This window comes from Pseudomonas sp. Leaf127, assembly GCF_001423155.1.
GTDB classification, from domain to species: Bacteria; Pseudomonadota; Gammaproteobacteria; order Pseudomonadales; family Pseudomonadaceae; genus Aquipseudomonas; species Aquipseudomonas ovata.
Map to the genome: position 1 here is coordinate 461,069 of NZ_LMOA01000023.1, position 56,237 is coordinate 517,305.

The 56,237-nt window shown below is 61.3% G+C and carries 54 protein-coding genes, 1 tRNA gene and 2 pseudogenes (2 of these 57 running past the window's edge); 39 read left to right on the plus strand and 18 right to left on the minus strand.

What is annotated here, in order from left to right:
* The 3 genes in view from rimK to rimA are tightly spaced (at most 19 nt apart) and all read right to left on the minus strand, a layout consistent with a single transcriptional unit that may run on beyond the window.
* Positions 1-648, minus strand: partial view of a 30S ribosomal protein S6--L-glutamate ligase gene (gene rimK, locus ASF84_RS23195; protein ID WP_056841217.1) — the 5' portion only. 258 nt of this gene lie to the left of the window's left edge; the window shows 648 of its 906 coding nt (coding positions 1-648); it begins with the start codon at positions 646-648; the stop codon falls past the left edge of the window.
* Complete coding sequence (rimB, locus tag ASF84_RS23200) at positions 645-1,121, minus strand: retropepsin-like aspartic endopeptidase RimB (RefSeq protein WP_056841218.1); 477 nt, start codon at positions 1,119-1,121, stop codon at positions 645-647. The genes rimK and rimB overlap by 4 nt, the downstream gene beginning before the upstream one ends.
* A gap of 19 nt (positions 1,122-1,140) precedes the next feature.
* On the minus strand, positions 1,141-1,923 hold the full coding sequence (gene rimA, locus ASF84_RS23205; RefSeq protein WP_056841219.1) for a S6 modification regulatory phosphodiesterase RimA: 783 nt from the start codon (positions 1,921-1,923) through the stop codon (positions 1,141-1,143).
* Positions 1,924-2,103: 180 nt separating this feature from the next.
* Here rimA and ASF84_RS23210 point away from each other — a divergent pair, with 180 nt between their 5' ends.
* The 7 genes and pseudogenes from ASF84_RS23210 (at position 2,104) to ASF84_RS23235 (ending at position 7,386) form a co-directional block, all read left to right on the plus strand.
* Positions 2,104-2,511 carry an RNA-binding S4 domain-containing protein gene (locus ASF84_RS23210; protein ID WP_056841220.1) on the plus strand — a complete coding sequence of 136 codons (408 nt, stop codon included), beginning with the start codon at positions 2,104-2,106 and terminating at the stop codon, positions 2,509-2,511.
* 143 nt (positions 2,512-2,654) lie between these two features.
* Positions 2,655-3,560: an Hsp33 family molecular chaperone HslO gene (hslO, locus tag ASF84_RS23215; protein ID WP_056841221.1), complete on the plus strand. Its 906-nt coding sequence runs from the start codon at positions 2,655-2,657 to the stop codon at positions 3,558-3,560.
* A gap of 163 nt (positions 3,561-3,723) precedes the next feature.
* Positions 3,724-5,268 (plus strand): phosphoenolpyruvate carboxykinase, encoded by a 1,545-nt coding sequence (locus ASF84_RS23220; protein ID WP_056841222.1) that lies wholly within the window; start codon positions 3,724-3,726, stop codon positions 5,266-5,268.
* A 108-nt stretch (positions 5,269-5,376) separates the two neighbouring features.
* Positions 5,377-5,627: transposase (locus ASF84_RS30335; protein ID WP_177339482.1), on the plus strand; the 251-nt coding region annotated here is incomplete at its 3' end.
* Position 5,628: 1 nt separating this feature from the next.
* Positions 5,629-5,817, plus strand: a pseudogene (locus tag ASF84_RS28740) (transposase); the annotation flags it as partial.
* A 486-nt stretch (positions 5,818-6,303) separates the two neighbouring features.
* A complete protein-coding gene (locus ASF84_RS23230) occupies positions 6,304-6,807 on the plus strand; it encodes a GNAT family N-acetyltransferase (protein WP_056841224.1) in 504 nt (167 codons plus the stop codon).
* A 141-nt stretch (positions 6,808-6,948) separates the two neighbouring features.
* A complete protein-coding gene (locus tag ASF84_RS23235) occupies positions 6,949-7,386 on the plus strand; it encodes a hypothetical protein (RefSeq protein WP_056841225.1) in 438 nt (145 codons plus the stop codon).
* Positions 7,387-7,471: 85 nt separating this feature from the next.
* On the opposite strand, the gene ASF84_RS23240 is transcribed toward ASF84_RS23235, so the two are convergent.
* On the minus strand, positions 7,472-7,882 hold the full coding sequence (locus ASF84_RS23240; protein WP_056841226.1) for a DoxX family protein: 411 nt from the start codon (positions 7,880-7,882) through the stop codon (positions 7,472-7,474).
* Positions 7,883-8,248: 366 nt separating this feature from the next.
* Positions 8,249-10,210, minus strand: a complete 1,962-nt coding sequence (locus ASF84_RS23245) for a methyl-accepting chemotaxis protein (protein WP_056841510.1) — start codon at positions 10,208-10,210, stop codon at positions 8,249-8,251.
* A 282-nt stretch (positions 10,211-10,492) separates the two neighbouring features.
* On the opposite strand from ASF84_RS23245, the gene cydD reads away from it, so the two are divergent.
* The 7 genes from cydD to ASF84_RS23275 all read left to right on the plus strand — a co-directional run bounded on the left by cydD (position 10,493) and on the right by ASF84_RS23275 (position 18,448).
* Positions 10,493-12,193: a thiol reductant ABC exporter subunit CydD gene (gene cydD / locus ASF84_RS23250; RefSeq protein ID WP_056841227.1), complete on the plus strand. Its 1,701-nt coding sequence runs from the start codon at positions 10,493-10,495 to the stop codon at positions 12,191-12,193.
* Positions 12,190-13,890 carry a thiol reductant ABC exporter subunit CydC gene (gene cydC, locus ASF84_RS23255; RefSeq protein ID WP_056841228.1) on the plus strand — a complete coding sequence of 567 codons (1,701 nt, stop codon included), beginning with the start codon at positions 12,190-12,192 and terminating at the stop codon, positions 13,888-13,890. The genes cydD and cydC overlap by 4 nt, the downstream gene beginning before the upstream one ends.
* Before the next feature lie 49 nt (positions 13,891-13,939).
* Complete coding sequence (locus tag ASF84_RS23260; protein ID WP_056841229.1) at positions 13,940-15,544, plus strand: cytochrome ubiquinol oxidase subunit I; 1,605 nt, start codon at positions 13,940-13,942, stop codon at positions 15,542-15,544.
* A 4-nt stretch (positions 15,545-15,548) separates the two neighbouring features.
* On the plus strand, positions 15,549-16,703 hold the full coding sequence (cydB, locus tag ASF84_RS23265; RefSeq protein ID WP_056841230.1) for a cytochrome d ubiquinol oxidase subunit II: 1,155 nt from the start codon (positions 15,549-15,551) through the stop codon (positions 16,701-16,703).
* A gap of 6 nt (positions 16,704-16,709) precedes the next feature.
* The gene (gene cydX, locus ASF84_RS28745) at positions 16,710-16,832 is read left to right on the plus strand and encodes a cytochrome bd-I oxidase subunit CydX (protein WP_421957952.1); all 123 of its coding nucleotides are present in this window, start codon (positions 16,710-16,712) and stop codon (positions 16,830-16,832) included.
* A 193-nt stretch (positions 16,833-17,025) separates the two neighbouring features.
* Positions 17,026-18,024, plus strand: coding sequence for a 2-hydroxyacid dehydrogenase (locus ASF84_RS23270; RefSeq protein WP_056841231.1), 999 nt, complete (start codon positions 17,026-17,028; stop codon positions 18,022-18,024).
* 178 nt (positions 18,025-18,202) lie between these two features.
* Complete coding sequence (locus ASF84_RS23275) at positions 18,203-18,448, plus strand: hypothetical protein (protein WP_056841232.1); 246 nt, start codon at positions 18,203-18,205, stop codon at positions 18,446-18,448.
* A gap of 96 nt (positions 18,449-18,544) precedes the next feature.
* Here the strand turns inward: ASF84_RS23275 and ASF84_RS23280 are convergent, their stop codons facing one another.
* The 3 genes from ASF84_RS23280 to ASF84_RS23290 form a co-directional block, all read right to left on the minus strand.
* Positions 18,545-19,849, minus strand: coding sequence for a CitMHS family transporter (locus ASF84_RS23280; protein ID WP_056841233.1), 1,305 nt, complete (start codon positions 19,847-19,849; stop codon positions 18,545-18,547).
* A gap of 63 nt (positions 19,850-19,912) precedes the next feature.
* Complete coding sequence (locus tag ASF84_RS23285) at positions 19,913-20,242, minus strand: AtuA-related protein (RefSeq protein ID WP_177339479.1); 330 nt, start codon at positions 20,240-20,242, stop codon at positions 19,913-19,915.
* Positions 20,242-21,594 carry an acyclic terpene utilization AtuA family protein gene (locus ASF84_RS23290; protein WP_056841235.1) on the minus strand — a complete coding sequence of 451 codons (1,353 nt, stop codon included), beginning with the start codon at positions 21,592-21,594 and terminating at the stop codon, positions 20,242-20,244. Before ASF84_RS23290 ends, ASF84_RS23285 begins: the two co-directional genes overlap by 1 nt.
* Positions 21,595-21,693: 99 nt before the next feature.
* Here ASF84_RS23290 and ASF84_RS23295 point away from each other — a divergent pair, with 99 nt between their 5' ends.
* Entirely contained in the window at positions 21,694-22,560 is an 867-nt protein-coding gene (locus ASF84_RS23295) for a LysR family transcriptional regulator (RefSeq protein ID WP_056841236.1), read from the plus strand.
* Positions 22,561-22,678: 118 nt separating this feature from the next.
* On the opposite strand, the gene ASF84_RS23300 is transcribed toward ASF84_RS23295, so the two are convergent.
* Positions 22,679-23,221, minus strand: coding sequence for a demethoxyubiquinone hydroxylase family protein (locus ASF84_RS23300; RefSeq protein WP_236709468.1), 543 nt, complete (start codon positions 23,219-23,221; stop codon positions 22,679-22,681).
* Between the two features lie 138 nt (positions 23,222-23,359).
* Positions 23,360-24,526: an MFS transporter gene (locus tag ASF84_RS23305; RefSeq protein ID WP_056841237.1), complete on the minus strand. Its 1,167-nt coding sequence runs from the start codon at positions 24,524-24,526 to the stop codon at positions 23,360-23,362.
* Positions 24,527-24,620: 94 nt separating this feature from the next.
* Between ASF84_RS23305 and ASF84_RS23310 the strand changes: the two genes are divergently transcribed.
* The 4 genes from ASF84_RS23310 (at position 24,621) to ASF84_RS28750 (ending at position 27,565) form a co-directional block, all read left to right on the plus strand.
* Complete coding sequence (locus ASF84_RS23310; RefSeq protein WP_056841512.1) at positions 24,621-25,514, plus strand: LysR family transcriptional regulator; 894 nt, start codon at positions 24,621-24,623, stop codon at positions 25,512-25,514.
* A gap of 488 nt (positions 25,515-26,002) precedes the next feature.
* The gene (locus ASF84_RS29300) at positions 26,003-26,503 is read left to right on the plus strand and encodes a hypothetical protein (RefSeq protein ID WP_156684351.1); all 501 of its coding nucleotides are present in this window, start codon (positions 26,003-26,005) and stop codon (positions 26,501-26,503) included.
* A 1-nt stretch (position 26,504) separates the two neighbouring features.
* A complete protein-coding gene (locus tag ASF84_RS23320; RefSeq protein ID WP_056841239.1) occupies positions 26,505-26,873 on the plus strand; it encodes a hypothetical protein in 369 nt (122 codons plus the stop codon).
* 86 nt (positions 26,874-26,959) lie between these two features.
* The gene (locus tag ASF84_RS28750; protein ID WP_082481788.1) at positions 26,960-27,565 is read left to right on the plus strand and encodes a DUF4145 domain-containing protein; all 606 of its coding nucleotides are present in this window, start codon (positions 26,960-26,962) and stop codon (positions 27,563-27,565) included.
* Positions 27,566-27,755: 190 nt separating this feature from the next.
* Here ASF84_RS28750 and ASF84_RS23325 read toward each other — a convergent pair whose 3' ends face one another.
* Complete coding sequence (locus ASF84_RS23325; protein WP_056841240.1) at positions 27,756-29,198, minus strand: hypothetical protein; 1,443 nt, start codon at positions 29,196-29,198, stop codon at positions 27,756-27,758.
* Between the two features lie 513 nt (positions 29,199-29,711).
* Here ASF84_RS23325 and ASF84_RS23330 point away from each other — a divergent pair.
* Both ASF84_RS23330 and ASF84_RS23335 read left to right on the plus strand, forming a co-directional pair.
* Complete coding sequence (locus ASF84_RS23330; RefSeq protein WP_056841241.1) at positions 29,712-30,332, plus strand: tyrosine-type recombinase/integrase; 621 nt, start codon at positions 29,712-29,714, stop codon at positions 30,330-30,332.
* Between the two features lie 138 nt (positions 30,333-30,470).
* Positions 30,471-31,121 (plus strand): hypothetical protein, encoded by a 651-nt coding sequence (locus ASF84_RS23335; protein ID WP_056841242.1) that lies wholly within the window; start codon positions 30,471-30,473, stop codon positions 31,119-31,121.
* Between the two features lie 458 nt (positions 31,122-31,579).
* Here the strand turns inward: ASF84_RS23335 and ASF84_RS23340 are convergent, their stop codons facing one another.
* Positions 31,580-31,984: a DUF6896 domain-containing protein gene (locus ASF84_RS23340; RefSeq protein WP_056841243.1), complete on the minus strand. Its 405-nt coding sequence runs from the start codon at positions 31,982-31,984 to the stop codon at positions 31,580-31,582.
* Between the two features lie 233 nt (positions 31,985-32,217).
* Between ASF84_RS23340 and ASF84_RS23345 the strand changes: the two genes are divergently transcribed.
* Both ASF84_RS23345 and ASF84_RS29305 read left to right on the plus strand, forming a co-directional pair.
* On the plus strand, positions 32,218-32,529 hold the full coding sequence (locus tag ASF84_RS23345) for a cupin (RefSeq protein WP_056841244.1): 312 nt from the start codon (positions 32,218-32,220) through the stop codon (positions 32,527-32,529).
* A 546-nt stretch (positions 32,530-33,075) separates the two neighbouring features.
* Positions 33,076-33,513, plus strand: coding sequence for a hypothetical protein (locus tag ASF84_RS29305; protein ID WP_156684353.1), 438 nt, complete (start codon positions 33,076-33,078; stop codon positions 33,511-33,513).
* 163 nt (positions 33,514-33,676) lie between these two features.
* On the opposite strand, the gene ASF84_RS23350 is transcribed toward ASF84_RS29305, so the two are convergent.
* Positions 33,677-34,000, minus strand: a complete 324-nt coding sequence (locus ASF84_RS23350; protein ID WP_236709469.1) for a hypothetical protein — start codon at positions 33,998-34,000, stop codon at positions 33,677-33,679.
* Positions 34,001-34,172: 172 nt separating this feature from the next.
* Positions 34,173-34,249, minus strand: a tRNA-Arg gene (locus tag ASF84_RS23355).
* Positions 34,250-34,584: 335 nt separating this feature from the next.
* On the opposite strand from ASF84_RS23355, the gene gabD reads away from it, so the two are divergent.
* The 3 genes from gabD to ASF84_RS23370 all read left to right on the plus strand — a co-directional run bounded on the left by gabD (position 34,585) and on the right by ASF84_RS23370 (position 39,241).
* The gene (gene gabD / locus ASF84_RS23360) at positions 34,585-36,027 is read left to right on the plus strand and encodes an NADP-dependent succinate-semialdehyde dehydrogenase (protein ID WP_056841245.1); all 1,443 of its coding nucleotides are present in this window, start codon (positions 34,585-34,587) and stop codon (positions 36,025-36,027) included.
* Between the two features lie 181 nt (positions 36,028-36,208).
* Entirely contained in the window at positions 36,209-37,489 is a 1,281-nt protein-coding gene (gabT, locus tag ASF84_RS23365; protein ID WP_056841246.1) for a 4-aminobutyrate--2-oxoglutarate transaminase, read from the plus strand.
* A gap of 369 nt (positions 37,490-37,858) precedes the next feature.
* Complete coding sequence (locus ASF84_RS23370; protein WP_056841247.1) at positions 37,859-39,241, plus strand: HDOD domain-containing protein; 1,383 nt, start codon at positions 37,859-37,861, stop codon at positions 39,239-39,241.
* A 192-nt stretch (positions 39,242-39,433) separates the two neighbouring features.
* Here ASF84_RS23370 and ASF84_RS23375 read toward each other — a convergent pair whose 3' ends face one another.
* Positions 39,434-40,441 (minus strand): GGDEF domain-containing protein, encoded by a 1,008-nt coding sequence (locus tag ASF84_RS23375; protein WP_109512145.1) that lies wholly within the window; start codon positions 40,439-40,441, stop codon positions 39,434-39,436.
* Positions 40,442-40,579: 138 nt separating this feature from the next.
* Positions 40,580-41,764: a delta-9 fatty acid desaturase DesA gene (gene desA, locus ASF84_RS23380; RefSeq protein ID WP_056841248.1), complete on the minus strand. Its 1,185-nt coding sequence runs from the start codon at positions 41,762-41,764 to the stop codon at positions 40,580-40,582.
* A 156-nt stretch (positions 41,765-41,920) separates the two neighbouring features.
* Between desA and dibA the strand changes: the two genes are divergently transcribed.
* The 6 genes from dibA (at position 41,921) to ASF84_RS23410 (ending at position 48,934) form a co-directional block, all read left to right on the plus strand.
* Entirely contained in the window at positions 41,921-43,849 is a 1,929-nt protein-coding gene (dibA, locus tag ASF84_RS23385) for a phosphodiesterase DibA (protein ID WP_056841249.1), read from the plus strand.
* 939 nt (positions 43,850-44,788) lie between these two features.
* On the plus strand, positions 44,789-44,971 hold the full coding sequence (gene oscA, locus ASF84_RS23390; protein ID WP_056841250.1) for a sulfur starvation response protein OscA: 183 nt from the start codon (positions 44,789-44,791) through the stop codon (positions 44,969-44,971).
* A 157-nt stretch (positions 44,972-45,128) separates the two neighbouring features.
* Positions 45,129-46,136, plus strand: a complete 1,008-nt coding sequence (locus tag ASF84_RS23395; RefSeq protein WP_056841251.1) for a sulfate ABC transporter substrate-binding protein — start codon at positions 45,129-45,131, stop codon at positions 46,134-46,136.
* A gap of 97 nt (positions 46,137-46,233) precedes the next feature.
* Positions 46,234-47,055, plus strand: a complete 822-nt coding sequence (cysT, locus tag ASF84_RS23400) for a sulfate ABC transporter permease subunit CysT (RefSeq protein WP_056841252.1) — start codon at positions 46,234-46,236, stop codon at positions 47,053-47,055.
* Positions 47,056-47,068: 13 nt separating this feature from the next.
* Positions 47,069-47,941, plus strand: coding sequence for a sulfate ABC transporter permease subunit CysW (gene cysW / locus ASF84_RS23405; protein WP_056841253.1), 873 nt, complete (start codon positions 47,069-47,071; stop codon positions 47,939-47,941).
* 3 nt (positions 47,942-47,944) lie between these two features.
* Positions 47,945-48,934: a sulfate/molybdate ABC transporter ATP-binding protein gene (locus ASF84_RS23410; RefSeq protein WP_056841254.1), complete on the plus strand. Its 990-nt coding sequence runs from the start codon at positions 47,945-47,947 to the stop codon at positions 48,932-48,934.
* A 191-nt stretch (positions 48,935-49,125) separates the two neighbouring features.
* Here the strand turns inward: ASF84_RS23410 and ASF84_RS23415 are convergent, their stop codons facing one another.
* Positions 49,126-49,623, minus strand: coding sequence for an Mpo1 family 2-hydroxy fatty acid dioxygenase (locus tag ASF84_RS23415; protein ID WP_056841255.1), 498 nt, complete (start codon positions 49,621-49,623; stop codon positions 49,126-49,128).
* Between the two features lie 84 nt (positions 49,624-49,707).
* On the opposite strand from ASF84_RS23415, the gene ASF84_RS23420 reads away from it, so the two are divergent.
* Positions 49,708-50,418, plus strand: coding sequence for a Crp/Fnr family transcriptional regulator (locus ASF84_RS23420; protein WP_056841256.1), 711 nt, complete (start codon positions 49,708-49,710; stop codon positions 50,416-50,418).
* Here the strand turns inward: ASF84_RS23420 and ASF84_RS23425 are convergent.
* The gene (locus ASF84_RS23425) at positions 50,410-51,378 is read right to left on the minus strand and encodes an AraC family transcriptional regulator (protein WP_056841257.1); all 969 of its coding nucleotides are present in this window, start codon (positions 51,376-51,378) and stop codon (positions 50,410-50,412) included. The two genes, ASF84_RS23420 and ASF84_RS23425, sit on opposite strands and share 9 nt — an antisense overlap.
* 271 nt (positions 51,379-51,649) lie before the next feature.
* On the opposite strand from ASF84_RS23425, the gene ASF84_RS23430 reads away from it, so the two are divergent.
* From ASF84_RS23430 to ASF84_RS23455, 6 genes and pseudogenes are all read left to right on the plus strand, one after another.
* Positions 51,650-52,231 (plus strand): alpha/beta hydrolase, encoded by a 582-nt coding sequence (locus ASF84_RS23430; protein ID WP_056841258.1) that lies wholly within the window; start codon positions 51,650-51,652, stop codon positions 52,229-52,231.
* Positions 52,232-52,315: 84 nt separating this feature from the next.
* Positions 52,316-53,134, plus strand: a pseudogene (locus ASF84_RS23435) (sigma 54-interacting transcriptional regulator); the annotation flags it as partial.
* Between the two features lie 117 nt (positions 53,135-53,251).
* Positions 53,252-54,034, plus strand: a complete 783-nt coding sequence (locus ASF84_RS23440; RefSeq protein ID WP_056841259.1) for a MetQ/NlpA family ABC transporter substrate-binding protein — start codon at positions 53,252-53,254, stop codon at positions 54,032-54,034.
* Between the two features lie 304 nt (positions 54,035-54,338).
* Positions 54,339-55,223, plus strand: a complete 885-nt coding sequence (locus tag ASF84_RS23445; RefSeq protein WP_056841260.1) for a TauD/TfdA dioxygenase family protein — start codon at positions 54,339-54,341, stop codon at positions 55,221-55,223.
* A gap of 15 nt (positions 55,224-55,238) precedes the next feature.
* Positions 55,239-56,120: an ABC transporter ATP-binding protein gene (locus tag ASF84_RS23450; RefSeq protein WP_056841261.1), complete on the plus strand. Its 882-nt coding sequence runs from the start codon at positions 55,239-55,241 to the stop codon at positions 56,118-56,120.
* A gap of 47 nt (positions 56,121-56,167) precedes the next feature.
* A protein-coding gene (locus ASF84_RS23455) for an ABC transporter permease (protein WP_056841262.1) crosses the window boundary here: on the plus strand, positions 56,168-56,237 show its 5' end (the start). The gene runs 797 nt beyond the window's last position; 70 of the gene's 867 nt are visible here — the first part of the coding sequence; it begins with the start codon at positions 56,168-56,170; its stop codon lies off the right edge, out of view.

The following is a 56,237-nucleotide window of genomic DNA, read 5'->3' on the forward strand; positions in this document are numbered from 1 at the left end:
CCGATGCAGGTTGGAGCGGAACTCGCCGGGCTTGGCCTGGCGCATCATCGAGGCAATCACCTTGTCGCCGACCACAAAGCAGCGGATGTCTGCGCCGCCGGCTTCCTTGATGTACTCCTGGACCATGATGTCCTGCTTGAGGCCCATGAACGCCTCGATCACCGACTCGGCTGCCGAAACCGTCTCGCACAGCACCACGCCGATGCCCTGGGTGCCTTCAAGCACCTTGATGACCAGCGGCGCGCCGTTGACCATCTGGATCAGGTCGGGAATGTCGTCCGGGGAGTGGGCAAAGCCGGTCACCGGCAGGCCGATGCCGCGCCGTGACAGCAACTGCAGCGAACGCAACTTGTCGCGTGAGCGGGCAATGGCCACCGACTCGTTGAGCGGGAACACGCCCATCATTTCGAACTGGCGCAGCACTGCGCAGCCATAAAAGGTCACTGAAGCCCCGATGCGCGGAATCACCGCATCGAAGCCCGACAGCGGCTTGCCGCGATAGTGAATCTGCGGCTTGTGGCTGGCGATATTCATATAGGCGCGCAGGGTGTCGATCACCACCATCTCATGGCCACGCTCGATACCGGCTTCAACCAGCCGGCGGGTGGAATACAGACGCGGATTACGCGAAAGCACAGCGATCTTCATGCAACACCTGAGGGATTAGAGGCCGGGAACACCGGCTTGTCTTGTACGTATTTGATACCCGGATTGACGACCAGCTGGCCGTCTACCAAAGCTTTTGAACCCAGCAGCAGCCGATAACGCATCGACTTGCGGCAGGCCAGGGTAAATTCCACCGGCCAGACGCGGTCCCCCAGCGCCAGGGTGGTCCGTATCACATAGCGGACCTGCGCATGGCCGTTAGAGCTTTTGATGGTCTTGCGCGCCACCAGCAGCGCCTCGCAGCGGCGGTGACGCAACTGCACCACCGTGCCCAGGTGCGCATTGAAGCGTACCCATGTTTCACCATCGCGTTCGAACGGTTCGATCTCGGTGGCGTGCAGGCTTGAGGTGCTGGCGCCGGTGTCGATCTTGGCCCGCAGGCCGGCAACCCCCAGGATGGGCAGCGCCACCCACTCGCGCAGGCCGATGACTGTCAGATGATCGAATGTTTTCAATGGCGCAATTCCGTACGGCTCAAGACGGTTGCCAGGCCTCGGGCTCGACCCTGGCCAGGGCTTTGAATGCAGGCCGGGCGAACCAGTAGCCCTGCATCAGGAAAATGCCACAGTCGGCAAGAAAATCCCGTTCTTCACGATGTTCGATGCCTTCGGCAATCACCGTGACCCCAAGATCGGCACACATTTGCACGACTGCGCGAACAATAGCCTGTCGCGCACGATGAAGGTGGATATCGCGAATCAGATCTATGTCGAGTTTTATCAGGTCCGGTTGAAAGTTGGCCAGCAGCGTGAGCCCCGAATAGCCTGCGCCGAAGTCGTCGATGGCGGTCATGAAGCCGAATTCGCGGTACTGGCGCAGCACATTGAGCAAATGGTCGATATCGGCCAGGTACTCGCCCTCGACCGTTTCAAAGATCAGCCGCTCGATCGGAAAGTCATACTGGCGAGCCGCTTCCAGGGTGCTGCGAATGCACAGTTCCGGACGGTACACGGCATTGGGCAAGAAATTGATCGACAGGCGCTCGGTCATGCCCAGCCGTGCCGCACCGGCAATCGCCGCCACCCGGCAGCTTTGGTCGAAGCGGTAGCGATTCTGGTCGTTGACCTGGCTGAGCACGGTCAGGGCGCCCTCGCCGTTGGGACCGCGTACCAGCGCCTCGTGGGCAAAAATCGAATGGTCGCGCAAGTCCACGATGGGTTGATAGGCGTATTCGAATGAAAAATCCAGAGGCGGGCTGCCCGTGCATCCCTGGCAGCCCTTTCTAGGCGTTGTCAGTGAAGCTGGAAAATCGGTCATGGGGCACCTCCAGGGGTGGGCGGGCAAACAGATTCCGGATGGCTGGTTTTGACAATCCGGGTGGGGTTACAGCATGTTCCGGGGTGAAGGCCTGCGCGCAGGCGCAGGCCATGGCCTCTCATGAACATGTGCGTGGCAGCGCTGATAAATGTCAGACTGCCACACCGATAAGGAATTCATATGGCACAAAAGCCCGAAGAAGACGAGAAGATCAGGCTGGATAAATGGCTGTGGGCTGCACGGTTCTTCAAGACCCGCGCCCTGGCCAAGGCGGCGATAGAAAGTGGCAAGGTGCACTGGCGCGGCGAGCGCTGCAAGCCCGGCAAGGAGCCGCGTATCGGTGACGAATTCAGGATTCGTACCGGTTTCGACGAGCGTACCGTGGTGGTCGAGGCGCTGTCGACGGTGCGCCGCGGTGCGCCAGAGGCCCAGACGCTGTACAGCGAGACCCCGCAGAGCATCGCCAGCCGCGAAGCGGCGGCCGCCCAGCGCAAGGCCGGCCACGAGGGCGTGACCACCGACGGGCGTCCGACCAAGAAGCAGCGCCGTCAGTTTTTCGAGTTCCGCGACGGCCAGTCACGCGACTGACGCCCTTGCCGCGCTGTGCTCGATAATTGACATCAATCCGATTGAGCCGACGTGGGCGCCGGCAGCCGGCATAATGTCCGCATTGTGCTGCGGCGCTGCCTGGCCCTGCGGCTTTTTCCCCACCTCATCGAAGACTATTTTTTATGTCCGATTTACCCGATACCGATTTCACCCAGCGCTTCATCTTCGACGAGAGCGATGTGCGCGGCGAGCTGGTCGGCCTCGACCAGAGCTACCACGAGGTGCTTGCCCGCCACCCTTATCCGGCACCGGTCGCCCGCCTGCTGGGTGAGCTGATGGCGGCGGCGGCCCTGCTGGTCGGCACCCTCAAGTTCGACGGCCTGCTGATCCTGCAGGCGCGCTCCAGCGGCGCGGTGCCGTTGCTGATGGTCGAGTGCTCCAGCGAGCGCGAACTGCGCGGCATCGCCCGTTACGACGAAGACCTGATCAGCGACGATGAGGCCGGCCTGCAGCAACTGATGCCCGAAGGTTCACTGGCGCTGACCATCGACCCGCGCCAGGGCAAGCGCTACCAGGGCATCGTCGATCTGGACGGCGCCGACCTGTCGCAAAGCCTCTCCAACTATTTCGTGATGTCCGAGCAACTGGGCACGCGCTTCTGGCTCAAGGCCGACGGCCAGCGCGCCCGTGGCCTGCTGTTGCAGCAACTGCCCGTGGCGCGCATCCCCGACGCCGACGAGCGTGCCGCCAGCTGGGAGCATGTGGTGACCCTGGCCGACACCCTGAGCACCGAAGAACTGTTGGGCCTGGACAACGAAACCCTGTTGCACCGCCTCTATCACCAGGACCCGGTGCGCCTGTTCGACCAGCAGCCGATCTGCTTCCGTTGCAGTTGCTCGCGTGAGCGTTCAGGCAACGCACTGGTCAGCCTCGGCCTGGAGGATGCCCAGTTGCTGGTGGCCGAGCATGGCGGGACGGTTGAGGTCGATTGTCAGTTCTGCAACGAGCGCTATCTGTTCGACAGTGCCGACGTGACCCAACTGTTCGCCAACGGTGGCGTCGACTCGCCCTCGACCACCCGGCACTGATCCCGGATGAACCCTCGCACTACCGTAATACTGTTCTGACAGGAGGGTTCTATCATTTCCGGGCATTTCTGGCATAATCCGGCCCACTTTTGGCTGTAGTAGTGGTTGTTTTTTTACTACAAAACCGTTCGGAGCACTCGGCCTCAGGCCGACGGGGACCCTCATGACGCAAACCAACAACGCTGTGTACACCGACCTGAGCATCGATGACCTGGTCAAGGAAGCCCTTGCCCGCGGTGAAGGCGAACTCGCCGACACGGGCGCCCTGGTGGTGAGAACCGGCCACCGCACCGGCCGTTCTCCGGTGGACCGCTTCATCGTTGAAGAAGCCGGCACTCAGGACGCCATCGCCTGGGGTCCGATCAACCGCAAGTTCCCCGCCGACAAGTTCGACGCCCTGTGGGACCGCGTAGGCGCCTACCTGGCCGAGCGCGAGCGTTTTGTCTCCCACGTTCATGTGGGTTCCGATCCTGCGCACTACCTGCCGGTCAAGATGACCACCGAGACCGCCTGGCACAACCTGTTCGGCCGTTGCCTGTTCATCAATCCCGAGGCCTACAACGAAGGCGGCAAGGACGAGTGGCAGATCTTCAACGCGCCATGGTTCGTCTGCGAGCCCGAGCGTGACGGCACTAACTCCGACGGCACCGTGATCATCAACTTTGCGGCCAAAAAAGTACTGATCGCCGGCATGCGTTACGCCGGTGAAATGAAGAAAGCCATGTTCTCGGTGCAGAACTTCCTGCTGCCGGCCGCCGACGTGCTGCCGATGCACTGCGCCGCCAACATGGGCGAAGAGGGCGATGTGACCCTGTTCTTCGGCCTGTCGGGCACTGGCAAGACCACCCTGTCGGCTGACGAAAGCCGTTACCTGATCGGTGACGACGAACACGGCTGGGGCGAAGGCGTGGTGTTCAACATCGAAGGCGGTTGCTATGCCAAGTGCATCGACCTGTCCGAGAAGAACGAGCCCGTCATCTGGAAAGCCATCCAGCACGGCGCCGTGCTGGAAAACGTCGTGCTGGACCCGGAAACCAAGAAAGCCGACTACGCCGACGATAGCCTGACCCAGAACAGCCGCGCCGCCTACCCACGCGAGCTGATCGAAAAACGCGCACCGAAGAACCTCGGTGGCGAGCCGAACGCTGTGATCTTCCTGACCTGCGACCTGACCGGCGTCCTGCCACCGGTGTCGATCCTCAGCGAAGAGCAAGCGGCCTACCACTTCCTGTCGGGCTACACCGCGCTGGTCGGTTCGACCGAAATGGGTTCGGGCTCGGGCATCAAGTCGACCTTCTCCACCTGCTTCGGCGCGCCGTTCTTCCCGCGTCCGGCCGGTGTCTACGCCGAACTGCTGATCAAGCGTATCCGTGGCTTCAACTCCAAGGTCTACCTGGTCAACACCGGCTGGACCGGCGGTGGCTACGGCGTCGGCAAGCGCTTCAACATCCCGACCACCCGCGGCGTGATTGCAGCCATCCAGAGCGGCGCGCTGATCGGTGCCGAGACCGAGCACCTGGACATCATCAACCTGGACGTGCCAAAGGTCGTTCCAGGCGTCGACACCGTTCTGCTCAACCCGCGCAACACCTGGGCTGACAAAGCGGCCTACGACGAAGCCGCCAAGGGCCTGGCCGGCCTGTTCACCGAGAACTTCAAGAAGTTCGACGTGAGCGACGCCATCAAGGCGGCCGGTCCGCAGCTGTAATTTCAGCGGGCTGAAAAAAACCGCCCTTCGGCAGACTGTGTGAAAACCTAGCAATCTGTTGGCCGGTTGAAGAAGATGCCCGTATCGCAAGATACGGGCATTTTTCTTATGCGCTATATCCAAGGTGAAAACCGCTCCCAGAGTGCGCTTTTTCCACTCTCGCTGGACGAGCTCATTCCCGACGACCATCTGGTACGGGTGATCGAAGCCTACATTGCTCTTCTGGACTTCGAGCAATTGGGCTTTGATAAAGCCAGACCCAAGGCCACTGGGCGTCCTTCGTACGATCCCGCCGACCTGCTCAAACTCTATCTGTACGGCTATTTTCAGCGCATTCGTTCGTCGCGGCGACTTGAGGCNCCCAAGGCCACTGGGCGTCCTTCGTACGATCCCGCCGACCTGCTCAAACTCTATCTGTACGGCTATTTTCAGCGCATTCGTTCGTCGCGGCGACTTGAGGCGGAGTGTCGGCGCAACGTGGAGGTCATGTGGTTGTTGGGCCGACTGGCACCTGACTTCAAAACCATTGCTGATTTTCGGCGCGACAACCTTCGGGGCGGTTTTTTGTGGGTGTTGAAAAATGTAATGTCTTCACTGCTGTACTGGCTCCACCGCTGCATCGGCTTCACCGCTGTAGGAGCGCGCTTGCCCGCGACCGAGTGCGGAGCGCTCGCAGAAATCTCGGAAACGCTGAAAGTTTATGACTGATACTTTTGCGAAACGCTGCAAATTTACGACTGCTGACGCAGCCGGTCGCGGGCAAGCGCGCTCCTACACCCCGGCCAACTCATGGGCCCCAGGCGCAACCTGGCCATGGCCGTGACGCACCTGATCGAAATGGCCCAGGCGCTGGCCGAGGATGCACTGGGAGGCCGTGGAGCATCCCTTGCGGCCTGACCCCGCCAATCCTGCGTTGTAATTAAACAACCTGCACCGCAAAGCCTTGCCGCCACGCTGGCCAGCCCCGCCTTGTCGAGGCCCTGGCCAGTCTGAAACAATGCCCGGCACCTACCCGTGACTGCCAGGACAGTGCCCTTGAACACCTCTGCCATCCGCATCCAGCGTTTTGAACCGGCCGACCAGCCAGGCGTCATCGACGTGATCGTGCCCATCCAGCGTGAAGAGTTCGGCATTCCCATCACCGCGGCCGACCAGCCGGACCTGGCGGCCATTCCCGACTTCTATCAGCAGGGCACCGGCGATTTCTGGGTTGCCCGGCACGCCGGCACCGTGGTCGGCACCATCGGCCTCAAGGACATCGGCAACGGTCAGGCCGCCCTGCGCAAGATGTTCGTGGCTGCCGCCTTTCGTGGTCGCGAATACGGTGTGGCGGCGCAACTGCTGACCCGTCTGCTGACCGACGCCAGGGCACGGGGCGTACGCCAGATCCTGCTGGGCACCACCGACAAGTTTCTCGCCGCGCACCGCTTCTATGAAAAACACGGCTTCCGCGAGATCCCTCGGGACAGCCTGCCGGCCAGCTTCCCGCTGATGGCGGTGGACAGCCGGTTTTATGCACGGGAGCTGCCTGACGGCTAAGGCCGAGCGTTTCAGACCGATATCACAGCGCAGGAGGCAGCAACTGTCTTTCCTGCCTTATGGATTTTTCCCCGCTCAATCCGGTCCTATCACCTCAACCCCCGTGACCTGGGTGTATCCACTCCAAGAAAGGACGAGACAATGTTGGCAACAAGGAACTGGGCGGCGCTGATTCTGGGCTTGTGCATGACCACCGGCGCGATGGCTGAAACCGAAGCCCCGCGTCCGCCGGTGGGCGATCGGGTCGTGGCCTATTCGGGCACCCAGGGCGTGAAGGTCTGGACCCTGCGCTATGACGAGCGCTCGGCCAATCAGGCGCTGGTCGAGATCGACGGCATCGATAACGACTGGAACAAGCGCATCCAGAAGATGGATGTGGCGAAGACCAACAAGGACACGCGCTACTCCACCACCGTGGACGGCAAAAAGTACGTGGCGCTGATCATTCAGGGTAACTACGGCGAACTGTACGTGCCGGGTGAATCGCAGGCCCTGTCGCTGACCTACGACGATGCCCTGTCGAACCAAGGCAATGCCCAGCATTTCCTCACCGATTACCTGCAGCAGCCGGCCAAGTAAGCGGCCGCTGTACGGGTTGGCAGGCGCCGGTGTCCATCAGGGCGCCGGCGCGATCGCATGTCGAACAGCGCCCCTCATCAAGGATTCAAAGCCTGCGCCATGATGCCGGCTGTTTGACTGTCCACGGGCCCGGGCCGGTCAGAGCAATGCTGGCAAACAAGACGATGAATAGCCAGCCGAACTGGCCCTGTTCCAGGCTCCAGTCCGGGTGCACCACCAGCAGTGCGACCAGCAGCAGAAACAGGATCGGCAGGCAGGCCAGGCGCGTGGCGACGCCCAGGATGATCAGCAGTGGACACAGGATCTGCGCGAACAGCGCCGCCAGCAGCGTGACGTGCGGACCCAGGCCCAGCGGGTCGTCGATGTGCTGCAACTCCTGGCTCCAGTTGAGCAGCTTGGGCAGGCCGTGCAGCTTGAACATCAGCAGCGCGGCACTGACACGCATGAACAACAGGCCGAAGGCCACGGAGCGGGGAAAGGGCTGGAGAGTCGGCATGGCAGGCGCTCATGGAGGAATGAACGCCGGACTATGGCAAGCACAGATAAGCAATGATTGAGCGGATGTGCTGTGGCACCGCACGTAGGAGCCCACCCTGTGTCGCTGATACCGCGCCAAGGCGGCACGCTGTCGCGCATCAAACACCGATCGGTAGGAGCGCGCTCTGCCCGCGACCGGCTGCGTTAGCAGTCGTAAAATTTCAGCGTTTCGCAGATTTCCGTGAGCGCTTCGCACTCAATCGCCGGCAAGCCGCCTCCCACAAGCGGTGAATTTTAAACTCAATAAAATCAATAGCTTATTTTTATGAGAGCCCAYCCTGTGTCGCTGATACCGCGCCATAGCGGGTGATCGCCTGCAGCCGGATCAGCCGACCTTGAAGCGGCCTACCAGCTCTTGCTGGAACTCGGCCAGGCGGGCCAGTTCCTGGCTGGTGACGGCGGTCTGCTGGGCGCCGGCGCTGACCTGGATCACCAGGTCGTTAATCTCATTGACGTTGCGGCTGATGTCGTCGGCCACCGCGCTTTGCTCTTCGGCCGCCGAGGCGATCTGGATGTTGCGGTCGCTGATGCCTGACACCGCCTCGGCGATTTCGGCCAGCAGGTCGCCGGTGCGGCCGATATTGCGTGCGCCCGCCTGGGCCTTGTCGAGGGTCTCCTGCATCGAGCCTGTAGCGCGATCGGAGCCGGCCTGGAGCCGGGCGATCATCTGCTGGATATTGCCCGTCGATTCCTGGGTCTTCTGCGCCAGCGTGCGCACCTCCGAGGCCACCACGGCAAAGCCGCGACCGTGATCGCCGGCCCGGGCGGCCTCGATGGCTGCGTTCAGGGCCAGCAGGTTGGTCTGGTCGGCGATGCCGCGAATCACGTCCAGCACCGAGGAAATCGAATCGCTTTCATGCTTGAGCTCGTCGATGATCTGCGCGGTGTCCTGTGCCTGGCTGGACAACTGCCGGATCAGTTCGATGGTGGTCTGCACTTCGCTGCTGCCTTGCGCGGTGTTGCGATTGAGCTGCTGCGACAGTTGCGCCGCGTCGTTGGTGCTCCTGGCTACATCGCGCACAGTAGTGCTCATCTGGGTGATGGCCGTGGCCACCAGCTCGGTGCTCTGGCGCTGTTGCTCGACGCTTTGGCTGGTCTGCACCGTGACTGCCGAAGACTCTTCGGCCGCCGTGGCCACCTGTGCGGTGGCGTTGCTGATTTCCTGGACGACACCGGTGATTTCCAAGGCCATGCGATTGAGGTTTTCGCAGATCTGCCCGAACTCGTCACGGCTCTGATAAGTGGCGCGGGCGGTCAGGTCGCGTTGCGCCAGGCTCAGCAACACGCTGTTCACGTCGGCCACGGCGACGTTGATCATGCGGATGATCAGGTACGACAGCACTACCACCGCCGCCAGGGCGAACAGCACGGCCGCCAGGGTCAGCCACAAGGCGCGGCTGGCCTGGTCACGCGCCTGTGCGGCCAGGTCGCCCACTTCGTTGCCCAGTGCTTCTTCGACTTCGCTCATCAGGTCGATGCGCCGGGTGGCGGTTTCGAACCAGGTTTCGGCTTTTATCCCCAGGGCCTGGCCCAGCGGCCGTTCGAAGGCCAGGCGTTGCAGGCGCGCCACCTCTACAGCACTCGGGTCCTGCATCCGCGCATCAAGCTGGCGCAACTGCTCATCCGAGGACTTGCGGCGAAAGTTTTCCGCGTAGGCGCCAAACTCGCCCAGGTTGCGGCTGAAGCGTGACAGCAGGGCGGCATCAAAGTGGTCCTGGCTGAATACCAGCCCCAGGATCACCCGCTCGCGACCGGCGCGCTCTTTCATTTCGATGAACTGATTGAGCGCGCTCAGTGCATGAATGATCGCCGGCTCGTTGATATTGGCTTCCAGCGAGTGGGTGTAGCCGGCCAAGGCCTGGATGGTCTCGGTGTAGCGGGCGCCGGAGTCGGTGCTGGTCATGGCCTGTGCGTCGACCTGCTGGCGGGTGCCCGGCAGGGCTTGCAGCACCGTGAGTGCCTTGTCGAGCGGCACGCTGTTGCCATCGGCCAGCGCACGGGTGGCGGCCAGCGCCTGATCGGTGTCCTGGCGCAGGCGCGTCAGGCGGTCACCCATCGAGCGGCCCTTGCTGCTCAGAAAGACCCCACTGGCGCCACGCTCGCGTTGCAGCGTGGTGATCAGGCGACTGATCTGGTGCGCGGTGGTGCTGGCCGTGACGGTGTTGTTCATGTTGCGCAGGGTCTTGTAGTTATCGACCATGAACAGCGTGGCCAGCCACAGAAACCCCAGCAGCGGCAGCAGCAGGATCAACAACAGTTTGGTACGTAACGGTGCATTTCTGAGCATGGGGCTGTCGCCTTTTGGTGCATGGGCCTGGCGCATTTGCGCAATGCGCCTTCCTTTCAGGCCTTATCGTCACGGCGTGCAGAAAGCTGAAGGTCGGCGGTCACGAGCGGTCATTGGGGGGATGCCAGAAGCATGCCCACAGAGCGCAGTCTGCGATGTTGGCTGGCAATCCGCCATTGACCTGGATCAGTAACCGGCCAGAACCACGGGCGTAGCATGGCGGCCTGAGCGATCGGCCTGTGTGCCGCCGCCTGTCCCTACCAGCCAAACAGTGGCCACCCTGTGAAAACTGCCAGCCCTTCCGGTTTTTCTGCCGCGCCCTCGAACGAGGGGGCGATCCTGCCGGCGTACCAGCCCAATCGCTGGGGCGCGCACCTGCAAACCCTGGCCGGGCTGTTCTGGCTGATGCAGGCCGGTGTGCTGGCGTGGACGGTACAAGGGCTGCTGGACGGGCGCGGCATGGCGGTGGTCTGGCCGGCGGCGCTGGCGCTGCTGGGGCTGGGCGCGCTGCGCACCTTGAGCGACGCCTGGGGCGGGCGCTGGCTGTATTGCACCGCACGCCAGTACCTCGGCACCGTGCGTGCACACGCTGTCACCGCACTGGCCGACCGCTCGCCGCTGGACACCCGACGTGCGCCGTCGGGCCTGGCCGCCAGTGTGCTGGCCGAGCAGGCCGAGGCGCTGCTGCCTTATCTGGTGCGCTACCTGCCGGTGCGGCAACGGCTGATGACCCTGCCTGTCGTGATTGTGCTGGCGGTGGCCTGGTTCAGTTGGCTGGCGGCGCTGGTGCTGCTGCTGGCCGCGCCCCTGATTCCGCTGTTCATGGCCTTGGTGGGCTGGCGCGCCAAGGCCGCCAGCGAGGCGCAGTGGCTTGAAACCGGCAACATGAATGCCTTTCTGCTCGACCGCTTGCGCGGCTTGAGCACCTTGCGGGCCTTCGCCGCCGTCGAGGCCACCGCCGAGCGCTTACAGGCTTCGTCGCTGTCGCTGCAACAGCGCACGATGCGCGTGTTGCGCATCGCCTTTCTGTCGTCGGCAGTGCTGGAATTGTTCTCGGCCCTGGGCGTGGCGCTGGTGGCGGTGTATATCGGCTTTCACTTGCTGGGTTATCTGCCGTTCGGTGCCTGGGGGCAGACCCTGAGCCTGGGTCAGGGCCTGTTCGTGTTGCTGCTGGCGCCGAGCTTTTTCGAGCCGTTGCGCGACCTGTCGGCGGTCTGGCACGACCGCGCCTCGGGCGTGACCGCCTTGCAAGCGCTGGAGGCGCTGAGCGAGCGCGGCACCGCCTTGCCGCCTGCCGCGCCGGTCGATCCCCAGACGCCGGGTCTGGTTGTGCATATGCAGGGGGTCAGCGTTCGTCATGCGGGCGCCGCCCGGCCGGCCTTCGAGTCGTTGTCGTTGCAAGTGGCCGAGGGCGAGCACCTGGCGATCACCGGCCCCAGTGGCGGTGGCAAATCCACCGTGCTGGCGACCATCGCTGGCCTGTTGCCGTTGCAGGCCGGCCACCTGAGCCTGAATGTGGCGCCGGGCGCCATAGGCTGGATCGGCCAGAAGCCGCACACCTTTGCCGGGTCCGTGTACGACAACGTGGCGCTGGGACGGCCGGGCGTGGACCGTGCGGCGGTCGAGGCCGCGCTGGCCCAGGCGTGCCTGGCGCAGGTCGAGCAGGCCCGTGCCGGGCAGGTGCTGGGTGAGGGCGGTCAGGGCTTGTCGGGGGGTGAGGCGGTGCGCTTGTCATTGGCGCGGGTGGCGGCCGACCCGTCGGTCCGGCTGATCCTGGCCGACGAACCCACCGCCCACCTGGACCGGCAGAGCGCGTTCGAGGTGATCCAGGCCCTGCTGCAACTGGCGCGCGGCCGCACCCTGATCGTCGCCACCCACGACCCGGTGCTGGCCGCCGCGATGCAGCGCCAGGTGCCGCTGCAGGCACTGTGTCAGGCCTCTGTCGCTGGCCCGGTCAAGGCCGTGGATGAGGTGCTGTCATGAGCCTCCGTGCGTTCGATGCACTGTTGCCGGTCGCCCGTCTGTTCTGGCAGGCACGCGGCCGGTTGTTGCTGGCAGGCGCCGGGCTGGCGGCGCTTACCGTGCTGTTCGGCATGGCGCTGCTGGGGCTGTCGGGCTGGTTCATCAGTGCCACGGCGATTGCCGGCCTGAGTGCGGCCACCGCGCTGGCCTTCGATGTGTTCATGCCCTCGGCCGGGATTCGCTTGTTCACCCTGGGCCGTACCGCCGCCCGTTATGGCGAGCGCCTGGCCACCCACGACGCGACCCTGGCGGTGCTGGCGGCGTTGCGCGTGCGGCTGTTCATCGGCTGGGCACAGCCGCAGGCCGCCCGCGAGCTGGCCTTGCGCCCGGCCCGGCTGCTGTTTCGCCTGACCGGCGACATCGATGCACTGGATTCCCTGTACCTGCGCGTGCTGGTGCCGCTGCTGTCGGCATTCGCCGCGACCCTGGCCGCGGCGCTGACGCTGGGGCTGATCAATGTCGGCCTGGGGCTTGCCGTGTTGCTGTTGATGAGCCTGGTCACGCTGATCGTGCTGCGCAGCACCTGGCGGGGGGCGCTGCGTCCGGCGCAGGCGCGGGCCCGGGCCACTGAAACCCTGCGTGCCCAGGCCGCCGACCTGGTGGCGGGGCAGACCGAATTGCTGATGGCCGGGCGCTTGCCGGCGCAATGCGAACGCCTGCGCCAGACCGATGCGCGCCTGGCCCGCTGCGACGACCGCCTCAATGCACTGGACAACCGCGCCGCCGTGGCCTTCGGCCTGTTGAGCACGGTGTTGCTGGCGTTGACCGTGCTGGTCAGCGGCTGGCTGGTGTCGACCCGGGTCATCGAAGTGCCGGTCGCGGTGCTGGCGGTGCTGGTCGCCCTGACCATGACCGAACCCCTGGCCGCCCTGCGCCGGGGCGCGCTGGAGCTGGGCCGTACCACCCTGGCGGCGCGAAGGGTCGGACCGGTATTGGCCACCGACCTGCCAGCGCCCATGCCTGCTGAGCCGCTGGCCGCTGATCAACCTGTACGTGTGCAGCAGGTACACGTTCGCCACCCTGGCGCGGCACAGGATTGCCTGCACGGCATCGACCTGCAGCTCAAGGCCGGCGAGCGGGTGGCCTTGGTGGGCAGCAGCGGCGCGGGCAAGTCGTCACTGATGGCGCTGCTGACTGGCGAATTGCCGGCCCGCCTCGGCCGCGTGCAGATGGGCAGCCCTTACGGCTGGCTGACCCAGCGCACCGAACTGTTCCAGGACAGCGTACGCGACAACCTGCTGCTGGCCTGTCCACACGCCGGCGACGACCAGCTCAGGCAAGCGCTGACCCATGCCGGACTGGCCGACACATTGCGCGCCTGGCCCGTCGGGCTCGACACCCGGCTGGGCGAAGGCGGCCTGGGCGTATCCGGTGGCCAGGCCCGGCGCCTGGCACTGGCCCGCCTGCTGCTGCGCGAGGCGCCAGTGTGGCTGCTCGATGAGCCCAGTGAAGGGCTCGATGCCGACACCGCAGCCGATGTGCTGCGCCAGCTCGACCGGCTGGGCCAGGGCCGAACCTGGTTGCTGGCCACCCATTTGCGCCGCGAGGCGGCCCTGGCCGACCGGCTGGTGATGCTGCACGGCGGGCGTGTGATCGCCGCCTGGCCACGCGGCAGCGCCGGTTATGACGCGGCCCTGGCGGGCCTGCGGCCTGACTGATCCACCTGTTTTCGATGACTTGAATACAACCCTTCTGGAGGTAAATGGCATGGACCTGGACATAGTCAGTCTGTCGCGATTGCAGTTCGCGCTGACGGCGCTCTACCACTTTTTATTCGTGCCGCTGACGCTGGGGCTGTCGATTTTGCTGGCGATCATGGAAACCCTCTATGTGATGACCGGGCGCACGATCTGGCGGCAGATGACCCGCTTCTGGGGCGTGTTGTTCGGCATCAACTTCGCCATCGGGGTGTCCACCGGGCTGGTCATGGAGTTTCAGTTCGGTATGAACTGGAGCTACTACAGCCACTACGTGGGTGACATTTTCGGCGCGCCACTGGCCATCGAAGGGCTGATGGCGTTCTTCCTGGAGGCGACCTTCATCGGCCTGTTCTTCTTTGGCTGGGACAAGCTCAGCCCGGTCAAGCATTTGCTGGTGACCTGGCTGATGGCGCTGGGCACCAACCTGTCGGCGCTGTGGATCCTGATTGCCAACGGCTGGATGCAGAACCCGGTGGGCGCGGCGTTCAACCCGCAGACCATGCGCATGGAAGTCAGCGATTTCTACGCCGTGCTGACCAACCCGGTCGGCCAGGCCAAGTTCGTGCACACCGTGTCGGCCGGCTACGTGTGCGGCGCGATCTTCGTGCTGGGCATCTCGGCGCTGTACCTGCTCAAGGGCCGGCATGTCGAGCTGGCCAAGCGCTCGATGACCGTGGCCGCCTCCTTCGGCCTGGCGGCCTCGCTGTCGGTGGTGGTGCTGGGTGACGAGAGCGGTTACCTGTCCAGCGAACACCAGAAGATGAAGCTGGCCGCCATCGAGGCGATGTGGGAAACCGAGCCGGCCCCGGCCGCCTTCACCGCCATCGGCTTTCCTGACCAGGCCGCGCGGGAAACCCATTACGCCATTCACATTCCGTGGGTCATGGGCCTGATCGGCACGCGCTCGCTGGACACCGAGATGCCGGGCATCAAGGAACTGGTGGTCAGCGCCGAGGCGCGCATTCGTCGTGGCATCCTGGCTTATGACGCGCTGGAAAACATCCGCGCCGAGGGCTCGACCACGACCATTGCGCCGGCCCTGAAAGAAGCCTTCGAAGCCAACGGCAACGAGCTGGGCTATGCCTTGCTGCTCAAGCGCTATGTCGACGACCCGCGCCAGGCCACCGAGGCGCAGATTGCCAAGGCAGCCTGGGACACCGTGCCGCAAGTGGCGCCGCTGTTCTGGTCGTTCCGGGTCATGGTGGCACTGGGCATGTTCTTCATCGTGCTGACCGCCACATTCTTCTGGCTGTCGGCGCGCCATCGCCTGGACCAGCACCGCTGGCTGCTCAAGCTGGCGGTCTGCGCCATTCCGCTGCCGTGGGTGGCCATCGAGGCCGGCTGGCTGGTGGCCGAGTACGGCCGCCAACCCTGGGTCATCGAAGGCGTGCTGCCCACCGCCGTGGCCGTGTCCAACCTGGGGGTGAAAACCCTGTTGCTGACCATCGCCGGCTTCGTGGCGATCTACAGCGTGCTGCTGGTGATCGAGCTCAAGCTGATGATCAAGGCCATCCAGCACGGTCCGGACCCGGAGCCGGCCCAGGCGAGCGTCGCCACCCCGGCCGCGCTGGCCGCCCGTCAGCCTGTCCCTGTCCCTGTCCTTGCGGAGTGAAACCATGATCCTGCATGAGTTGCTGAACTACGACACCTTGCGTGTCATCTGGTGGGTGCTGCTGGGCACCTTGCTGATCGGCTTTGCCGTGATGGACGGCTTCGACCTGGGCACTGGTGCGCTGTTGCCCTTCATCGGCAAGACCGACCTTGAGCGGCGGGTGATCATCAACGCCGTGGGCCCGACCTGGGAAGGCAACCAGGTGTGGCTGGTGCTGGGCGGCGGCGCGATCTTCGCCGCCTGGCCGCAGTTGTACGCGGTGTCGTTCTCGGGCTTTTACCTGGCGATGTTCGTCATCCTGGTGGCGCTGATCCTGCGTCCGGTGGCGTTCAAGTACCGCAGCAAGCGCGAATCGAAAACCTGGCGCAACGCCTGGGACTGGGCGCTGTTCGTCGGTGGCTTCGTGCCGGCGCTGATCAGCGGCGTGGCGGTGGGCAACGTGCTGGTCGGCGTGCCGTTTCGCCTGACCCCGGACATGCACATTCACTACGACGGCACCTTCTTTGGCCTGCTCAATCCTTTTGCCGTGCTCTGCGGGCTGGTCTCGGTGAGCATGCTGGTGACCCACGGCGCGGCCTGGCTGCGGATCAAGACCGACGGCGCTGTCGCCGCCCGTGCCCGCACCGTAGGCAGCATCAGCGCCCTGCTGACGGTGGTGCTGTACGCGGTGGCAGGGCTGGCGCTGTGGACCTGGATCGACGGCTACAGCATCACCTCGACGATCAACCCGACCGGCCCGTCGAACCCGCTGTTCAAGACCGCCGTGGTGGGCGAGGGCGTCTGGTTCCAGAACTACGCCCAACATGGCTGGACCCTGATCGCACCGGCCCTGGGCTTTATCGGCATGTTGCTGGCCTTCGTGCTGATGCGCGCCCGGCGCGACAACCTGACGATCCTGGCCAGCGGCCTGGGCATCGCCGGCATCATCGTCTCGGTGGGCGCCTCGATGTTCCCGTTCATCCTGCCGTCGACGGTGGATGCGCGTTTCAGCCTGACCGTCTGGGACTCGTCCAGCAGCCACATGACCCTGTTCATCATGCTGGTCAGCACCGCGATCTTTTTGCCGCTGATCCTGGCCTACACCACCTGGGTCTACAAGGTGCTGTGGGGCAAGGTCGACACGGCCGGCATCGAAGACCCCAGCAAACACGCTTATTGAGAGGAGATGACTATGTGGTATTTCGCCTGGCTGCTCGGCCTGCCCCTGGCCGCCGCCTTTGCCGTGCTCAACGGCATGTGGTACGAGATGACTGAAGACAAGAACGCAGGCACTCATCACAAGACATGACCTGCTGAATGGGATGCTCTTGCGTAGGAGCGCGCTTGCCCGCGACCGGCTGCGTTAGCAGTCGTAAAATTGTGGCGTTTCGCAGATTTTGAAAGTGTTCACAGCCGTAAAATTGTGGCGTTTCGCAGATTTTGCGAGCGCTACGCACTCGGTCGCGGGCAAGCGCGCTCCTACAAAGTTTTGGAGTTGTTTCATGAAAATTGCTTTCTTCAGCGCCCAGCCCTATGACCGGCGTTTTTTCGATCAGGCCCTGCAACGGGATTTTGCCGACGCGGGCCTTGAGTTCACTTACCTGGCTCCGACCCTGAGCGCCGACACCGTTGCCCTGGCCCAAGGCTTCGAGGCCATCTGTGTCTTCGTCAACGACCAGCTCGATGCCGGTGTGCTGGCCACGCTCAAGGGCTATGGTGTCAGCGCGATCCTGCTGCGCTGCGCCGGTTTCAATAACGTCGACCTGGACGCGGCCAAGCGCCTGGACCTTTTCGTCGCCCGGGTGCCGGGTTATTCACCCGAGGCTGTGGCCGAGCACACTCTGGCACTGGTGATGACCCTCAACCGCCACACCCACCGCGCCTATAACCGTGTGCGTGAAGGCAACTTCATGCTCGACGGGCTGCTGGGTTTCAACCTGCATGGCAAGACCGTAGGGATCATCGGCACCGGGCAGATCGGCCTGGCCACCGCGCGCATCTTCAAGGGCTTCGGTTGCCGGGTGCTGGGGTTCGACCCGTTTCAGACCGAGGCCTTCAAGGCACTGGGCGAGTACGTGACGCTGGAGCAACTGCTGCCCGTGGCGGACATCGTCAGCCTGCATTGCCCGCTGCTCGACAGCACCCGCCATCTGATCCGCCACGAAACCCTGGCACAGATGAAACCCGGCGCCATGCTGGTCAACACCTCGCGCGGCGCGCTGATCGACACCCTGGCGGTGATCGAAGCGCTCAAGTCCCGGCAACTCGGCGCTCTGGCCATCGACGTCTACGAGCAGGAGAGCCAGCTGTTCTTCCAGGACCGCTCGGGTGATCACATCGACGACGAAGTGTTCCTGCGCCTGACCACCTTTTCCAACGTGCTGATCACCGGGCACCAGGGGTTTTTCACCCGCGAGGCACTGGAGCAGATTGCGCAGGTAACGCTGGAAAACCTGCGCTGCTTTACAAAGCGTGTGGCGTGTGAGAACAGGCTGGCCTGACGGTTGTAAAAAGCGTCGGATTCTCTGGCCAGTCAGCCTCTTGAAGCGCTGCGGGACTTGCACCTTTCCTGCTACCTGCCCGGTCTGTCACGGTCGATTGATGACCGTTCGTCTGCTGTGCTGCACTCGGGCGCTTATGGCATTTCCAACGCATAACCCATAAGCGCAAGAGGTACGTATGGAACATCAGGAACTGGAACGCGAAGTACTGACCCGCCTGCTGCATGCCCACCCCAATGGCCTGGGCAAGGAGATCCTGGATAACTACCGTGGCGAAAAGGCGGTAGTGGAGGTGATAAGACGTTTCCAGCATGAGAACTTCATTCACGGTACTCCGGTCGACCCGCACAGTTCGACCCTGGAGTTTCCGATCAAGCTGACCAGTGCCGGCGTCGATGAGGCCAAGCGCGTAGACGTCCAGTAGCAGGGGGGCAGTGTTTGCTGCGCAGCACAAGTGCGCGGCCCCCAGGCGGCTGGCAGGTTACGTTGGGCCAGCCGCCCGGTTCGCTGAAGCCAGGGCTCAGACCTGAATCACGCCGATCATCACCGCAAATACCAGCATCACCAGGCTGACGCCCCAGGCCCAGAAAAAGGTAAAGGCGATGTGCTTGCGCAGTTCCACCCCGGCCAGGGCCAGCGCGAGGTAGACGCTGGGCACCACGGGGCTGATCGAAAAGCCAGTGTTTTCACCGATCAGCATGGCCCGCGCCACCGACTCCAGGGGCACGCCGGCCGCCATGGCCACGTCGCGGATCACCGGCAACAAGGCAAAGTAATAGGCGTCGGGCGAGAAGATCATTCCCAGCGGTACGCCGAAGGCACCGACGATTACGTGCAGGTACTGCGCCGACCCTGCCGGCAGCACATCGATCAGCGCCAGGGCCATGCCGTCGGACATCTTCGCGCCTGACAACACGCCCAGCAGCACGGCGGCGGCCATCATCACCATGACCATCTGCAGCGCATCCCAGGCGTGTGCCTTGAGCCGTTCAGCCTGCACATCCAGCGAAAAATTCAGCGGCAGGGCAATGCCCAGGCCGACGATAAAGCAGGCGTACAAGGGAAAGATACCGGTGAACAGGCACGCCAGGATCGCCACGGTCAGGCCGACATTGAGCCAGTAGCGCAGCGTTGTCGGCGACAGCGCGTACTCCCTGGGATCGGTGTGCGTCGCCTCGAAATCGACGGTGGCCGCCGCACTGAGCGAGCGTGCCTGCCGGCGTTGTGCACGCAGGCCCAGCACGCCGGCGATCAGCAACATGCACGCCAGCCCGACCACCTGCACCGGGATCAGGCCCAGCCACAACTGAGTGGCGTCGAGCCCCGAGACGGCGGCGGCGCGTGCCGTAGTCCCGCCCCAGGGCACCATGTTCATGACCCCGGCGGTGGTGCCCACCAGGCAGAGCAGTAACAGCGGGCTCATGTTCACGCGGCGATACAGCGGCAGCAGGGCCGGAATCGTCAGCAGAAAGGTAGCCGCGCCGACACCGTCCAGGTGCACCACGGCCGTTGCCAGCACGGTGACCAGCGCCACGGCCAGGGGGCGGCCGCCGGTGCTGCGGATCAGAAAGTTGACCAGCGGATCGAACAGGCCGCGGTCGCGCATGATGCCGAAGTACAGAATGGCAAACAGAAACAGCGCCGCGGTGGGGGCGACGGTCAGCAGCCCGCTCTTGATGAACTCGCCAATCTGCTGCGGCGAAAAGCCGGCCACCAGGCAGATGGCAACCGGAATGGTACTGAAGGCCACCACCGGACTGATCCGGCGCAGCAGAATCAGGGCAATGATGCCCAGCATCATGATGAAACCCAGCAGGGTAATCATAGGTCTTGCCTCAGCTTGTTTTTATTGTCGGGGCGATCAAGGGCTCTATCTGTCAGCCCGGTGCTAACGGGCAGGCGGCGCGGGTACACGCATCGACAGCAGCAGGTAGCTCAGGCTCTTGCCGTGGCGGTCCAGGCCGGGGCTCTGGTTGACACCCCCTTCCAGGGCGTTTTCCAGCACGAAGTTCAGCGCCTTGAGGGTGTCCAGCGTGTAGCGTTTCACGCTGTCGGGACGCCGGCTGGCGAAGTGCTCGGCCACCCGTTCGGCGGTGACTTCACGGGCCAGCCAGGCGTAATGCGCCTCGTCGAGCGGGAATACGGCAATGCTCAGAATATTGCCCTTGTCGCCGGCGCGGGCGTGGGCGTAGTCGGCAAGCGTCACGAGTGCAGTCATCAGTACCACTCCAGACGGGTTTGGATTTCACCACGCGCGATCAGAAAGCCTTGGGTGGTGATGCTTTCGCTGAGGTGCCGGCGCACGCCGCCGCCACCGGCCGGGCCGTTGGTGTACAGCGACTCGACTTCGGCCAGCAGGGTGTTCACCAGCGCCCGATCCGGGTTGATCAAGCCGACCCGTACGCGCACGTCTTCCAGGTCGGCGGCGTGGGCCAGGCGCTGGGTGAGGTACTCGCCGCGGCTGTCGTTGAACAGGCTGGCAACCCCTGACAGGTCGATCCAGGGACGCACCTGCGGTGCCAGCGTCTCGAACCGCTGCAGGAGGATTTCACGCGCCAGGGCCGCACGCTGGAGCGCGCCGGGACCGGCATAGGAAATCTCGGCTTCACCGAACCACAACCCGCGCAGACCGACCAGGCCCTTGAGCTGCGCCGGTTGCGGATGACCCTGAATACCGGTGATTGCCACCCGGTCCGGGCCCACCTGGCTGACGCAGGCTTCACCCAGGTCGAGCACCACGTCGGGGGTCAGGTACGCGCGTGGATCATGAACCTCATACAGCAGTTGTTCCTTGACCGTGCGCTCGGTCACCAGGCCGCCGCTGTCGCGGGTCTTGGTCATGACCAGGCGGCCGTCTTCGCTCAGTTCGGCAATCGGGCAACCGAGGTTGGCCAGGTCCGGTACGTCCTTGATGCCCGGATGGGCAAAGTAGCCGCCGGTGACTTGCGTGCAGCATTCGAGCAGGTGCCCGGCGGCGGTGGCGATGGCGATCTTCTGCCAGTCATCGGCGGCCCAGCCCAGCCCGTGGCGCGCAGGCCCCACGGCCAGCGACGGATCGGCGACCCGGCCGCAGATCACCACATCGGCACCCTCGGCCAGCGCCTGGGCAATGCCGTCGGCGCCGGTGTAGACGTTGATCGACACCTGCCGCTCGACAGGCAGGTCGGCCGGCAACCAGGCCTGCAGTGAGGCCGGGTCGGCGTGCAGCAGGTCATCGCCGAGCACGCAGGCGATGCGTGCCGGGCGCGTGCCGCCGTCGAGCAGCGTGCGCAGGCGCTGCGCCGCCGCCTGCGGGTTGGCCGCGCCGCCGTTGGTTATGATCGGGATCCGGTGGTCCAGGCACAGGTCGAGCATCGGTTCGAGAAAATCGAACAGCCGCTCTGAATAGCCTGCCTGCGCATCGCTGCGCTTGCGCAATTGCGCCTCGGCCAGGGTGCGCTCGGCCAGCAGCTCGAGCATCAGGTAACGCTGACCCGGCAGGCGTGCCAGGTCGTGGGCCAGGCGCAAGGCGGCATCAGGCCGATCATTGGCAAAGCCGGCGCCGCAGCCGATGTGAATTGTTTTTGTCATCAGGTGCTCCAGTAAGTCTGTAGCCATGATGGCGCCGGCGTATTATTTTTAGTATTCGAAAGGTCTGAACAATTAATCCATTTCTTTTATAGGTCGCGCATGAACGTCTCCTTCCGGCAATTGCAGGCCTTTGTATGGGTTGCCGAAAGCGCCAGCTTTACCCGCGCCTCGGAGCTGGTGCACCTGTCCCAGCCCGCCTTGAGCTACACCATCCGCAAGCTGGAAGAGGCGCTGGGCTTGCAGTTGCTGGCGCGCAACACCCGCGTGGTCGAGCTGACCGCGGCCGGCCAGCACTTCCTGCCACAGGCACGGCGCATGCTGCAGAACATGGAAGATGCCGTGCGCGATGCCCGCGAAACCGTGGCCCTGACCCGCGGCATCATCCGCCTGGCGGCACTGCCGACCGTGGCCGCCTCGTTCCTGCCCCAGGTGATCGCCGCCTTCACGCAGGTCCATCCGGGCGTCGAAGTCCGCCTGCGCGACGGCCGCGCCGGCGAAGTGCTGGCGTGGGTGCAGAACGGTGACGTCGACGCCGGCATCAGCTCGTCACCGCACGGCGTGGCCGGCATCGATTTCGAACCGCTGCTGGACGACGACCTGGTGCTGCTGGTGCGCCAGGGTAAAGACGTGCATGAACAATGGCAGTCGCTGCCCTATATCGCCCTGACCAAGGACACCAGCATCCGTCCGCTGGCCGACAACGCTCTCAGGCACCTGGGCGTGGACACGACGCCGGTCTGGGAAGTGGCACACATGAGCTCGGCGGTTGCCCTGGTGCGTGAAGGGCTGGGTTTTTCCCTGCTGCCGGCCAGTTGCACGTCGGTGTTCAATATCGAACGGTGCATTACGCTGCCGGTAAAGCAGCCTGATCGACGGGTGATCGGATTGCTGGAGACACGCCCGGTGTCGCGCTCGCCGTCGATGGCGGCGTTTATGGTGTGTTTGCGGGGGTGGTGGGGGCGGTGACCCTGGATCACCTTTCCTTTAGCAAGGCAGCCGAACTCAAGGGATTGAGCGGGAAATGAGCAAACGGGCGTGCAAGCGTGGCTTTGTGAGTATCGACCAGACCGACAGCGTGCCCTGTCTAAGAGCGCATCCCCATCCAGATGACCGCCTCCGTCCATGCCGTCACGATGGGCGCCAATACCCTGAACCAGGGATCGCGCACATCAATCTGCGCTGCTGAGTGATCATGGTGGTGCTGCTCCTCCGCCACAATCGAAGTAATGGCCGCTACCGCAGGGCGGTCGATGGTGGCCAGCACCTCAAGTTGATGAGCCAGGTGCCTGAGCACCACACTTTCAACCGCGACGGTCGTCGCGACAATGGCTTTGCGGCCACAGAGGCCCGTCAGCAACCCCAACGCCAGACCGCCGATGCCACACAACCAATAACTACGGCAGCGGGGATGATTGCGGCGTTGCAGTTCCTGCTGAAAAACCGCCCGATGACGACGCTCGTGAGAGAGGAATTCCTTGAGCTCATTCACCATGCCCGGGACGAAAAGCCGGGCCATGAACAACTGCCCGCTATAGATACAGATCGCGCCATGCTCGCCTGCATGGTCAACCTTCATCATGCGGTTGCCCAGGTCTTCGCTCTTGGCCGTGAAATGCCGTGAACTCACGTTGGGCTTTCTTGTTCGAGGGGCTTGGTCATCGGCCTGTCCTTGCCAGGGAAACCGGCATCGTGCTTCAGCAACAAGCCAAGACGCAAGCGCAGTCGTTGTTACACGGCCTGGACCGATTGCCGCCCCTCGCCTGCGTCACACCACCGCTGTTCCCATCGTTCTGGCGCGCCAGGCATAAGCCAATACCATCAGCAGCCCCAGCGCAGCCATCGCCGCGCCGGCCAGGGAAATCGCCGGATAACCCAGTCCCGCGTTGATCACCGCTCCGCCCAGCGCAGCACCCATCGCGTTGCCAAGATTGAACGCGCCAATGTTCACCGCCGAAGCAAGATTGGGCGCGTCCTTTGCTGCTTCCATGACGCGCATCTGCAGCGGCGGCACCAGGGCGAAACTGGCGATACCCCAGATCAGGATGGCCAGCGCCGCCGGCACCCTCCACTGCATCAGCAGGGTGAACGCCAGCAAGACGAGAATCAGCACGCTTAGCGAGACGATCAAGGTGCGATCTATCGAGCGGTCGGCGGCCTTGCCGCCCCACATATTGCCCAGCGTCAACCCCACACCAAAAAGCATCAGCATGGCGGTGATGTAGACGGTGGAGCTACTGGTCTCGCTGCTGAGGATCGGCGCGATGTAGGTGAAAACGGTAAACATTGCGCTCGATCCAACGACGGTCAGCGCCAGCGCGCCCAGCACCGGACCACGCCCCAGGACCCGGATTTCGGCCATTACACCGACGCTTTGCGGCGTCTTCAGGTCAGGCAGGGCGAACCACAACGCGGCCATGGTGATCGCGCCGAGACCGGTAATGCCCCAGAAAGCGGTGCGCCAACCGAACAGCTCGCCAAACCAGGTGGCCATCGGTACACCGCCGATGGTCGCCAGGGTCAGGCCCATGAACATCGCCGCCACCGCCCCGGCACGCTTCTCCGGGGCGACCACGCTGGCAGCGACGATAGAGCCGACGCCAAAAAATGCACCATGGTTCAGTGAGGTCACCACCCTGGCGACCATGAGGCTGTAGTAATCGGTGGCCAGGGCCGACATCAGATTGCCCAGAGTGAAAATCGCCATAAGCCCGATCAGCAGATAGCGCCGGGGAATCCTGCCGGTGGTCAGGGTCATCAGCGGTGCGCCGAGCAAGACGCCCAGCGCATAAGCACTGACCAGCAAACCGGCAGCGGGAATGGAAACGCCCAGATCCGCCGCGATACCCGGCAACATGCCCATGGGGGCGAATTCAGTGACGCCGATGCCAAAGGCACCGATGGCGAGCGCGACAAGTGGTGGGTTGATACGCATGGAAGGCTCCTTATCTATGCCGCCAATGCTACGATCCAGCCTTTTCAGGCGGTAGATGGCATTTTTGGCAATCACCTTTGCGCAGGAGGCACAAGTGGATTTCAACGGCAGGTCAGGTGAAATGAGCGTGTTCACCACCGTGGCGCAGGAAGGCAGCCTGTCGGCCGCCGCACGGGCACTGGGCCTGACACCCTCGGCAGTCAGTCGGATCATCGCGCGCACCGAGCAACGCCTTGGCACCCGCCTGCTGCTGCGCACCACCCGGGCGATCACCTTCACGGCCGAGGGCGAAGCGTTCCTGCGCGGCGCCCGGCGTATCCTGGCCGACATGGACGAGGTCGAAGAAGCCATCGCCGACCAGGGCGTACCCAGGGGGCGATTGCGGGTCAGTGCCGCCCTTGGCCATGGCCGGCTGGCCATCGTGCCCTTGGTTGCAGCATTCAGCGTCCGCTACCCGAACATCGTCGTCGACCTCAGCCTCGGCGACGAAGTGGTCGACATTCTCGGCGGGCAGGCCGACGTCGCGGTCCGCTTTGGCCATTTGCCCGACAGCCCGCTGACCGCACGCAGGATCGGCGAAACCGGCCAGGTCGTGGTGGCATCGCCCGCGTACCTGCAGCGCCACGGCATCCCCCAGGAACCGCAAGACCTGCTACAGCACAACTGCCTACGCTTCAACTTCCGGCGTGCCGAACCCAACTGGCCGTTCATCCGCGATGGAAAAGAATTTTCCCTCAAGGTCAGCGGCAATATCGAATGCAGCAGTGGTGAAGCACTGGCACAACTGGCGCGAGCAGGGGCCGGCATTGCACGCATCGGTGAATTCAGCGTGAGCGAGGATCTGCAACGTGGTGATCTGATCCCGCTGCTGGACGCCTGGAACCCCGGGGACCGGGAACCGATTCATGCCGTGTTCGTCGGCGGCGCGGCAATGCCGGCGCGGGTGCGATTGTTTGTGGATTTCTTGCTGGAACATCATCGGATGTAGGGGAAGTTGACGGTGCCGGGGTTGGGGGGAGGCAAACAGCGTGAGCGCGTTCAGGCTACCGCTACTGGCTTGCGCACCGATTCAACTACCAGAGAGCTTTTCCTGTCTCTTGATACATCACTGCGCGGACTTGACCGTCCGTTTGAATTCGACTTGACGAGCAGGCTGGGTGTCGCTGAACGACTGGATTCGGCCAAAAGCTGTCGGTGGCCGTAGGCAGAAATCGGCCAAGAAGCTGTCGTTCCTGGATGTTCGCTAGCGACCAGGAGCGGACTATAGACACAGTGCTTATCACACCGTAATGTGCCTTGGAGCCCCATCGCTTTTCTCCCCGCAGTATGCAGTCTTTGCTAACGGGGCAGTTAAGCAGATCACGGAATCGCAGGTGCACAAGGAACGTTATCAGACACTAATAACGAAAAAATCACCCCGTTTTCCGCCTATTTATAGTTATATGAAAGCAAAGCAATGATTATCAAAGAGGGAAAATGATGTCGCTAAAGGACATAACTCATCCGATTCTATATTCGGCCATGACGACGCTGGCCTACAATATAAATAAAAAATATTATGGGGATAAACACTATATGTGGTGCACCCCATATTTTGGGTCTGATTTTGAATCTCCGCATTTCACGGTCCCACCGAGTTCATCACCTGTGGAAATCTACAATACTCTAAAAAAAGAAGTTGATGCCGCAGATCACCACAATACGAAAATAGAGTTAAATCGAAGGGGTATTAGGAAAGGCGCTTCGATCATGTTGAAGCTAGGTAAAATCACGCAAGAAGCTCATGATGAAATTGTATACATTTCTAAGAAGACAAAAGATCAACACTTCAGGCCCCTTCTATGTGTGATTGCGCGCCTTGAAGCCGTACCTTTTTATCAAAAAGTAGATGTCAAAGATCGAGCAAACCCTTTGTCTCATGAGTATATATTGTCCGACCTACCTCAATCAGCATTTGACATTATCAGGATTGGCTAACATGAAAAAACTAGAAGATGTAATCTCAGGTTACGAAATATCCGATGCAAGAGCCGCTTTTTATTATCTCAGTCGATATTTGAAGCAAGCCGACTATTTTGAAGAATATGAAAAAGATTTTTTTGAAGATGATTTTCAGAGTTATCCCTCAGCAGAGGCAAAGACATTAACGTTTTCATTGATTGCCTTTATTGAGGGCAAAGCAGGAAAAAAAGCTACTGAATTTTCCGATGAAGAATATATGAGCTGGATGAATGCAATAAGTTTTGTAGAGAACAAGTTAGATCCGGAGCCTTCTAAAGAAGTTAGAGAATCTGCCGAGTCAGCAATTGAAGAGTTATTTTTGCCTAAAATCGGTAAAAATGAATAATCACGTACTTAACAAGTTTCTGTGCTCGAAAAAAATTTCGAGCTACGCACCCAGTTTTTTGAAAAGTAAATTGTTAAGTCTAAATCATGATCATTGAATGCTCATATTGCGAGTCAAAGGTCGATGGAGTTTATAAGGGTGAGCATGAGTCTTATGACCCTAATGAAGATCCGTTCCCATTTAAGGCGATCCTCCTTCAATGCCCAATTTGCAACAACTCTCTACTCGGCGGTGCAGAGCTCATTCAAATCAGCTGGGACAAGCATGAATGGTCAGATGTGGTCAGGTTATGGCCTAAGCAGGATAGCCACATTGACTGGAGTATTCCCGATATTGCGCGTAACTCGCTAACTGAAGCAAGGCTTTGCTATAAAGCCAGAGCCTATAGCGCCTCAGTAGTAATGAGCGGACGCACCTTAGAGGCGGTATGTAAACATCACAACACTTCAAGCAAGACACTCGCAAAAGGACTGGAAGAACTGAAATCAAAAGGGGTAATTGATGAGAGACTCTATCAGTGGAGTGATGAGCTTCGAAAGCACAGAAATATCGGCGCACACGCCTCAGACGAAAAAATATCAAAAGAAGATGCTAAAGATTTGCTAGATTTTGCTGAAGCAATTTGCGAGTACGTTTTTGTTCTAAGTGAGAAATTCAATCGATTTATGGCCAGAAAGCCAGCCAAAATCTAACAATTGAATTAAATTAATCGCTCGCTTTGCTCACTGGGACGGGCTAAACCCCGTCCCAGTGAGCAAACGTCAGCTAATGTATATAATTGGGTGCTATCAGCCATTAGCAACTGATTGCAAAGGGGGGCCTTACATCGTGATAGGCGGAAAACGGCCAATCACTCTAACCCACCGCCGCCCGCAGGTCGCGCTAGCTCGCAGGCTCTTGAACAAAGCTTGTCACCTCACTCGCATCATCTAGAGCAGGAACTATTGGAAATATTACTCGCCCCGCGCTTGACAAAATTGCCTCCCTGCACAATCGAGCATAGGCTGGGTCAGTTGCAGAATGTATATATTTCGCCACGGCAAAGAGATCCGGAGTAAATACTAATGCCGTTGACGAGCTAGCAGCCGCACTATGGCATTTCGTGGTAAAGGGGTCGGCTCTTTCATGAAGTGCCAAAAGCCTATAACCGTTCCCGAAAAGCACTGGCTTGGCGGGCATGCTGACTTCGTCTCGAGCCAAATCCTCATGTATATTCATTGCAAGTTGTCGAAGCTTTTCGATATTAACAGCTTTGGTATCCTTGCCTTCAGCCTCGCCTACCAATCTTCCTTGATCGCATTCAAAAACCACATCGAACTCTGACTCGGCATTCTGAAAATTTGAAACGGTAAACCCTAACAGACGTAAAGCGTCAATAATTGCGAATTCAAGAGCTTTACCCTTTTCAAATAACAAAGCTCGCAAGGATCCAGCCTTGACTAGGCTATTAACTATTACTTCCTTATTTTTCTGGGCTTCCTCAAGGAGGCTCTCGGCATGGAGAAGCTTTACTCTCAGCTCCAATTCGGCCGTCAGCACGAATTCTAACTCCGATGCCCACTTCGGCTCCGGGGTCTTCTCAGACCTTGAACGAAGGACTTTATCTATCCCTACGACACACGCCATCATCCGACTCGCGAATTGCTCCCCTTCCTTACTCCAAGAGCACTCGTCATCTTCAAGCATGTAAGTCTGATCGTAGAAATCCAGATCTGGAAGAAGTAGCAACGTGCCATGAGAGGCACCCATTCGATAGATTGCTCCGACCGGTTTATCTCCGGCCTTTGTCGTTAAACATGCTGGAACTTCAGAGCCGCTCATTGTAATGTGATAGGTAGACAATGATTCAAATTGCGCCCAATAAGCAGCAACTATATCCCCACACTTCGGTGATAACTTTATAGAGCTTCCGCTTGCGACGACTTTTGGAATATTCATCGGCAAAGCTTCGTAGTTACTGTAAGGCTCAACCAGCACAGTGGTTTTCTGATTCCTTCCAGTACCTGAATATTGGCGACCTCCCGTATCAACATATACCTCGAGCGGTATCGGCAGAAACACAAAAACAGTTTTACCTGCTTCAACTGCTTGCTTTATCTCTCGTCGCCAATGTTCGCAGCTCTCTTTTAGCTGAAATGATTTAACATCATCAAGCCGTGGTCTACCCTGATAGCTCCGGGCGTGGCCATGGACAAACTCATCTATCTCAGGCTTGAATAAAACTATATCCCAATCCAAGAGAGAGATTTTAGATGAAAACTCAACATACTCGGTATCATCGGTCGCCAAATCAAGACCGATGGTTAAAATCCTTCTCTTACTCATCCGATGCCCTTAATTAAGATCATGCCGTTACGAAATAAACTTCGTGCTTCTGGTAACCGTGGTATTCGCCGCGAAATCTCCAAGGATACTGAGCGATCGGATGACTTCCGACGGTATCCAATCCTGCGCATGGCCCAAAAAATTCTTGTGAGTAACCATGTGTTCCATGCACGCCAAACCTAAACGGCAACACGCCATAATGGCAGCGGATTGCTAGCAGCTCGCTAAGGTCACTGGAGGTCTTAATCTAAGCTCCCACGGGCAGTATTGCATCCTAAAAGGACGACAAATCGGATTTTATGACACTCACCAGGCTACCCTTCACCTAATTTTTGCACGTTCTGAATTGCACGAAGTTTCTGCTGGAATCGACCGCTTACAACCCGAACAGACCGTGGCCGAATGACCGTTATTGGCCGACTCCCGCCCAAACGCTGAGCGGCTGCAATGGGCCGATTAGCGACAGCTGCTCCGACTAGCCATCCTTGTCCTTCCACACGTGGAGGACTTGTCATGCACATCATTGCTACCAGCATCCGTCAGCCCTGGAACAAAGGAAAACTGGTCGGGCAGAAAACCCCACTCCGACTGAGAGACATCTGGGCCATTCGAGTAAGGCTTCAAATTGCGGAAAAAACCCGAGATCTGGCTCTCTTCGATCTGGCCATCGATAGCAAGCTCCGAGCCTGCGACTTAACCACGCTCCGCGTGCGCGATGTCGCTCATGGTGAGCACGTCTCATCACGAGCTATAGTGATGCAGCAGAAAACCCAGCGGCCTGTGCAATTTGAAATCACTGAGCAAACACGGTCTGCTCTCGCGGCCTGGATACATCGGTCCCAGTTACGCAGCGAGGACTACCTTTTCCCTAGCCGGCTGCATACTTCAGACCATCTATCTACACGTCAATACGCTCGCATCGTCAAAGGCTGGGTGAAAGCCGTTGGTCTTGATCCAGCCATGTATGGCACGCACACAATGAGACGCACAAAGGCATCACTGATCTATCGTAGGACTAAGAACCTGAGGGCGGTTCAGTTGCTGCTCGGCCATACGAAGCTGGAGAGCACTGTTCGATATCTGGGGATTGAGGTCGATGACGCCTTGGAGATGGCGGAACAGACTGAGGTTTAACCATGTGTAGCGCCGGTCGAAGTCAGACCGGCGCTAACCGGCCAGAAGCGGTCATTGGGTGGCACATGGCGATCTATTCCGGGCCTAGCAATCCACCTTCATTCACGGTAATCGCTAAAGACAATGGTCAGGAAAGACATGAACTTCACCGACGAGTTAGTGGCCGCCTTCCCGGCAAGCAATCCGGTACCTCCAGTATTACGACAGGCCATGGAATTCCTGGAAGCCCTAGGCTGCGTCCGCCACTATAGGACCGGGGGCCGCTACATGACGTTGCATCCCGAACCTGAATACAACAACAGCGCTATCACCGCCTTTCACGTTCCGGACTCCGCCGATACTGCTCAATGGACGGCCTGCGAAGATCCCAGAGTAAACGAGCGGCTATCAATATTCCTCAGGACGGGTGGCGATGGATCGTGGGCAGGGTTGTGGCTGGACGACCACGATCAGCAGCGAATCGTCCATCTTGGCTCGGGCTCGGGATCAGTCATGCTCTGCGTCTTGACCCATAGTACGCAAGACCTGCTTCGCTTACTGGCTATTGGTTACAACGAGCACTGCTGGCCAGAGGAGTTTACGAGAACACCGGCCGAACTGCGCGAGCAGCAATACGCAGAGGATGACTACCCAGCACCACCTCGGGCATTGCGGGCGTACGTGGAGCGCACGCTTGGCCTCAGCGTCCCGGCGCGCGCATCAGATATCATCTCAAGCACAACAAGCATGGACGCGCATGAATCCAGTGATCCTTTCTGGAATTGGCTCAAACAGGTAAGAAATGATTGAAAGGTCCCGTCGCGAGCTCGACCACCATAAGGTCAAAGAATCGCAGGATTGTTCATCAAACCTTGGATTAATTGGCCGCTCGCAACGGGCGTAGACCAGCAAAAAATCGACGTTAGACACGTAAGCGCGAGCGGCCTAATCCAAGCTTCGAAGCCACGATAGGGAACGATATGGCAGGAGGGAACATCATCTGCGGCACCTTCCAAAGTGCTGACAAATCCGTTTTCACACAACCTGGGTCGATAGCAGCTTTTTGCTAAAGGCAGCCATCGACCAACAAGCACCCCCTGGGCGCCTTCCGCGTTGCGGGTTCAACAAAGGCGAGACCGCTCTGCGAAGACACCCAGGGTAAAGCAGGGCCCTTCGGCCGATGCTTACAGACCGACGGCTATTCCAGGCAGGCGTTCTGGGCTGGGAAATTAATACATGGCCAGAACGGACCCTGTCGACAGACAGTGTCAGGTGTCGTCCGCCAGGTAATAGAGAATGTACCCGGAATACACAAGAGAACCGGCAGCAACTTCTGCTTTGAAGCACTCTATGAGTGCATCCTCATCAGCAAAACCGTATTTCGGCAGTGCGTCGCCTGCAAAACCGGCAAGTCGCCACGCGTCGAAGCCATTGATCTCACCCTGTGCCCCAAAGTCAAAGTCTACTGTACCTGTGGGGAGGCTGACTGCGCAGCCATAGCCGTGCTTGAAGTAACGAACCCCGCCTTCTGGCTCTCCGTGCTGAGGGATGTCAGTCCCCACCCAATCTGTATTGGTCAAGGGCTGCGGGATACCAGACCGATGCATCATGTCCACAGCGGTGCTAACACGTGCCTGGTAATCGCTTATCAAAATGGCAAGTTGGTTATTCATACAACCTCAGGTTATAAGCAGCGCTGAGTCCGGAAAGGCGGAGAGTAGCAGTCGACGCCGCTGACTGGCAGCTTCTGGCCGTTGTATGTCGCAATATTCTTTCGTACAAAACCTAACGAAAAAGAAGGCAGCCATCAGCTCCCGTTCAGTCCAGGTCTTCTTTTCGTCCAGCAGTCGAGGGTCAAAGATTCTGATAGGGTACAAATCACCACCTGTTCGAGACCTGAAATCCGATGAGAGTTATTCGTAGCAAAGACTTCACCGCCACGCGCGCTTGGGGGGCTGACGAGATCGCCAACCTGGATGGAACCACCGTCCGTCTTCACTGGACTGACCAACCCTACAAGTGGCACGTCAATGATGGTGAGGAAGTGTTCGCAGTCCTCGACGGCACGGTAGATATGCATTATCGCGAGTCAGGCACTGAGCGCCTCGTGACCCTGATGGTTGGCGACGTGTTTTACGCAGGGGCTGGATGTGAACATGTTGCGCACCCTCGTGGAGAAGCACGGATTCTGGTTATCGAGCGTGAGGGCAGCGTTTGAGTTGGCTGGGCTGTCGCTCATCATGGCCGGGTCGGACTGTGCTTCGGAGCGATCTCATAGATGTAGCGGGTGCTCAAAATCGGACTGGAAATCGCGTTTCTACGCGAAATCCACATCTGCAGAGGTGCCGATAAATTTCAGATTTAACGTAGACGCGCGCACTTCAATTTTGACGAAGCGTTTTTACACACTCTGGCCCATCTGCAGTTTGGGACGGTATCCACCCGCTAACCGTACTCATAGCTTTTCATGGACACCGTGCGGGTGCGATACTTCGGCGCATTATTGAAATCCCATCCTTTTGCCGGCTCAGCCCTGCTCAAGGCCGAACATGTCATCCAGTTTGCCTGATCAAATCCCTAAAAGTACTCGCCGTGAACAAGCAACAGCTAGCAGCCAAGATCTGGGAATCAGCCAACCAGATGCGATCACCTGCAAACAGTCTCTACCTGAACGTATGCATGAGATGAAGATTGATGTTATCAATGGGGTGATTAAAAATGGCGAAAAAGTTACGGTTAACTCCAGGGCACGGTAGAGGTTGGCATGTCTGAATTCAAATGTATTTTCCTGGATCATGATGTGGATGAAAATCCAAAGTTGCAGTTTTATGCCGACTTTTTTTTAAACTATCAGCCTTCGATGTGGCAGAAAGGGGGCGGTGATGGAGTTTTTAGCTTTGTCAGTGATAAAGGTGACAAGTCTGAGCTGACCGTGTTGGAGAACACAGAACTCGGTGTTTCTGTTAGGTACAACTTTAGATCTGCTGGTGAGCGCAGGGGGGCTGAATATTTCTCAGTATGTGATCAACCGAAAATGAATCATGTTGAAGACTTTGGGGACGACCAATTTGTTCCTGCGGGTTCTTTTATACAACCCAAAAAAGCATGGCTAGCCGTTGAAGATTTTTTTAAAAATCCTCTGGTTAAGTCGGATCGAATAGCATGGTTGAGCTCTGACGCTATTTCATGGCCGGCTATCTAAAAGTGTATTGAGAGCGTCAAATGCAAAAGCACAGCAATCGCCTAAGTACTTCGTCCTCGCGCGCTCCAAGCCGCGTGTGAAGGCCTTCTTGAGGGCATCCGCAGTGGTGGGGGATACTCGACCGCATAATGAACGCGGTAAACCCTTCAGCCAGTGAATAGCTTTAGGCGAGAGGGATTCCCCATTCTCTGCGAGCGACCTCAATCACACACTGAAACAACGCAAGCTCACGCTTCACCGTGTTGCCTTTGCGAATCTTCAGGCGCTCGTCACGGTAACGCGCGAAATCTGAAGAGGTGAGGATGGCAACGATACGTGTCGCCAGCGGATGACGCTTGAGTGCTTGCAGGCATTTGATTTCCGAATACGCGCCTTTGTGCTTCGGAGCGATCTCATAGATGTAGCGATCAACAAGTCGATGAACGGCGGTGCGTTCAGCCTCGACGCGAGAGACAAAAATGCCCCGGTCGATTTCGCTTTCGATCATGCGTGCCCAGGCTTGGGCATCGGATTCGGTTGTTTGGGGGCTGTACCGTGATTGCTGATGGCTGCCGACTTGAGCGCTCGCGCCACGTTCAACGGTGGCAAAAACGACGTTCAGGACCAGGACAGGCTTTTAGCGGAAGTGCTGACCCCTTGTGACACAAGGGGTGGAAAGATGGCGCACCTGACGGGATTCGAACCCATGACCCCTGCCTTCGGAGGGCAGTACTCTATCCAGCTGAGCTACAGGTGCAATGCGGGCGCCATAATACTCATCTCTCGCGCACACGTCCATGCTGGCGAGCATGTGTTGTTGATTTCGCACATTTCATTGCCTATACCTGACATCGGCGCACGAAAAACTGACCATCCGTGCCAATCTGTTCTTTTTTCCGAACGCCCTATTGTCCTTTACTGCCACAATCCCTAGGATTCGTTTGAGATTTCAAACGCTCCTGTTCGGCCTTTCTGCCTGTTAAGCTTCGTGCGCCAGGTCAAGGCGAATAAAAATTTCAGTGATGCCCAGTCAGGGCGCCATTTCTCTATCAGCCCGCTCCGCGTCTGCGCGGTGCTATTCAGGAGGCCGACATGCAGCTCAAGGATTCCAAACTGTTCCGCCAGCAAGCCTATATCAACGGTGCGTGGCTGGACGCAGACGGTGGCCAGACCATCAAGGTCAACAACCCGGCCACCAACGAGGTGCTGGGCAGCGTGCCGAAGATGGGCGCAGCCGAGACCCGTCGTGCCATCGAGGCCGCCGACAAGGCGCTGCCGGCCTGGCGTGCTCTGACCGCCAAGGAACGTGGCGCCAAGCTGCGTCGCTGGTACGAGCTGATGATCGAGAACCAGGACGACCTGGCGCGCCTGATGACTCTGGAGCAGGGTAAGCCGCTGGCCGAGGCCAAGGGCGAGATCGCCTATGCCGCTTCGTTCATCGAGTGGTTCGCCGAAGAAGCCAAGCGTGTGTACGGTGACGTGATTCCGGGCCATCAGCCAGACAAGCGCCTGATCGTGCTCAAGCAGCCGATCGGTGTCACCGCCGCCATCACCCCGTGGAACTTCCCGGCGGCCATGATCACCCGCAAGGCCGGTCCAGCACTGGCCGCCGGTTGCACCATGGTGCTCAAGCCGGCTTCGCAGACCCCGTATTCCGCCCTGGCCCTGGCCGAGCTGGCCGAGCGTGCCGGTATTCCGGCTGGCGTGTTCAGCGTGGTCACCGGCAGCGCCGGTGAAGTCGGCGGCGAGCTGACCAGCAACCCGATCGTGCGCAAGCTGTCGTTCACCGGTTCCACCGAGATCGGTCGCCAGCTGATGGCCGAATGCGCCCAGGACATCAAGAAAGTGTCGCTGGAGCTGGGCGGCAATGCGCCCTTCATCGTGTTTGACGATGCCGACCTGGACAAGGCGGTCGAAGGCGCGATCATCTCCAAGTACCGCAACAACGGCCAGACCTGCGTCTGCGCCAACCGCATCTATGTGCAGGAAGGCGTCTACGACGCGTTCGCCGAGAAGCTGAAAGTGGCGGTGGCCAAGCTCAAGATCGGCAACGGTCTGGAAGAGGGCATCACCACCGGCCCGCTGATCGACGAAAAGGCCGTGGCCAAGGTCAAGGAACACATTGCCGACGCCCTGAGCAAAGGCGCCAAGGTGCTGTCGGGCGGTAACAGCCTGGAAGGCACCTTCTTCGAGCCGACCATCCTGATCAACGTGCCGAAGAACGCGGCCGTGGCCAAGGAAGAGACCTTCGGCCCGCTGGCGCCGCTGTTCAGCTTCAAGGACGAGGCCGAAGTCATTGCGATGGCCAACGACACCGAGTTCGGCCTGGCCTCGTACTTCTATGCGCAGAACATGAGCCGTGTCTTCCGCGTGGCCGAGGCGCTGGAGTACGGCATGGTGGGTATCAACACCGGCCTGATTTCCAACGAAGTGGCGCCGTTCGGCGGCATCAAGTCCTCGGGCCTGGGCCGTGAAGGCTCCAAGTACGGCATCGAAGACTACCTGGAAATCAAATACCTCTGCCTGTCGGTCTGATTCCGGCAGCAGGTCTTTGCAACCGATGGGGCGCGAGAGCGACGCTCCATCGGTTTTTTTGCTGTAGCCCGACCCAATGGTGGCCGGAAAGCCTTGCCAGTCGATCATCGTATGCTGGCCCGGTGATTCCCGCCGCTTGATCCTTGCCACACGCCGACGATGAGCGGCGAATGAGGAAACCATGAGCAAGACTAACGAATCCCTGCTGCAACGCCGTGCCGCCGCTGTTCCACGTGGTGTCGGCCAGATCCACCCGATTGTCGCCGAGCGCGCCGAGAACGCCACTGTGTGGGACGTCGAAGGCCGTGAGTACATCGACTTCGCGGGCGGCATTGCGGTGCTGAACACCGGTCACCTGCACCCCAAGGTGATTGCTGCCGTTCAGGAACAACTGACCAAGCTGACCCACACCTGCTTCCAGGTGCTGGCCTACGAGCCCTACATCGAGCTGTGCGAAGAAATCGCCAAGCGCGTGCCGGGTGACTTCGCCAAGAAGACCCTGCTGGTGACCTCCGGCTCCGAAGCGGTCGAGAACGCCGTCAAGATCGCCCGTGCCGCCACCGGCCGTACTGGCGTGATCGCCTTCACCGGCGCTTACCATGGCCGCACCATGATGACTCTGTCGCTGACCGGCAAAGTGGTGCCGTACTCGGCCGGCATGGGCCTGATGCCCGCTGGCGTGTTCCGCGCCCAGGCACCGTGCGAGCTGCATGGCGTGAGCGAAGACGAGTCGATCGCCAGCATCGAGCGCATTTTCAAGAATGATGCCCAGCCTCAGGACATCGCGGCGATCATCATCGAGCCGGTGCAGGGCGAGGGCGGTTTCTACGTCAACTCGCCGGCCTTCATGGGCCGCCTGCGCGCCCTGTGCGACCAGCACGGTATCCTGCTGATCGCTGACGAAGTACAGACCGGTGCCGGTCGTACCGGGACCTTCTTTGCCACCGAGCAACTGGGCGTGGTGCCGGACCTGACCACCTTCGCCAAGTCGGTCGGCGGCGGCTTCCCGATCTCCGGCGTGTGTGGCAAGGCCGAGATCATGGACACCATCGCCCCGGGCGGCCTGGGCGGCACCTATGCCGGCAGCCCGATTGCCTGCGCCGCGGCCCTGGCCGTATTGAAGGTGTTCGACGAAGAAAACCTGCTGGAGCGCTCCAACGCCGTGGGCGAGATCCTCAAGGCCCGCCTGCGCCAGATCGCCGAGAAGCACAAGGTGATCGGCGACGTGCGCGGCCTGGGTTCGATGGTGGCCATCGAGCTGTTCGAAGGCGGCGACCACAGCAAGCCGGCTGCCGAGCTGGTCGGCAAGGTTGTGGCCCGTGCCCGTGAGAAGGGCGTGATCCTGCTGTCGTGCGGCACGTATTACAACGTGATCCGCTTCCTGATGCCTGTCACCATTCCTGATGCGCAACTGGAAAAAGGCATCGCCCTGATCGCCGAGTGCTTCGACGAACTGGCATGAGCCTGATGGCTGAATAAAAAGCCCGCTTCGGCGGGTTTTTTTTGGCCAGTGCCTCGTAGGACCTGTAGGACTTGTAGGACCGACTTCAGTCGGGAACACAGGCACCGCCGAATTCGCGTCATTCGTAGCATTCGCGGCTGAAGCCGCTCCTACGGGATGTGCGCCGTGTTCTGGATCAAAACCTGCTGTCTATCAGGCGCAGAAAATGCTGTGCCTGGCCCGGCCCTTTCGCGACCGCTGGTCGCTCCTACGCGGTTCTGCATCGATTCTGGCGCCTGGGTTTTTTCTGCGCTGCCGTTCTTTTTTCGGCCTATGGGTATATACCGGCGACGGCATTGGCTAAGGTGAAGGCATCGATGTCGGAGAGTCATGATGACCGCTGTAGATTTGCTTGGCGTACCGCGGGTGTTGATCGCGGAGTCCGACCCCTGGATTCGCGAAAACCTCAGTGATCTGGTCCTGAGCGTGCGTGCCGATGTCGAACTGGAAGTGTGCACCGACGGCCGGCAGGCCATCGAATGGATGAAAGGCCATTTGCCCGACCTGATCATTGCGTCGCGTGAACTGCCGTCCATCGATGGCTTGAGCCTGTTGCGCGGCATCCGCAAGCTGCGTCGCCAGCCGCCGATTCCCTTCATTCTGCTCAGCAGCCGCAGTGATGCCGCCAGTGTGCGCGAAGTCCTGCCGCTGTTGCCGACCGCCTACCTGACCAAGCCGCTGGACAACGAAGGCCTGCGCCAGCGGCTGCGCGGGCTGTTGCTCGAATGCCCGACCACGGGGCCGGTGAAAGTGCCGGGCATGACCCTGAACAAGTTTCTCGACACCCGCCGGGAAACGGCCGACAGCGCGCCGTTGTTCGTGGATGTCGAGTCGGCGCTGGGCCTGAGCCAGGGTGCCAAGGGCCTGGACATTCATCTGCTCGAACAGGAATTGCGCAACGATCCGCACATCACGGCGGTGCTGATCGCGGCGGCCAACACGGCCGCCCAGCACCTGGGCAAGCCGATCCAGAGCCTGGGTGGCGCAATGGCGCTGCTGGGCGCCAGCCAGAGTGCGCAGATCGCCACCAACCTGGGCAAGAAGCGCGTGGCGGTGCTGACCCATGACGGGCTGCTGGCCAAGGCCAGCGAGTTGTGGCTGATGTCCCAGCGCACTGGCGACTACGCCCGTATCCTGGCGCGCATGCTGGAGCTGAACCAGGAGCGTTGTTTTACCGCCGGGCTGCTGCAGTCGCTGGGCGACTTGGCGGTGCTTGGCTGTTTGCAGGAGTGGCTGCTCAACGGCGGCAAGCTGGACGAGCCGCTGATCACCCAGATGCTGCAGCAGTACTCGGCCTCCTTTGGCTCGGCCCTGCGCACCCGCTGGCGCCTGCCGCTGGAGCTGCGTGAGCTGATTGCGGCGATCTACCAGTACAACACCGGGGTCTTCACCCGCGAGGTGCTGGCCATGAACCTGGCCGGCGAAATGGCGCGGCTGCGCGATGAACAAAGTGTCAATGTCTTGCTCAAGTCCAAGCCGGCGCGGTTGCTCAAGCTCGGCGTCGACGATTTGCAGCGCCTGCGCAAGAAACTGACCGGGGTGACCGACCCCAGCCTGCTGGCGCTGGCCAATGCGCCTGCCGAAGCCGTGGCGTCAGTGGAAGAGGACGCGGAGGTCGAGGATGATCTGCCGGACCTGCTCGACCTCACCCCGGAGCCGGAGCGGTCAATGGAAGAAGAACCGCCAGCCCCACCGGCTACGCCGACCCTGTAGCGACCAACGGTCGCGAATGCCGGTTGTCAGGCACCGAAGATGATGACTGTGCCGCCCCTTTCGCGACCGCTGGTCGCTCCTACGGCACAGGTGTCGACACACGGCTGTAGGAGCGATCAACGGTCGCGAATGCCGGATGTCAGGCACCGAAAATGATGGCTGTGCCGSCCCTGTCTGCAAACGCCCGTTTGCCTACCCCACCACAATCTGGTTCTTGCCCTGCCGTTTGGCCTGGTACATGGCCGCGTCGGCGCGCGCGTAGAGGGCTTCCAGGGTCGGGTCGTCGTCGGTCAGGCTGGTCAGGCCCTGGCTGGCGGTGATGCCGAAGCTCTGCTGGTCGCTCTGGAAATGCTGGCGCTGGATTTCCCGCTGCAGGCGTTCGGCAATCTGCAAGGCCATGGCCGAGGCGCAGCCGGGGAAGATGGCGGCGAATTCTTCACCGCCGATCCGGCCGAACAGGTCGCCGCGTCGCAGGGTGGTGCGACCGCTTTCGGCAATGCGCTGCAACACGCCATCACCGACCTGATGCCCGAAGGTGTCGTTGATTTTCTTGAAGTCATCAATGTCCAGCAACAGGAACGACAGCGGCGTGCCTTGCAGGCGGGCCAGCTCGAATTCGCGTTGGGCGCAGTCGAAGAAATGCCGGCGGTTGCTGCTCTGGGTCAGCACGTCGGTGGTGGCCAGGCGCTGCAATTCGTCTTCCAGGTGCTTCTTTTCAGTGATGTCCTCGGCGATGCCGACCACCACCAGGCGCTGGCCCGGGTCGGTGCGGTGGCTGACAAAGCATTTGTCGCTGAGCCAGCGCACTTCGCCGTCGGCGCGGATGATGCGGTACTCGCGGTCCTCGACCGCGCCCTTGTCGATCACCTCGCTGAGGCTGCGCTCGGCATAGTGCAGGTCGTCCGGGTAGATGCTGTCGCGCCACTGTCCGTAATCGGCCAGCACCAGGCCCACCGAGCGGCCAAAGATACGCTCGTAGGCAGGGCTGACGTAGATCATCTGCTGGCGGCCCCAGTCGAAGGCCCACAGCACGGCGTTGACGCTCACCAGCAATGAGCTGAACAAGTGCTCGCGTTCGCTCAGGCGGGCGACTTCGGCCTGGGCATGCATGAGGGCGAGCAGGGTTTCGGCAGCGACAGGCGGGTGATCAGGCGGCTCTCGATGCTGCACCGGGGGCGCAGCAGTGGACGTTTTTTCCATGGACGCGGCTTCTCGAACGGCGCGAAATCGCTCGCGCCGCTACGTGGTTTGTAGGGCAATGGATAAAAGGTCTGAGCAAAGTTTCGCCAGGAAGTTCCGATGTCGGTGCGCCATCATGGGGCGCACCGATCAACGGCGTCAGGCGTAGGAGGGGCGCAGCGAGTAGGTCTTGAGCTGGTCGGCAAAGTCACGCAACGACTGGATGCCACTGGTCTCGGCCTCGTGTACCCAGTCCTTGATGGCCGCCAGCATGTCGTGGCTGTTGCTGCTGGTCTTGAGCCAGATCTGCTGCAGGGCCAGGCGCTTTTCGTAGATCACTTTCAGGGCCTGGCTGTGCTCCAGCATGGTCTGGATGCGCACCTGGTGCTTGTCGTCGAGCAGGCTGGTTTCACGCGACAGCAGGCGCTTGGCGCGGTGGAACTGGTGGCGCACCGAGACATCGGCACGGGTCAGCTCCTGGGTCACCAGCGGGCCGATCACCTGCTTGCGGTACTGGGCCATGATCTGGAAGCGGTTGTTGAGAATCGCCATGGCGGTGTCCATGTCCAGGTGCCGCTTGCCTTCGACCCGGTGGGCAATGGGCGCCACACGCTGCACCTTGGCCAGGCGCAGGGCGCTGAAGACCTTGATCCAGGCCCAGCCCATGTCGAACTCCCATGGCTTGACCGACAGCTTGGCCGAGTTGGGGTAGGTGTGGTGGTTGTTATGCAACTCTTCGCCGCCAATGATGATGCCCCACGGCACCAGGTTGGTGGCCGCGTCCTTGCATTCGAAGTTGCGGTAGCCCACCGCATGGCCCAGGCCGTTGACCACGCCGGCGGCCCAGAACGGAATCCACATCATCTGGATGGCCCAGACGGTGATGCCCAGTACCCCGAACAGCGCCAGGTCAATGACGGCCATCAGCGCGATGCCCAACAGCTTGTAGCGCGAATACAGGTTGCGCTCGATCCAGTCTTCGGGGCAGTGCTTGCCATAGATGCGCAGCGTATCGGGGTTGCCGGCTTCGGCGCGGTACAGCTCGGCGCCCTTGCGCAGCACGGTCGACAGGCCCTTGATCACCGGGCTGTGCGGGTCGTCGACGGTTTCACATTTGGCGTGGTGCTTGCGGTGGATGGCGGTCCACTCGCGGGTGTTCTGCGCCGTGGTCAGCCACAGCCAGAAGCGGAAGAAGTGTTTCAGGCCCGCATTGAGCTCCAGGGAGCGGTGGGCCGAATAGCGGTGCAGATAGACCGTCACGCCGATAATGGTCACGTGCGTCATGACCAGGGTGACGGCAATCAGTTGCCAGACGGACAAATCGAGTAAACCGTTGTACCACATAGGCTGCTGGGCCCTCACAGGTGGCGGGTGGGTGAACACTGAACAGCGGGCATTATCTCTGAGCCACCATGGAAAACCAGATGCCGGCGCAGAGAAGCGTCTCTGGATGTTTCTTGTCTTATAATCCCCGGCTTACGTAGGGATGTGTGTTTTCTTATGACGGATGTGACGCGAAAAGCGCTGGGGGCCGCCGTTTTCTATGGCTGGCTGACCTTTATGTGGTGGTTGGCAAGCCGCTCCCTGTTGCCGTCCTGGGTGCACGACCCGGTCCGGCTTGGCGAATACCAACAGACGAGTGGTTACCTGTGGGTGGCACTGAGCACCTTGACGCTGTTCATGGCCCGCCGGCATCTGCTGGGCTGGCTGGGGGGCACCCACCTGCTGCGTCAGCACCGCGAAGACCATGATCGCCTGCGCCTGGCCTCGGCGGTGTTCGACAGCACCCGCGAAGGCGTGCTGGTCACCAACAACAAGGCGCAGATCGTACACGTCAATCGTGCGTTCGTGGACATCACCGGCTATCAGCCCGATGAAGTGCTGGGCCACAACCCCAGCAAGTTCAAGTCCGGCCGGCACGACGCCGATTTCTATGGGCAGATGTACCAGGCCATCGAGGCCGACGGCCAGTGGAACGGCGAGATCTGGAATCGCCGCAAGAGCGGTGAGGTCTACCCGCAGTGGCAGAGCATACGCGGCATCAAGGACGCCGATGGCCAGGTCCGGCATTTTGTCGCGGTGTTTTCCGACCTGTCGGCGATCAAGCGTTCCGAGCACGAGCGTGTGCAACTGGCGCACTTCGATGCACTGACCGGCCTGCCCAATCGCCTGCTGTTTACCGAGCGCACTACCGAAGCGGTGGCGGCGGCGCGGGCGAACCGGCGTCATTGCGCCATCCTGCTGCTGGACCTTGATCACTTCAAACATATCAATGACAGCCTGGGCCACAGCCTGGGCGACCTGGTGCTCAAGTCGGTGGCCGAACGCCTGGTCGGGCTGTTCGGGGCCGAACTGACCCTGGCGCGCATGGGCGGCGACGAATTCGCCCTGCTGGTCAAGGATTGCCCGCAGATGGCCATGACCGCCAACCTGGCGCAGCAAGTGCTCGAAGCCTTCAAGGCGCCCTTCCTGATCGAAGACCAGGCGTTGTTCATCACCGTCAGCATCGGCATCAGCCTGTTTCCCAATGACGCGCTGTCGGCTGAACAGTTGCTGCGCAATGCCGACGCGGCCCTGTTCAAGGCCAAGCGTGGCGGGCGCGAAAACTATGCCTTGTACACCGAAGAACTCACCGCCCATGCCCAGCAGCGGGTCGAGTTGGCCGGCCAGTTGCGCCGCGCCATCGAGCAGAACGAGCTGCGCGTGTATTACCAGCCGGTGCATGACCTGACCACACGGTGTATTCGCGGCGTCGAGGCCCTGGTGCGCTGGGAGCACCCCGAGCGCGGCATGGTGTCGCCGGGCGAGTTCATTCCGATTGCCGAGCAGAGCGGGCTGATCGGCGACATCGACAACTGGGTGCTGCGCGCGGCCTGCACGCAGATGGGCCAATGGCAGGCGGCGGGCATTGCCCTGGACTTTGTCGCGGTGAACATTTCCAGCCGTCGCTTCATCCAGGGTGACCTTGACCTGCAGGTCGCGGCCATCCTGGCCGATACCGGCCTGGACCCTGCGCTGCTGGAGCTGGAAGTCACCGAAAGCGCCGTGATGCACGACCCTGAACAGGCGCTGGAGCAATTGCATCGCCTGCGCGAACTGGGCCTGAGCCTGGCCATTGATGATTTTGGCACCGGCTACTCTTCCTTGCTGCGCCTCAAGCGTATGCCGGTGCAGAAGCTCAAGATCGACCAGGGCTTTGTCGCCGGCCTGCCCGCTGATGAAGACGATATCGCGATTGTCTGCGCCATTATCGCGCTGGCCCGCAGCATGGGCATGAAGGTGCTGGCCGAGGGCATCGAGACTGCCGAGCAGGCCGCCTTTCTGTTCGAAAACGGCTGCCAGCTGGGCCAGGGCTACTGGTTTGCCAGGCCCATGCCGGCGGCCCGGATCGACTGGGCCTGCGCCCCAAGCGCGCGCCTGCGCGAATAGCCTGTTCTGTAGGAGCGCGCTTGCCGGAATGCCGGACCACCGCGACCGGCTGCGCAGCAGTCGTAAATTTGCAGCGTTTCGCAGATTTACAGTCGTAAATTYGTGGCGTTTCCGAGATTTTGCGAGCGCTTCGCACTCGGTCGCCGGCAAGCGGGCTCCTACCGGTCGGTCCTGCCCGAATAGCCTGTTCCGTAGGAGCGCGTGGCGTTTCCGAGATTTTGCGAGCGCTTCGCACTCGGTCGCCGGCAAGCGGGCTCCTACCGGTCGGTCCTGCCCGAATAGCCTGTTCCGTAGGAGCGCGCTTGCCGGAATGCCGGACCACCGCGACCGGCTGCGCAGCAGTCGTAAATTTGCAGCGTTTCGCAGATTTACAGTCGTAAATTCGTGGCGTTTCCGAGATTTTGCGAGCGCTGCGCACTCGGTCGCCGGCAAGCGGGCTCCTACCGGTCGGTGCCTGCCCGAATAGCCTGTTCCGTAGGAGCGCGCTCTGCCCGCGACCGGCTGCGTTAGCAGTCGTAARATTGTAGCGTTTCGCAGATTTACAGTCGTAAATTCGTGGCGTTTCCGAGATTTTGCGAGCGCTTCGCACTCGGTCGCCGGCAAGCGGGCTCCTACNAAAATTGTAGCGTTTCGCAGATTTACAGTCGTAAATTCGTGGCGTTTCCGAGATTTTGCGAGCGCTTCGCACTCGGTCGCCGGCAAGCGGGCTCCTACGCCGGCCCCATATTGGCTGTGCGGAACGGTGTTCAACCGGGTTCAAACACAGGCGCGCAATGCGCCTTGGCGGCTTCTCTTTTCGCAAATGCCTTTTGGTTATATCTGCATTCTTAAATAGTCTTTTTAAGAATATCTGCGCCTATCTAATATGGCCCTAACGCCACAAGCCGTTACCCCCCAGTCGTGACGGCGGGTTCTGCCACTTTCCAAGGAGTTATCCATATGAGCGCCTCTCTGCGTAGCGTTGACGGTCAGGACGAAGCAGCGATCCTGCGGGAAATTCAAAGTGCCCTGCGGGATTTGCGCTTCGGCGCCGTCGAAATCACGGTGCATAACGCTCAGGTCGTCCAGATCGAGCGCAAGGAGAAGTTCCGCCTGCAGAACTCCGGCACCAAGCCGAACTGAAAGTCCCCGCCGCTGCTTAACCCGACTGGTCAACCGGAGGGTGTCGTTTCCTGACTCCTCATACTTATTAGAACGCCACGTGCGAAGCCCTTTACAGCCTCGACGCGCCAGGCCTGCACAACAACGCCAATATTCGGATTTTCCAGGAGCTTGATTCATGTCCATTCGTCGCTTTGCCCTGGCCGCGCTCGCCAGCGCCGTCTTCGCCGGTTCCGCTGTTGCCAAGGATTACGAGTTGCTCAACGTGTCCTATGACCCGACACGCGAGCTGTATCAGGAGTACAACGCCGAGTTCATCAAGCACTGGACGTCCACTCACAAGGACGACAAGGTCGAAATCAAGCAGTCCCATGGTGGTTCCGGCAAGCAGGCGCGTGCCGTGATCGACGGCCTGCGTGCCGACGTGGTGACCCTGGCCCTGGCCGGCGACATCGACGAAGTCGCCAAGCTGGGCAAGAGCCTGCCCGAGAACTGGCAGACCCGCCTGCCGGACGCCAGCACCCCATACACCTCGACCATCGTGTTCCTGGTGCGCAAGGGCAACCCCAAAGGCATCAAGGACTGGAACGACCTGATCAAGGACGGCGTCTCGGTCATCACCCCTAATCCGAAAACCAGCGGCGGCGCGCGCTGGAACTTCCTTGCGGCCTGGGCCTATGGCCTCAAGGCCGGCGGCAGCGAAGCCAAGGCCCAGGAATACGTGGAAAAGCTGTTCAGGCATGTACCGATCCTGGACACCGGCGCCCGTGGCTCGACCATCACCTTCGTCAACAACGGTCAGGGTGACGTGCTGCTGGCCTGGGAAAACGAAGCCTTCCTGGCGCTCAAGGAAGACGGCGGCGCCGACAAGTTCGACATCATCGTGCCTTCGCTGTCGATCCTCGCCGAGCCACCGGTGGCCGTGGTCGACAAGAACGCCGAGAAGAAGGGCAACACCGAAATCGCCACCGAATACCTCAAGCACCTGTACAGCTCGGCCGGTCAGGAAATCGCCGCGAAGAACTTCTACCGCCCGCGCAATGCCGACGTGGCGGCCAAATACGAGAAGCAATTCCCGAAACTTGAGCTGGTGACTATCGACAAGGACTTTGGCGGCTGGAAAACTGCGCAGCCGAAGTTCTTCAACGACGGCGGTGTCTTCGATCAGATTTACAAGGCGCAGTAAGTGGGCGCCCGACACCGTCCACCGGGCGGTGTCTTCGGTTTGATCAAACGGCCCGGACTCATGTCCGGGCTTGGTGCAAGTTAAACCAGGGATTCTTATGTCGCGTCGTATCTCCCCCGTCATACCCGGCTTCGGGCTGACGCTGGGCTACACCTTGGTGTACCTCAGCCTGATTGTGCTGATTCCGCTGGCCGCCATGTTCGTGCATGCGGCCCAGCTGACCTGGGATCAGTTCTGGACCATCATCACCGCCCCGCGAGTGATCGCAGCCCTCAAGCTGAGCTTCGGCACCGCCTTCTATGCCGCGATCATCAACGGTGTGATCGGCACGCTGCTGGCCTGGGTGCTGGTGCGCTACACCTTCCCGGGGCGCAAAGTCATCGATGCGATGATCGACCTGCCGTTCGCGCTGCCCACCGCCGTGGCCGGTATCGCCCTGACCGCACTGTATGCGCCCAACGGCTGGGTCGGGCAGTTCGCCGCCGACCTGGGCTTCAAGATCGCCTACACGCCGCTGGGCATCACCCTGGCGCTGACCTTCGTGACGCTGCCCTTCGTGGTGCGCACAGTGCAGCCGGTGCTGGCCGACATCCCGCGTGAGGTCGAAGAAGCAGCCGCCTGTCTGGGCGCGCGCCCGCTGCAGGTGTTTCGTCATGTGCTGATGCCGGCCCTGCTGCCGGCCTGGCTGACCGGCTTCGCCCTGGCCTTTGCCCGTGGCGTCGGCGAGTACGGCTCGGTGATCTTCATTGCCGGCAACATGCCGATGAAGACCGAGATCCTGCCGTTGTTGATCATGGTCAAGCTCGACCAGTACGACTACACCGGCGCCACCGCCATCGGCGTGATGATGCTGGTGGTTTCCTTCCTGCTGTTGCTGCTGATCAACTTGCTGCAGCGGCGCATCGAAACCCCGAACTGAGGAGCACGCGATCATGTCCCATTCGTCGGTTTCCGCCGCCTCCGTGGCCAACGCCGCCCGTCGCGGCAGCCCTGTGGCCCGCCGCATCCTGATCGGCCTGGGCTGGCTGGTGTTTTTCCTGTTCCTGGCCCTGCCGCTGATCATCGTGGTGTCCCAAGGCCTGAAGAGCGGCCTGGGCACCTTCTTTTCCGCGATCTTCGAGCCCGATGCGCTGTCGGCGCTCAAGCTCACGGTCATTGCGGTGCTGATCTCGGTGCCCTTGAACCTGGTCTTTGGTGTCTGCGCCGCCTGGTGCGTCAGCAAGTACTCGTTTCGTGGCAAAAGCATCCTGGTGACCCTGATCGACCTGCCGTTCTCGGTGTCGCCGGTCATCGCCGGCCTGGTCTATGTGCTGATGTTCGGCGCCCAGGGCTTTTTCGGGCCGTGGCTGCAGGACCATGACATCCAGATCGTGTTTGCCTTGCCGGGCATCGTGCTGGCCACCATCTTCGTCACCGTGCCCTTCGTGGCCCGTGAACTGATCCCGCTGATGCAGGAGCAGGGCACCCAGGAAGAAGAGGCGGCGCGCCTGCTGGGCGCCAATGGCTGGCAGATGTTCTGGCACGTCACCGTGCCCAATATCAAGTGGGGCCTGATCTATGGCGTGGTGCTGTGTACCGCCCGGGCCATGGGTGAGTTCGGTGCGGTGTCGGTGGTGTCCGGGCACATTCGCGGGGTGACCAACACCCTGCCGCTGCACGTCGAGATCCTCTACAACGAATACAACCACGTCGCGGCCTTTGCGGTTGCGAGCCTGTTGCTGGTCATCGCCCTGTTCATCCTGCTGCTCAAGCAGTGGAGCGAATCGCGCATTAACCGTCTGCGCCAGAACGCGGCGGAGGAATAAGCCATGTCGATCGAAGTCCGTAACGTCAGCAAGAACTTCAATGCCTTCAAGGCGCTCAACAGCATCAACCTGGACATCAACAGCGGCGAACTGGTCGCCCTGCTGGGCCCGTCCGGCTGCGGCAAGACCACCTTGCTGCGCATCATCGCGGGGCTCGAAACCCCGGACACCGGCAGCATCGTGTTTCATGGCGAAGACGTGTCGGGCCACGATGTGCGTGATCGCAACGTGGGGTTCGTGTTCCAGCACTATGCGCTGTTCCGCCACATGACGGTGTTCGACAATGTTGCCTTCGGCCTGCGCATGAAGCCCAAGAATCAGCGCCCGAACGAAACCCAGATCAAGGCCAAGGTTCACGAGTTGCTCAACATGGTGCAGCTCGACTGGCTGGCCGACCGCTATCCCGAGCAACTGTCCGGCGGGCAGCGCCAGCGTATCGCCCTGGCCCGCGCCCTGGCGGTCGAGCCCAAGGTGCTGCTGCTCGACGAGCCGTTCGGGGCGCTGGACGCCAAGGTGCGCAAGGAATTGCGTCGCTGGCTGGCGCGCCTGCACGAAGACATCAACCTGACCTCGGTGTTCGTGACCCACGACCAGGAAGAGGCCATGGAAGTGGCCGACCGCATCGTGGTGATGAACAAGGGTGTGATCGAGCAGATCGGCTCGCCGGGTGAGGTCTATGAGTCGCCGGCCAACGATTTCGTCTATCACTTCCTGGGCGATTCCAACCGCCTGAGCCTGGACGGCAACGAGCACCTGTTGTTCCGCCCGCACGAAGTGTCACTGTCGCGCCATGAGCTGGACAATCACCACCCCGCCGAAGTGCGTGACATCCGCCCGCTGGGCGCGACCACCCGGGTGACCCTCAAGGTCGAAGGGCAGAGCGAGCTGATCGAGGCCGAAGTGGTCAAGGACCACGACAGCCTGGTGGGTCTGGCCCGCGGCGAGGTGCTGTTCTTCAAGCCCAAGGTCTGGCAGAAAGTGCCGTCGATCTGAGTAGATTGTGTTGCCTGGACACGGATTCGCGACCGTTGGTCGCTCCTACGGAGGTTGGTGCCGGCCGGATTCCGGGCATGCCGCCATCGTGTAGGAGCGACCATCGGTCGCGATGCGGTCGGGCATTATTGAAGATTGTATGACCTGAACACGGATCCGCGACCGTTGGTCGATCTTCCGGGGGGGCGGGCTTACAACGACGCCAGCCGCTGTTCGATTGCCTGCTGCAGCGGTTTGCGCAGGCCGAGCAGAAACGCCAGTTCCGCCACCACGAACAGCGGGCCGATGATCAGCCCGGTCACATCGTCGATGAAGGCCGGTTTGCGGCCTTCGTAGTAATGGCCGATGAACTGGATGATCCAGCCCGCCACGAACAGCGCCGTTCCCCAGCCCAGCCAGGTAGCCGTCGACTGCTGCGCCAGCCCGGCGCTGATCCACAGGCACACGCCCAGCAAGGCCGCCATCACCAACCCGAACCGGCGATCCAGTCGCCAGTAGAACAGCGCGGCCGCCAGTGCCACGGCGCTGGCCGGTGACAGCCATGTCCCACCGAACAATGCCCCAGGACGTGACAGAAAAATCGTCACCGCCAGTACGATCATGGGAATGCCCAGGAAGTGCGTCACGATATTGCGCGAATCCCGGTGATAAGCGGCGTATTGGCTGAGATGATCGAGCAGCGTTTTCATTATCATTGTCGCCCTGTGGGGTGATCGGCTTGTTTACCCTAGCCGCTTCTGAAACACCGCGTGCAAAAATCCAAGGAAGTAATAATGACGAATGGAACGGGATGGCGCTCGCGCCTGCTGGGTGAATACTGGTTCGCCAACCTGCCGGCCGACTTGCAGGACGCCCTGCTGGCAGCCGCACGGCAGCGGCGGGTGACGCCGGGTAAATTGCTGTTTGCCAAGGGTGATGCGCCCTGTGGCCTGTATGCCCTGGTGGAAGGTGCGGTGCGCATGGGCACCGCCGAAGAGCAGCGCAGGGCGGCGCCGACCGAGGTCGTCAGGCCGCCTTACTGGTTTGGCGAAGTGTCGCTGTTCGATGGACTGCCGCGCCTGCTGGATGCGTACTCCATGCAGCAAAGTATCTTCTTGCACATCTCGCAGCCGGTCATCGACGCGCTGCTGGCGCAGCACCCTGAATACAAGAGCGCGTTCGCCGCCTTGCTCAGCCACAAGATCGGCCTGTCCCTGCCCAATCGCCAGACGCTGCAAGGCCTGCCCGACCGTGCCCGGGTCGCCTGGCGCATTCTGCTGCTGGGCGAAGGCTATGGCGTGCTGAGCAATGCCCGGCGGGTGCTGACGCTGGATGACATCCAGGCCGGCGTCAGTGTCGGCCTGTCGCGGCAAGCGCTGGTCGAGGTGCTGCAGGACCTGCAGCGGCGCAAGATCATCCGCCTGGACCCGGACCTGATCGAAGTGCTGGACGTCGACAAACTGCGCAAGGTCGCCCAGGTGGCGCAGGCCCGGACCTCAGCCTGACAGTTCCTGGCGGTACTGCGCCGGCGTCAGGCCGGTCCAGCGCTTGAAGGCCCGACTGAAGCCATCGACATCGGCAAAGCCCAGCAGCCAGGCGACTTCACTCAGCGAGGCCGTGGGGTCGCTGATGTGCAGCAGCGCCAGGTTTTCCCTGCACTGGTTGAGCAGCAGGTCATAGCGGCAGCCTTCATCGGCCAGGTGCCGGTGCAGGCTGCGCGGGGTCAGGTTGAGCGCCTGGGCGATGCTTTCGGCGCTGGGCTCGCCCTCCGGCAATTGCGCCTCGATGGCGCAGCGCACCCGGGGTTCCCAGATCAGCGGCTGGGCCTGCGGCGAAGGCTCGCCGGGCGCGGCATCGTCCAGATGACCGTCGAAGTCAGCGCAGGCAAAGGCCAGCATGTTGCGGGCGGCGCAGAAAAACAGCGGCGCCCGGAACAGCTCCTGCCAGGGTTGCGGGTCTGCCGGGGCCGGGCGCTGCAAATGCACTTCCAGCGGCGCATAACCCCGGCCCAGCCGGTTGCGACAGGTGCGCACGTAGATGGCGGCGAAGGCGTCGAACAGCTCCGGCACGGGCACCGGGTAGTCGCTGGGCGCGCCGAAGCTGAATTCGTAGCGTTCGCCCACCTTGTGGAAGGTCAGTTGCAAGGCATCGGGGGTCATGGGGTGATACCCCACGATGCGCTCGAACACCTCGCGCAGCGAGCCGCTGGCAATCAGCGTGTAGCCCAGGGCATGAAAGCTGGTGGGGCTGGCAAAACGTGCGACCCGCAGGCCCAGTGCCGGTTCGCCACTGGCCTGCACGGCCAGTTGCCAAAGGCGCAGCGTGGCCCCCGGTGCTTCATGCGGCTGCGACAGGTGTGGGTCGAGGCCGGCGGCCTGGCACAGTCCGGCACTGTCGAGGTCCATGGCATCGAGTTGCTTGCGCAGGGCGCGGGTCCATCGGGTGATGCTGCCGGGTTCGTGCATGGCGTGTTACTTCCTGTCGACGAGGGGGAGAAGACCGATCGCGAGCCGGTCAGGCCACAGGGGCAAATCCATTGCCTGGTGCTGTTATCAGCGTCTGCAAGCGCAACCGGTGATTGCAGGCTGCAGGCACATTCCTTGATGGGCATCGTTCATTGGCAGAACAAAGGCATATGCAAAACAGGAATTAACAAATATCTTCTTATTCCTTAACGGATATATCGCGCATCCTTATACTCGCCGCATGGACTCAAGCCTTCAGGAGGCGACCCCCATGCATAACGAATCGATCCGTTATCTGATCGTGCCAGGCTGGCAAGGGTCGCCTGACGATCACTGGCAGACCCATTGGCAGAATAGCCTGCCGAACAGCGCCCGTGTGGAACAGGCCGACTGGCTCAAGCCTCGCCGTGAAGACTGGGTGGGTGAGTTGCAGCGCACGATTGCCGCGCACAGCTCGCCGGTGATTCTGATCGCGCATAGCCTGGGGTGTATCACTGTCGCGCACTGGGCACAACTGGCGCCGCTTGAATCGTTGCGTCAGGTGCAGGGCGCCTTGCTGGTGGCGCCGGCCGATGTCGAACGCCCCAATTGCTCGCCGGCCCTGCGCAACTTTGCGCCGATTCCCACCGACCTGTTGCCGTTCCCGACCCAGGTCGTCAGTTCCGACAACGATCCGGCCGTCAGCAGCCAGCGGGCACTGGAGATGGCCCGCCACTGGGGCGCCGAAGCCGGTTTCCTGAGCCAGGCCGGGCACATCAACGTCAAGTCGGGCCACCAGCGCTGGGAGCAGGGGTTTGCCTACCTGTACCGTTTGCAGAACCGCCTGGAGCAGCAATCGCGCCGTCGTGCCTGAGCGCCATGCCTTTCAACCATCGGGCCGCCGGCTCGCCGCTTTTGTCAACGCCAGCGCCCGTACAGGGCCTGGTGGGAGTTTTCCATGAGTCTTTATGATCACGGCCAGCCTTTGCTGACCTTCCCCGAGGCCGATAAAAGCCCGCTGAGCATTCGCGCCAAGGCGCTGGTGTTCATTGATCCGCGCTCGCGTCAGTTGCGCCATGAGATGGAGCAACTGGCCGCCGGCACCTTGCCGATCCTGATTCGCGGCGAGACCGGCACCGGCAAGGAATTGCTGGCCCGACATATCCACCGCGGCAGCGACCGTGGCGGCTTGTTCGTGTCGGTCAACTGCGGTGCCATCAGCCCGACCTACGCCGATGCCGAGCTGTTCGGCTATGCTGCCGGCGCCCACAGCGGCTCGGCCAGCAGCCGCGCCGGCTGGTTCGGCTCGGCCAACGGCGGCACCCTGTACCTGGACGAAATCGGCGACCTGCCGCTGCCGATCCAGGTCAAGCTGCTGGCCGCGCTGGAAAACCATGAAGTCACCCGGGTCGGTGCACAGCAACCAAGCCCTGTGGACGTGCGCCTGGTGGCCGCCACCAGCATCGACCTGGCCAAGGCCGTGGCGGCCGGCAAGTTTCATGATCGTCTGTATCACTACCTGAGCGAAGGCCGGCTCGACTTGCCGGCGCTGCGCGAGCAACCGGGCAACATCCTGCCGCTGGCCGAGTACTTCGTCGGTATCTACAGCCAGCGCCTGAGCCTGCCGGTGCAATTGATCAGCGACGCGGCGCAGCAGGTCTTGCAGGCCCATCACTGGCCGGGCAATACGCGGGAACTGGAAAACGTCATTCATTTTGCCTTGCTGGTCAGCCGTGGCGACGAAATCGTGGCCGATGACCTCAACCTGCCAACGCTCAAACGAGCCTGAGCCGTTATGTAGCGGGTATGTTCCCGGCCTGCAAAGCCGGGTAATGTCCGTTTCACGCCGCCGCGGGCTCGCGGCGGCACTGCCGATACCCCATAAGGAACTTGCATGAAAAAGACGTTGTTGATGGCTGCCCTGGCGACTGCATTCTCGGTGGGCCTGGCCCACGCCGGTGAAAAACTGGTGGTCGGCGCCACCCCGGTGCCGCATCAGGAAATCCTCGAACTGATCAAGCCGACCCTGGCCAAGGAAGGCGTGGACCTGGAAATCAAGGTCTTCACCGACTACGTGCAGCCCAACGTGCAACTGGCCGAAAAACGCCTGGACGCCAACTTCTTCCAGACCAAGCCTTACCTGGAAGGCTTCAACAAGGGCAAGGGCACCACCCTGACCACCGGTGTCGGCGTGCACGTCGAACCCTTCGGTGGTTACTCGAAGAAGCACAAGAGCCTGGCCGACCTACCCGATGGCGCCACCGTGGCCATCCCCAACGAAGGCAGCAATGCCGGCCGTGCCCTGTTGCTGCTGCAGAAGGGCGGCCTGATCACTCTTAAAGACCCGACCAACGCGCTGTCCACGCCCAAGGACATCGCCACCAACCCGAAAAACCTCAAGTTCCGTGAGCTGGAATCGGCTGTGCTGCCGCGCGTGCTCGATCAGGTCGACCTGGACATGATCAACACCAACTACGCGCTGGAAGCCAAGCTGAGCCCGAAGAAAGACGCCCTGATCATCGAAGGTGCTGATTCGCCCTACGTGAACTACCTGGTGACCCGCGCCGACAACGCCAACAGCGACGCGATCCAGAAACTGTCCAAGGCCCTGACCAGCCAGGAAGTGAAGGATTTCATCAACAAGAAGTATGACGGCGCGGTGATTCCAGCGTTCTGATCGACCTGAAACACCCCCCTGCCTGGCCGCGAATGCCGCAGGACCGTGTGGGAGCGACCAGCGGTCGCGAATGCAGGCTGTCAGGCACTGAAGATGCCGGACGTGGCTGGCTTTTCGCGACCGTTGGTCGCTCCTGCGGGATTTATGTCGTGTCTTGAACAGAGTCCGGCAAAAACCGTAGGAGCGGCTTTAGCCGCGAAAGTCCATCGCTATATCGATATTCAATATCGGTATTTAAAGTCCGTTTCTTATAGCTATAGAGTTACTTCCATTCAGTCCTTTGCTTTCTGGAGATGGAGTACTCATGCCAGCAGCCTCCCTCGTTTCATCCGCCGCCCAGGCGTTCGATGTCCGGCCGTTCACCGATAAGGTCGGCGCCGAGATCGTCGGTCTGGACCTGTCCAGGCCCCTCGACGACGCCGATTTCGCCCGTGTGCACCAAGCGCATCTGGACCACCACGTCGTGGTCTTCCGCGAGCAGCGCATTACTCCCCAGCAGCAGATCGATTTCAGCCGCCGGTTTGGCGTGTTGCAGATTCATGTGCTCAAGCAGTTTCTGCTCGCCAATCACCCCGAAATCCTGATCGTGTCCAACATCGTCGAAGACGGCCAGCCGATCGGCCTGGGCGATGCCGGCAAGTTCTGGCATTCGGACCTGTCCTACAAGGAACTGCCCAGCCTGGGTTCGATGCTCTACGCCCAGGAATTGCCCAGTGAAGGCGGCGACACCCTGTTCGCCGACATGCACCTGGCCTGGGACACCCTGCCGGCGCACCTGCGCAAGGCCATCGAAGGCCGCTCGGCGGTGCACAGCTACACCGCGCGCTATCGCGACGGCCATAACGCCGTCAACTGGCGTCCGACCCTGACCCCCGAGCAACTGGCGCAGGTGGTCGAAGTGGTGCACCCGGTGGTACGCACCCACCCCGAGACCGGGCGCAAGGCGCTGTTCGTCAACGAGAACTTCACCACGCATATCGTCGGTCTGCCAGAGGACGAAAGCCGCCAGATCCTCAACGAGATCAACGCCCACAGCGTGGGCAACGACCACGTCTACCGCCATCGCTGGCAGGACGGCGACATGGTGTTCTGGGACAACCGCTCGTTGATGCACCTGGCCGCCGGCTGCCCGCCCGAGCTGCGCCGTCGCCTGCACCGCACCACCATTCAAGGCGATGCGCCCTTTTGATCCAGGAGTTGTGCCATGAATGCTGTCGCGCAAGGCCACACGGCCAGCCAGCCCCACCAGACGCCACTGCATCAGCCTGCTACCGAAGCGCTGTTGCAGGTGCACAACGTCAGCCTTGAATACCGCACCCCGGAACGGGTGGTGCGTGCCACCCACCAGGTGAGTTTCGAAGTCGACCCTTCCGACCGCTTTGTGCTGCTCGGCCCCTCGGGTTGCGGCAAGTCCACGCTGCTCAAGGCTGTCGCGGGCTTTATCCGGCCCAGCGAAGGGCAGATCCGCCTGGCAGGCGCCCAAGTGACCGAGCCGGGCCCGGACCGCATCGTGGTATTCCAGGAGTTCGACCAGTTGCCGCCGTGGAAAACGGTGATCGAGAACGTCATGTTCCCGCTGCTGGCCTCGCGCACCCTCAAGCGCCCCGAAGCGCTGGAACGCGCCCGCTATTACCTGGACAAGGTCGGCCTCAGCGCCTTTGCCGACGCCTACCCGCACACCTTGTCAGGCGGCATGAAAGCCCGCGTGGCGATTGCCCGGGCGCTGGCCATGCAGCCCAGGATCCTGCTGATGGACGAGCCGTTCGCGGCCCTCGACGCCCTGACCCGGCGCAAGATGCAGGAAGAGCTGCTGGAGCTGTGGCAAGAAGTGCGTTTTACCTTGCTGTTCGTCACCCACTCCATCGAGGAGGCGCTGGTGGTCGGCAACCGCATCCTGCTGCTGTCGCCGCATCCGGGCCGGGTGCGCGCCGAGATCAACAGCCATCAGTACGACCTGCAAAGCCTGGGCGGCGTCGGCTTTCAGCACACCGCGCAGCGCATCCATCGACTGTTGTTCGACGAGCCCGGCAGTGGCGAGCAGGCCGAGCGCGAGCTGGGCTTCCAGGACATACGCATCGCGTATTGAGCATTCACCGGCCGGCCCGCCTCGGGCCGCCTGCAGAGATCCGAACCATGAGCCTTTCTCCTTCGCGGCGTGAAGAGTACGAAGTCACCCTGCAACCCTTTACCCAACACGAACTGG

Bases quoted from the DNA above. Each gene is read 5' to 3' on its own strand.
- ASF84_RS23345 (WP_056841244.1), top strand. From the start codon at position 32,218: ATGAGAGTTATTCGTAGCAAAGACTTCACCGCCACGCGCGCTTGGGGG.
- desA (WP_056841248.1), bottom strand. From the start codon at position 41,764: ATGTGGTACAACGGTTTACTCGATTTGTCCGTCTGGCAACTGATTGCC.
- cysW (WP_056841253.1), top strand. From the start codon at position 47,069: ATGTCCCATTCGTCGGTTTCCGCCGCCTCCGTGGCCAACGCCGCCCGT.
- ASF84_RS23445 (WP_056841260.1), top strand. From the start codon at position 54,339: ATGCCAGCAGCCTCCCTCGTTTCATCCGCCGCCCAGGCGTTCGATGTC.
- ASF84_RS29305 (WP_156684353.1), top strand. From the start codon at position 33,076: ATGTCTGAATTCAAATGTATTTTCCTGGATCATGATGTGGATGAAAAT.
- dibA (WP_056841249.1), top strand. From the start codon at position 41,921: ATGACGGATGTGACGCGAAAAGCGCTGGGGGCCGCCGTTTTCTATGGC.
- hslO (WP_056841221.1), top strand. From the start codon at position 2,655: ATGTCCGATTTACCCGATACCGATTTCACCCAGCGCTTCATCTTCGAC.
- ASF84_RS23270 (WP_056841231.1), top strand. From the start codon at position 17,026: ATGAAAATTGCTTTCTTCAGCGCCCAGCCCTATGACCGGCGTTTTTTC.
- ASF84_RS23220 (WP_056841222.1), top strand. From the start codon at position 3,724: ATGACGCAAACCAACAACGCTGTGTACACCGACCTGAGCATCGATGAC.
- ASF84_RS23320 (WP_056841239.1), top strand. From the start codon at position 26,505: ATGAAAAAACTAGAAGATGTAATCTCAGGTTACGAAATATCCGATGCA.
- gabT (WP_056841246.1), top strand. From the start codon at position 36,209: ATGAGCAAGACTAACGAATCCCTGCTGCAACGCCGTGCCGCCGCTGTT.
- ASF84_RS23440 (WP_056841259.1), top strand. From the start codon at position 53,252: ATGAAAAAGACGTTGTTGATGGCTGCCCTGGCGACTGCATTCTCGGTG.
- cydB (WP_056841230.1), top strand. From the start codon at position 15,549: ATGATCCTGCATGAGTTGCTGAACTACGACACCTTGCGTGTCATCTGG.
- ASF84_RS23450 (WP_056841261.1), top strand. From the start codon at position 55,239: ATGAATGCTGTCGCGCAAGGCCACACGGCCAGCCAGCCCCACCAGACG.
- ASF84_RS23285 (WP_177339479.1), bottom strand. From the start codon at position 20,242: ATGACTGCACTCGTGACGCTTGCCGACTACGCCCACGCCCGCGCCGGC.
- ASF84_RS23280 (WP_056841233.1), bottom strand. From the start codon at position 19,849: ATGATTACCCTGCTGGGTTTCATCATGATGCTGGGCATCATTGCCCTG.
- ASF84_RS23245 (WP_056841510.1), bottom strand. From the start codon at position 10,210: ATGCTCAGAAATGCACCGTTACGTACCAAACTGTTGTTGATCCTGCTG.
- ASF84_RS23410 (WP_056841254.1), top strand. From the start codon at position 47,945: ATGTCGATCGAAGTCCGTAACGTCAGCAAGAACTTCAATGCCTTCAAG.
- ASF84_RS23395 (WP_056841251.1), top strand. From the start codon at position 45,129: ATGTCCATTCGTCGCTTTGCCCTGGCCGCGCTCGCCAGCGCCGTCTTC.
- ASF84_RS23415 (WP_056841255.1), bottom strand. From the start codon at position 49,623: ATGAAAACGCTGCTCGATCATCTCAGCCAATACGCCGCTTATCACCGG.
- oscA (WP_056841250.1), top strand. From the start codon at position 44,789: ATGAGCGCCTCTCTGCGTAGCGTTGACGGTCAGGACGAAGCAGCGATC.
- cysT (WP_056841252.1), top strand. From the start codon at position 46,234: ATGTCGCGTCGTATCTCCCCCGTCATACCCGGCTTCGGGCTGACGCTG.
- ASF84_RS23375 (WP_109512145.1), bottom strand. From the start codon at position 40,441: ATGGAAAAAACGTCCACTGCTGCGCCCCCGGTGCAGCATCGAGAGCCG.
- cydX (WP_421957952.1), top strand. From the start codon at position 16,710: ATGACTATGTGGTATTTCGCCTGGCTGCTCGGCCTGCCCCTGGCCGCC.
- rimA (WP_056841219.1), bottom strand. From the start codon at position 1,923: ATGACCGATTTTCCAGCTTCACTGACAACGCCTAGAAAGGGCTGCCAG.
- ASF84_RS23210 (WP_056841220.1), top strand. From the start codon at position 2,104: ATGGCACAAAAGCCCGAAGAAGACGAGAAGATCAGGCTGGATAAATGG.
- ASF84_RS23335 (WP_056841242.1), top strand. From the start codon at position 30,471: ATGAACTTCACCGACGAGTTAGTGGCCGCCTTCCCGGCAAGCAATCCG.
- ASF84_RS23420 (WP_056841256.1), top strand. From the start codon at position 49,708: ATGACGAATGGAACGGGATGGCGCTCGCGCCTGCTGGGTGAATACTGG.
- ASF84_RS28750 (WP_082481788.1), top strand. From the start codon at position 26,960: ATGATCATTGAATGCTCATATTGCGAGTCAAAGGTCGATGGAGTTTAT.
- ASF84_RS23350 (WP_236709469.1), bottom strand. From the start codon at position 34,000: ATGATCGAAAGCGAAATCGACCGGGGCATTTTTGTCTCTCGCGTCGAG.
- ASF84_RS23240 (WP_056841226.1), bottom strand. From the start codon at position 7,882: ATGCCGACTCTCCAGCCCTTTCCCCGCTCCGTGGCCTTCGGCCTGTTG.
- ASF84_RS23290 (WP_056841235.1), bottom strand. From the start codon at position 21,594: ATGACAAAAACAATTCACATCGGCTGCGGCGCCGGCTTTGCCAATGAT.
- gabD (WP_056841245.1), top strand. From the start codon at position 34,585: ATGCAGCTCAAGGATTCCAAACTGTTCCGCCAGCAAGCCTATATCAAC.
- ASF84_RS23425 (WP_056841257.1), bottom strand. From the start codon at position 51,378: ATGCACGAACCCGGCAGCATCACCCGATGGACCCGCGCCCTGCGCAAG.
- ASF84_RS23295 (WP_056841236.1), top strand. From the start codon at position 21,694: ATGAACGTCTCCTTCCGGCAATTGCAGGCCTTTGTATGGGTTGCCGAA.
- ASF84_RS23340 (WP_056841243.1), bottom strand. From the start codon at position 31,984: ATGAATAACCAACTTGCCATTTTGATAAGCGATTACCAGGCACGTGTT.
- ASF84_RS23370 (WP_056841247.1), top strand. From the start codon at position 37,859: ATGATGACCGCTGTAGATTTGCTTGGCGTACCGCGGGTGTTGATCGCG.
- ASF84_RS23260 (WP_056841229.1), top strand. From the start codon at position 13,940: ATGGACCTGGACATAGTCAGTCTGTCGCGATTGCAGTTCGCGCTGACG.
- ASF84_RS23430 (WP_056841258.1), top strand. From the start codon at position 51,650: ATGCATAACGAATCGATCCGTTATCTGATCGTGCCAGGCTGGCAAGGG.
- ASF84_RS23330 (WP_056841241.1), top strand. From the start codon at position 29,712: ATGCACATCATTGCTACCAGCATCCGTCAGCCCTGGAACAAAGGAAAA.
- ASF84_RS29300 (WP_156684351.1), top strand. From the start codon at position 26,003: ATGATGTCGCTAAAGGACATAACTCATCCGATTCTATATTCGGCCATG.
- ASF84_RS23235 (WP_056841225.1), top strand. From the start codon at position 6,949: ATGTTGGCAACAAGGAACTGGGCGGCGCTGATTCTGGGCTTGTGCATG.
- ASF84_RS23305 (WP_056841237.1), bottom strand. From the start codon at position 24,526: ATGCGTATCAACCCACCACTTGTCGCGCTCGCCATCGGTGCCTTTGGC.
- ASF84_RS23325 (WP_056841240.1), bottom strand. From the start codon at position 29,198: ATGAGTAAGAGAAGGATTTTAACCATCGGTCTTGATTTGGCGACCGAT.
- ASF84_RS23275 (WP_056841232.1), top strand. From the start codon at position 18,203: ATGGAACATCAGGAACTGGAACGCGAAGTACTGACCCGCCTGCTGCAT.
- cydC (WP_056841228.1), top strand. From the start codon at position 12,190: ATGAGCCTCCGTGCGTTCGATGCACTGTTGCCGGTCGCCCGTCTGTTC.